The 50,665-nt window shown below is 65.4% G+C and carries 46 protein-coding genes, 3 tRNA genes and 1 riboswitch (1 of these 50 cut by a window edge); of the genes, 14 read left to right on the forward strand and 35 right to left on the reverse strand.

Annotated elements, in window-relative coordinates:
• Nucleotides 1-487, reverse strand: the 5' portion of a protein-coding gene (locus tag AB4Y73_RS12310; RefSeq protein WP_441871928.1) for an acyl-CoA dehydrogenase family protein. Its footprint begins 704 nt before the window's first position; the window shows 487 of its 1,191 coding nt (coding positions 1-487); the start codon lies at nucleotides 485-487; its stop codon lies off the left edge, out of view.
• 251 nt (nucleotides 488-738) lie between these two features.
• Between AB4Y73_RS12310 and AB4Y73_RS12315 the strand changes: the two genes are divergently transcribed.
• Nucleotides 739-3,525: an AAA domain-containing protein gene (locus tag AB4Y73_RS12315; protein WP_441871930.1), complete on the forward strand. Its 2,787-nt coding sequence runs from the start codon at nucleotides 739-741 to the stop codon at nucleotides 3,523-3,525.
• Between the two features lie 51 nt (nucleotides 3,526-3,576).
• Here the strand turns inward: AB4Y73_RS12315 and AB4Y73_RS12320 are convergent.
• The 5 genes from AB4Y73_RS12320 to AB4Y73_RS12340 all read right to left on the reverse strand — a co-directional run bounded on the left by AB4Y73_RS12320 (nucleotide 3,577) and on the right by AB4Y73_RS12340 (nucleotide 7,659).
• Nucleotides 3,577-3,650, reverse strand: a tRNA-Ile gene (locus tag AB4Y73_RS12320).
• Between the two features lie 159 nt (nucleotides 3,651-3,809).
• On the reverse strand, nucleotides 3,810-5,006 hold the full coding sequence (locus AB4Y73_RS12325) for a glycosyltransferase (RefSeq protein ID WP_441871932.1): 1,197 nt from the start codon (nucleotides 5,004-5,006) through the stop codon (nucleotides 3,810-3,812).
• A gap of 168 nt (nucleotides 5,007-5,174) precedes the next feature.
• Nucleotides 5,175-6,083: a DMT family transporter gene (locus tag AB4Y73_RS12330; RefSeq protein ID WP_441871934.1), complete on the reverse strand. Its 909-nt coding sequence runs from the start codon at nucleotides 6,081-6,083 to the stop codon at nucleotides 5,175-5,177.
• Complete coding sequence (locus AB4Y73_RS12335; protein ID WP_441871936.1) at nucleotides 6,083-6,736, reverse strand: CDP-alcohol phosphatidyltransferase family protein; 654 nt, start codon at nucleotides 6,734-6,736, stop codon at nucleotides 6,083-6,085. The genes AB4Y73_RS12330 and AB4Y73_RS12335 overlap by 1 nt, the downstream gene beginning before the upstream one ends.
• Before the next feature lie 68 nt (nucleotides 6,737-6,804).
• On the reverse strand, nucleotides 6,805-7,659 hold the full coding sequence (locus AB4Y73_RS12340) for a phage holin family protein (RefSeq protein WP_441871938.1): 855 nt from the start codon (nucleotides 7,657-7,659) through the stop codon (nucleotides 6,805-6,807).
• A 177-nt stretch (nucleotides 7,660-7,836) separates the two neighbouring features.
• On the opposite strand from AB4Y73_RS12340, the gene AB4Y73_RS12345 reads away from it, so the two are divergent.
• The 3 genes from AB4Y73_RS12345 (at nucleotide 7,837) to AB4Y73_RS12355 (ending at nucleotide 9,707) form a co-directional block, all read left to right on the forward strand.
• On the forward strand, nucleotides 7,837-9,060 hold the full coding sequence (locus AB4Y73_RS12345) for a multidrug effflux MFS transporter (RefSeq protein WP_441871940.1): 1,224 nt from the start codon (nucleotides 7,837-7,839) through the stop codon (nucleotides 9,058-9,060).
• The gene (locus AB4Y73_RS12350) at nucleotides 9,057-9,236 is read left to right on the forward strand and encodes a glycine zipper 2TM domain-containing protein (RefSeq protein WP_441871942.1); all 180 of its coding nucleotides are present in this window, start codon (nucleotides 9,057-9,059) and stop codon (nucleotides 9,234-9,236) included. Before AB4Y73_RS12345 ends, AB4Y73_RS12350 begins: the two co-directional genes overlap by 4 nt.
• A gap of 63 nt (nucleotides 9,237-9,299) precedes the next feature.
• The gene (locus AB4Y73_RS12355; protein ID WP_441871944.1) at nucleotides 9,300-9,707 is read left to right on the forward strand and encodes a hypothetical protein; all 408 of its coding nucleotides are present in this window, start codon (nucleotides 9,300-9,302) and stop codon (nucleotides 9,705-9,707) included.
• A 51-nt stretch (nucleotides 9,708-9,758) separates the two neighbouring features.
• Here the strand turns inward: AB4Y73_RS12355 and AB4Y73_RS12360 are convergent.
• The 6 genes from AB4Y73_RS12360 to AB4Y73_RS12385 form a co-directional block, all read right to left on the reverse strand.
• Nucleotides 9,759-9,831: transfer RNA gene (locus AB4Y73_RS12360), tRNA-Asn, on the reverse strand.
• Nucleotides 9,832-9,956: 125 nt separating this feature from the next.
• Nucleotides 9,957-10,029 (reverse strand) — tRNA-Asn (locus AB4Y73_RS12365).
• A gap of 93 nt (nucleotides 10,030-10,122) precedes the next feature.
• Entirely contained in the window at nucleotides 10,123-12,048 is a 1,926-nt protein-coding gene (gene dnaG, locus AB4Y73_RS12370) for a DNA primase (protein WP_441871946.1), read from the reverse strand.
• A gap of 16 nt (nucleotides 12,049-12,064) precedes the next feature.
• Nucleotides 12,065-13,363: a deoxyguanosinetriphosphate triphosphohydrolase gene (locus AB4Y73_RS12375; RefSeq protein WP_441871948.1), complete on the reverse strand. Its 1,299-nt coding sequence runs from the start codon at nucleotides 13,361-13,363 to the stop codon at nucleotides 12,065-12,067.
• Entirely contained in the window at nucleotides 13,347-14,525 is a 1,179-nt protein-coding gene (gene dusB / locus AB4Y73_RS12380) for a tRNA dihydrouridine synthase DusB (RefSeq protein ID WP_441871950.1), read from the reverse strand. The genes AB4Y73_RS12375 and dusB overlap by 17 nt, the downstream gene beginning before the upstream one ends.
• A 53-nt stretch (nucleotides 14,526-14,578) precedes the next feature.
• The gene (locus tag AB4Y73_RS12385) at nucleotides 14,579-16,057 is read right to left on the reverse strand and encodes a YibE/F family protein (RefSeq protein ID WP_441871951.1); all 1,479 of its coding nucleotides are present in this window, start codon (nucleotides 16,055-16,057) and stop codon (nucleotides 14,579-14,581) included.
• An 81-nt stretch (nucleotides 16,058-16,138) separates the two neighbouring features.
• On the opposite strand from AB4Y73_RS12385, the gene AB4Y73_RS12390 reads away from it, so the two are divergent.
• Both AB4Y73_RS12390 and AB4Y73_RS12395 read left to right on the forward strand, forming a co-directional pair.
• Nucleotides 16,139-16,891, forward strand: a complete 753-nt coding sequence (locus tag AB4Y73_RS12390) for an alpha/beta hydrolase (RefSeq protein ID WP_441871953.1) — start codon at nucleotides 16,139-16,141, stop codon at nucleotides 16,889-16,891.
• A complete protein-coding gene (locus AB4Y73_RS12395) occupies nucleotides 16,888-17,703 on the forward strand; it encodes a DUF1295 domain-containing protein (RefSeq protein WP_441871955.1) in 816 nt (271 codons plus the stop codon). The genes AB4Y73_RS12390 and AB4Y73_RS12395 overlap by 4 nt, the downstream gene beginning before the upstream one ends.
• A 104-nt stretch (nucleotides 17,704-17,807) precedes the next feature.
• Here AB4Y73_RS12395 and AB4Y73_RS12400 read toward each other — a convergent pair whose 3' ends face one another.
• The 3 genes from AB4Y73_RS12400 to AB4Y73_RS12410 all read right to left on the reverse strand — a co-directional run bounded on the left by AB4Y73_RS12400 (nucleotide 17,808) and on the right by AB4Y73_RS12410 (nucleotide 21,376).
• Complete coding sequence (locus AB4Y73_RS12400) at nucleotides 17,808-18,830, reverse strand: GNAT family N-acetyltransferase (protein WP_441871957.1); 1,023 nt, start codon at nucleotides 18,828-18,830, stop codon at nucleotides 17,808-17,810.
• A 2-nt stretch (nucleotides 18,831-18,832) separates the two neighbouring features.
• On the reverse strand, nucleotides 18,833-20,218 hold the full coding sequence (locus AB4Y73_RS12405) for a glycine--tRNA ligase (protein WP_441871959.1): 1,386 nt from the start codon (nucleotides 20,216-20,218) through the stop codon (nucleotides 18,833-18,835).
• A gap of 192 nt (nucleotides 20,219-20,410) precedes the next feature.
• Complete coding sequence (locus tag AB4Y73_RS12410) at nucleotides 20,411-21,376, reverse strand: DMT family transporter (RefSeq protein ID WP_441871961.1); 966 nt, start codon at nucleotides 21,374-21,376, stop codon at nucleotides 20,411-20,413.
• A gap of 32 nt (nucleotides 21,377-21,408) precedes the next feature.
• On the opposite strand from AB4Y73_RS12410, the gene AB4Y73_RS12415 reads away from it, so the two are divergent.
• On the forward strand, nucleotides 21,409-21,642 hold the full coding sequence (locus AB4Y73_RS12415; protein ID WP_164201264.1) for an RNA-binding S4 domain-containing protein: 234 nt from the start codon (nucleotides 21,409-21,411) through the stop codon (nucleotides 21,640-21,642).
• Between the two features lie 75 nt (nucleotides 21,643-21,717).
• On the opposite strand, the gene AB4Y73_RS12420 is transcribed toward AB4Y73_RS12415, so the two are convergent.
• Nucleotides 21,718-22,368, reverse strand: a complete 651-nt coding sequence (locus tag AB4Y73_RS12420) for an alpha/beta hydrolase (RefSeq protein WP_441871963.1) — start codon at nucleotides 22,366-22,368, stop codon at nucleotides 21,718-21,720.
• Nucleotides 22,369-22,463: 95 nt separating this feature from the next.
• Between AB4Y73_RS12420 and AB4Y73_RS12425 the strand changes: the two genes are divergently transcribed.
• Together AB4Y73_RS12425 and AB4Y73_RS12430 are read left to right on the forward strand one after the other, a co-directional pair.
• A complete protein-coding gene (locus AB4Y73_RS12425; RefSeq protein WP_441872024.1) occupies nucleotides 22,464-23,312 on the forward strand; it encodes an SGNH/GDSL hydrolase family protein in 849 nt (282 codons plus the stop codon).
• Nucleotides 23,313-23,370: 58 nt separating this feature from the next.
• A complete protein-coding gene (locus AB4Y73_RS12430) occupies nucleotides 23,371-23,955 on the forward strand; it encodes a hypothetical protein (RefSeq protein ID WP_441871965.1) in 585 nt (194 codons plus the stop codon).
• Nucleotides 23,956-23,968: 13 nt separating this feature from the next.
• Here the strand turns inward: AB4Y73_RS12430 and metX are convergent, their stop codons facing one another.
• The gene (metX, locus tag AB4Y73_RS12435; RefSeq protein WP_441871967.1) at nucleotides 23,969-25,084 is read right to left on the reverse strand and encodes a homoserine O-acetyltransferase MetX; all 1,116 of its coding nucleotides are present in this window, start codon (nucleotides 25,082-25,084) and stop codon (nucleotides 23,969-23,971) included.
• Nucleotides 25,085-25,097: 13 nt separating this feature from the next.
• Nucleotides 25,098-25,212: riboswitch (SAM riboswitch) on the reverse strand.
• 82 nt (nucleotides 25,213-25,294) lie between these two features.
• Nucleotides 25,295-26,656, reverse strand: coding sequence for a bifunctional o-acetylhomoserine/o-acetylserine sulfhydrylase (locus tag AB4Y73_RS12440; protein WP_441871969.1), 1,362 nt, complete (start codon nucleotides 26,654-26,656; stop codon nucleotides 25,295-25,297).
• 204 nt (nucleotides 26,657-26,860) lie between these two features.
• Between AB4Y73_RS12440 and AB4Y73_RS12445 the strand changes: the two genes are divergently transcribed.
• Entirely contained in the window at nucleotides 26,861-27,499 is a 639-nt protein-coding gene (locus AB4Y73_RS12445; protein ID WP_441871971.1) for a VOC family protein, read from the forward strand.
• A 114-nt stretch (nucleotides 27,500-27,613) separates the two neighbouring features.
• On the opposite strand, the gene AB4Y73_RS12450 is transcribed toward AB4Y73_RS12445, so the two are convergent.
• Nucleotides 27,614-28,393, reverse strand: a complete 780-nt coding sequence (locus AB4Y73_RS12450) for a CPBP family intramembrane glutamic endopeptidase (protein WP_441871973.1) — start codon at nucleotides 28,391-28,393, stop codon at nucleotides 27,614-27,616.
• Nucleotides 28,394-28,499: 106 nt separating this feature from the next.
• Here AB4Y73_RS12450 and AB4Y73_RS12455 point away from each other — a divergent pair, with 106 nt between their 5' ends.
• Nucleotides 28,500-29,180: a histidine phosphatase family protein gene (locus AB4Y73_RS12455; protein ID WP_441871975.1), complete on the forward strand. Its 681-nt coding sequence runs from the start codon at nucleotides 28,500-28,502 to the stop codon at nucleotides 29,178-29,180.
• A 35-nt stretch (nucleotides 29,181-29,215) separates the two neighbouring features.
• On the opposite strand, the gene AB4Y73_RS12460 is transcribed toward AB4Y73_RS12455, so the two are convergent.
• The 5 genes from AB4Y73_RS12460 to tdh all read right to left on the reverse strand — a co-directional run bounded on the left by AB4Y73_RS12460 (nucleotide 29,216) and on the right by tdh (nucleotide 34,783).
• Nucleotides 29,216-30,013: a DeoR/GlpR family DNA-binding transcription regulator gene (locus tag AB4Y73_RS12460; RefSeq protein WP_441871977.1), complete on the reverse strand. Its 798-nt coding sequence runs from the start codon at nucleotides 30,011-30,013 to the stop codon at nucleotides 29,216-29,218.
• 120 nt (nucleotides 30,014-30,133) lie between these two features.
• Nucleotides 30,134-31,345 (reverse strand): imidazolonepropionase, encoded by a 1,212-nt coding sequence (gene hutI / locus AB4Y73_RS12465; protein ID WP_441871979.1) that lies wholly within the window; start codon nucleotides 31,343-31,345, stop codon nucleotides 30,134-30,136.
• Nucleotides 31,346-31,356: 11 nt separating this feature from the next.
• Nucleotides 31,357-32,487 carry an NAD(P)/FAD-dependent oxidoreductase gene (locus AB4Y73_RS12470; protein WP_441871981.1) on the reverse strand — a complete coding sequence of 377 codons (1,131 nt, stop codon included), beginning with the start codon at nucleotides 32,485-32,487 and terminating at the stop codon, nucleotides 31,357-31,359.
• A 44-nt stretch (nucleotides 32,488-32,531) separates the two neighbouring features.
• Nucleotides 32,532-33,728, reverse strand: coding sequence for a glycine C-acetyltransferase (locus tag AB4Y73_RS12475; RefSeq protein WP_441871983.1), 1,197 nt, complete (start codon nucleotides 33,726-33,728; stop codon nucleotides 32,532-32,534).
• Between the two features lie 8 nt (nucleotides 33,729-33,736).
• Nucleotides 33,737-34,783: an L-threonine 3-dehydrogenase gene (tdh, locus tag AB4Y73_RS12480; RefSeq protein ID WP_441871985.1), complete on the reverse strand. Its 1,047-nt coding sequence runs from the start codon at nucleotides 34,781-34,783 to the stop codon at nucleotides 33,737-33,739.
• Between the two features lie 151 nt (nucleotides 34,784-34,934).
• Here tdh and AB4Y73_RS12485 point away from each other — a divergent pair, with 151 nt between their 5' ends.
• The gene (locus tag AB4Y73_RS12485) at nucleotides 34,935-35,846 is read left to right on the forward strand and encodes a LysR family transcriptional regulator (RefSeq protein ID WP_441871987.1); all 912 of its coding nucleotides are present in this window, start codon (nucleotides 34,935-34,937) and stop codon (nucleotides 35,844-35,846) included.
• Between the two features lie 21 nt (nucleotides 35,847-35,867).
• Here AB4Y73_RS12485 and AB4Y73_RS12490 read toward each other — a convergent pair whose 3' ends face one another.
• The 5 genes from AB4Y73_RS12490 to AB4Y73_RS12510 all read right to left on the reverse strand — a co-directional run bounded on the left by AB4Y73_RS12490 (nucleotide 35,868) and on the right by AB4Y73_RS12510 (nucleotide 41,762).
• On the reverse strand, nucleotides 35,868-36,503 hold the full coding sequence (locus AB4Y73_RS12490) for a hypothetical protein (RefSeq protein WP_441871989.1): 636 nt from the start codon (nucleotides 36,501-36,503) through the stop codon (nucleotides 35,868-35,870).
• 214 nt (nucleotides 36,504-36,717) lie between these two features.
• Nucleotides 36,718-38,226: an Asp-tRNA(Asn)/Glu-tRNA(Gln) amidotransferase subunit GatB gene (gene gatB / locus AB4Y73_RS12495; protein ID WP_441871991.1), complete on the reverse strand. Its 1,509-nt coding sequence runs from the start codon at nucleotides 38,224-38,226 to the stop codon at nucleotides 36,718-36,720.
• On the reverse strand, nucleotides 38,226-39,788 hold the full coding sequence (gatA, locus tag AB4Y73_RS12500; protein WP_441871993.1) for an Asp-tRNA(Asn)/Glu-tRNA(Gln) amidotransferase subunit GatA: 1,563 nt from the start codon (nucleotides 39,786-39,788) through the stop codon (nucleotides 38,226-38,228). The genes gatB and gatA overlap by 1 nt, the downstream gene beginning before the upstream one ends.
• 2 nt (nucleotides 39,789-39,790) lie before the next feature.
• On the reverse strand, nucleotides 39,791-40,087 hold the full coding sequence (gatC, locus tag AB4Y73_RS12505; RefSeq protein WP_275212563.1) for an Asp-tRNA(Asn)/Glu-tRNA(Gln) amidotransferase subunit GatC: 297 nt from the start codon (nucleotides 40,085-40,087) through the stop codon (nucleotides 39,791-39,793).
• Nucleotides 40,088-40,232: 145 nt separating this feature from the next.
• Nucleotides 40,233-41,762, reverse strand: coding sequence for a CitMHS family transporter (locus AB4Y73_RS12510; protein WP_441871995.1), 1,530 nt, complete (start codon nucleotides 41,760-41,762; stop codon nucleotides 40,233-40,235).
• 222 nt (nucleotides 41,763-41,984) lie between these two features.
• Here AB4Y73_RS12510 and AB4Y73_RS12515 point away from each other — a divergent pair, with 222 nt between their 5' ends.
• Nucleotides 41,985-43,913: an ATP-binding protein gene (locus AB4Y73_RS12515; protein ID WP_441871997.1), complete on the forward strand. Its 1,929-nt coding sequence runs from the start codon at nucleotides 41,985-41,987 to the stop codon at nucleotides 43,911-43,913.
• On the forward strand, nucleotides 43,906-44,571 hold the full coding sequence (locus tag AB4Y73_RS12520; protein WP_441871999.1) for a response regulator: 666 nt from the start codon (nucleotides 43,906-43,908) through the stop codon (nucleotides 44,569-44,571). Before AB4Y73_RS12515 ends, AB4Y73_RS12520 begins: the two co-directional genes overlap by 8 nt.
• Before the next feature lie 16 nt (nucleotides 44,572-44,587).
• Here the strand turns inward: AB4Y73_RS12520 and AB4Y73_RS12525 are convergent, their stop codons facing one another.
• The 6 genes from AB4Y73_RS12525 to AB4Y73_RS12550 form a co-directional block, all read right to left on the reverse strand.
• The gene (locus AB4Y73_RS12525) at nucleotides 44,588-46,087 is read right to left on the reverse strand and encodes a DUF222 domain-containing protein (RefSeq protein WP_441872000.1); all 1,500 of its coding nucleotides are present in this window, start codon (nucleotides 46,085-46,087) and stop codon (nucleotides 44,588-44,590) included.
• 133 nt (nucleotides 46,088-46,220) lie between these two features.
• Nucleotides 46,221-46,604 (reverse strand): RidA family protein, encoded by a 384-nt coding sequence (locus AB4Y73_RS12530; protein WP_441872002.1) that lies wholly within the window; start codon nucleotides 46,602-46,604, stop codon nucleotides 46,221-46,223.
• 47 nt (nucleotides 46,605-46,651) lie between these two features.
• Entirely contained in the window at nucleotides 46,652-47,155 is a 504-nt protein-coding gene (locus AB4Y73_RS12535) for a GNAT family N-acetyltransferase (protein ID WP_441872005.1), read from the reverse strand.
• A gap of 26 nt (nucleotides 47,156-47,181) precedes the next feature.
• Nucleotides 47,182-48,000, reverse strand: a complete 819-nt coding sequence (locus AB4Y73_RS12540; RefSeq protein WP_441872007.1) for an inositol monophosphatase family protein — start codon at nucleotides 47,998-48,000, stop codon at nucleotides 47,182-47,184.
• Nucleotides 47,997-50,288 (reverse strand): NAD-dependent DNA ligase LigA, encoded by a 2,292-nt coding sequence (gene ligA / locus AB4Y73_RS12545; protein WP_441872009.1) that lies wholly within the window; start codon nucleotides 50,286-50,288, stop codon nucleotides 47,997-47,999. Before ligA ends, AB4Y73_RS12540 begins: the two co-directional genes overlap by 4 nt.
• A 98-nt stretch (nucleotides 50,289-50,386) precedes the next feature.
• Nucleotides 50,387-50,665, reverse strand: a 279-nt coding sequence (locus tag AB4Y73_RS12550; protein WP_441872011.1) for a WXG100 family type VII secretion target, incomplete at its 5' end; no start/stop codon positions are given.

Below are 50,665 nucleotides of genomic sequence, written 5' to 3' on the forward strand. Positions count from 1 at the left end.
TGTCGCCATCGCGCTGTGCAGTGGTGCGCGTGCCGCCGGCCACGTCGGAGCCGCCGAGGGGTTCTGTGAGGCCGAAGGCGCCAATCTTCTGAAGCGAATAGATGTCCGGCAGCCAGGCTTCCTGCTGTTCCTGTGAGGCAAGGGCCTCGATTGAGCCGGTGAAAAGTCCGTCGTGGACGCCCAGGAACGTGGCAATGGAGGCGTCGGCACGGGTGGCCTCGGCGTGGACCAGGCCGGCAAACAGGTTCGAATAGCCTTGGCGGCGCACGGGACTCACCAGGTCGATTTCCGCCAGCTTCGGGATGAGGTCCATGGGGAATTCGCCGCGGTTCCAGCAGTCCACGGCAATCGGCCGGACTTCGCGGGAGAGGAAGCCGCGGATTTCGGCGAGCCGGTCCTGCTCCTTGCCACTCAGCAACTGCTCGAAGGCGAAGAAGTCGCCATCAGCGTACGGAAGGTCGTTGATGTCAATGGATTTCGTGGACATGGGTTCCTCGCTGGGGATCGGTGCTTTCGGACGGGCTCCAAGAGATGGGTTTCCCCGAAGTCCACTATGTTACTGGTGAGTAACTTATCGCATAAGCCGTACACTCTGCAACAGTGCAGGTGGAGTGAAGCTGCGGCTGAGACGGCCCCCGGTGGCAGGGAAGCTGCAGCACCGCCGCCCGTCAGCCGTGCGACGAACTTCGGTATGGTCGGAGGGCAAGGATGTGCACTCTTTTGCTTGGGGGAACCGCCATGACTGACCCGCGCCGCGAGGCCGTTCTCATCCGACGCCCGGATCAGTCAGGTTTTGACGACAAAACCCCGGACGTCCTGGAATACGTTGCGGGCGAAGACGTGACCTATTTGACCTTCCGGGTCGCGAGCGGCACGAAGACGTACCCTTACTCGGCCCGAAGAGTGTTGATTCTGCGTAACCCGGCACGGGAACCGATTGGCGAATTGGACGGCGTCAGCGTCCGCGGCCGGCCCGTGCCCGGTCTGACCGAAGTGTGGCGTTTCGACGGGCCCGGGCAGACGTGGTGGCGGGTTTTCTCGTCAACGGGCGGACGCGAAAGTTATCAGACATGCAGTCAGGACGAGTTCAGCATCGCGCGTGCCGCCGCTTTCGACGCCGACGCCTACGATGTCCTTCACTACTGGCAAGACGTGGTGTCCAATCTCAGGCCAAACGATCCATTGCAGCCGTTGTACAAGAGCTTCCGGACAGTCCCCCAAGGAAGTGTCCTCGATCTCTATCTTCGTGGGGATTCCCCGGCATCTCAGCCCGGGGCCGAAGAAATCATCTTTCCGTTCTCGTCCAATTTGAGCCAGCGCGAAGCACTCAGGAAAGGACTCACCCACCGCATCTCCGTCATCGATGGGCCGCCCGGAACAGGAAAGACGCAAACGATACTCAACCTGGTTGCCAATATCATCCGTTTCCCCGGAAAGACTGTAGGCATTGTCTCTTTCAACAACGCTGCGGTGGAGAACGTTCGGGACAAGCTTGCCGGGGAGGGATTCGGCCACGTCGTTGCAGACCTGAGGAAGAGCGAACTCCGAAGCGAGTTCTTCTCGGGACAACACCCTCGAAACGCCGCGGTGCACCGCAGGGCCGGGGACTCCCCGGTTTCCATGCCGGCTCCCGGCCTTATTGCGGATCTCGATGTACGTCTTCAGCACCTGCAGACTGTGGCCAGGGAACTGGCCCTCCAGCGGCAGGAGCTTGATGCCTACAGGCTGGAACGGCGCCATTTCAGCCTTCACGTCGACGGTCACGAGCTGCCCCCGCTCCCGCCATTGGCCCTCCTGAAACTGCCGTCCAGCCGTATCCTCGAGTTCCTGGCCGCGACAGCGGCCGCCCCCGCCAGCGAAGGCCCCGTCAGGAAGTTTTTCCGACGAGTCAGAGGCCGTTTCAGGTACGGATCAACGAGGAACATAGATCCCTACGACACCGACGTCGTCCTGCGCCTTCAGGCCGCCTACTACGACAACAAAATCGCAGAACTGGAACAGCAGATCGAGGCAGCGGAGGGGCAGCTCGATGCGGAGAACTACCCCGGGCTTGAAGACGAACTGAAGCAGGTGTCGCGGCAAGCTCTGGAAGCAAGCTTGTTTCAGCGCTATGCCGGTGGCCGATCGTCAGATTATTCAGATGCCACCTATTTCCGGCACTTCACGTCGTTCACCAACGACTACCCGGTGATTGTGAGTACCTGCCACTCGCTGCGGCGAAGCATCCCACCGGGTTTCTTGCTTGACTACCTGATCATCGACGAGTCTTCCCAGGTAGACCTGCTGGCCGCGGGTCTGGCGCTGGCCTGCGCACGGAACGTGATCGTCGTCGGCGATCTGCAGCAGCTCCCGCACATTCCGCAGCGGGGCGCTTCCGAGCGTAGCCGGCCGGCACCTGCCCCGGAATACGACTACGGGAAGCACAGCATCCTGTCCTCAATGATCGAGCGCTTCGGCGCCGGCCTTCCCCGCACCATGCTCCGCGAACACTACCGCTGCGATCCGGCGATCATCGACTTTTGCAATCGGAAGTTCTACGGTGGGCAACTGGTCCCCTACACCACCAGCGACCCCGAAAACAAGGCGCTGGTGGTGGTACGCACCGCCGAGGGAAACCATATGCGGCAGCACGCCGGTGGCCGCACGAACCAGCGGGAAGCGGAAGTCATCGCAACGGAAGTGCTGGCACAATTTTGCGCCGGTACCCGGCACGAAGACATCGGCGTGCTCACCCCCTACCGCCGGCAGGTCGACAAAGTCGCGGAAGCCCTCCAGAACAGGATTGAGACTGACACGGTCCATAAGTTTCAGGGCCGTGAAAAGGAAATCATCATCATGAGCACGGTCTTGGACGAAACCAAAAACGGACGTTCCGGGGTTGAATTTGTTGACAACCCGCAACTGGTCAACGTGGCCGTGTCCCGCGCGGTGAAACGGTTTGTCCTGGTGACCAACCATGACATGCTGCCGACCAGCCGCCACCTTCGCGATCTGGTGCAGTTCATCCAGTACCAGGACCCCGGGAACGGTGTCTTTGAAAGCGCAGTCCTCTCCGTGTTCGATCTGCTCTACAAGGAATACTCAGCGCAGCTCCAGCCCTTCGCTGCCCGGCTTCAGAACACGTCCAGGTTCGCGTCTGAAAACATCGTGTGGACGCTGCTCCTGGAAATCCTCGCCGAGGAAAAGTACAAAGAATTTGCCGTTGCCCAGCAGGTGGTTTTGCGCAATCTGCTTCCCGACCTTTCCAGGCTCACGGCCCAGCAGGCCTCCTATGTGAGGAACCGCGCCACCGTGGACTTTGTCGTTTACAGCCGGATCACCAACATGCCTGTCCTCGCTGTGGAAGTCGACGGTTTTGCCTTCCACGAGGCTGATGCTTCGCAACGAGTCCGGGACGGCCTCAAGAATGCGATCTGCCGCATCCACTGCATACCGCTCCTGCGGCTGCCGACTACCGGCAGCGGCGAAGAACAGGTGGTCCGCCGCAGGCTCACCGCTGCACTTCGTGAGCACGCACGATACTGACACCGATGCCCTCCGGACTGCGTTCCCGCAGACCGGAGGGCATTCACACGGTAGGGCTACTCGGACTTGAACCGAGGACCTTAGGATTATGAGTCCCGCGCTCTAACCAGCTGAGCTATAGCCCCGCGCCCCGGCCGACCTGGTCCGCTAAGGACTTTGGTTTCAGCAGGGCAAAAACACTCTAGCAAACCGGGACGCTACCTCAGGCCACGGCGGCCGTCCGCCCGCGGCAATGCGGCCGGCGGGCAGCGCGCCGGGACTCTGCATGGATGTCCTGACCGACCTCAGACCACTTTGTCTTCGAAGCTTGCGCCGCGGTACAGGTCCTCAAAGGTTTGCAGGGTGCCCTCGATGCTGTGCGGTTCCACCATCCGCCTGCTGGCCTGGCCCATCGCGATGCGCTCCTCGGCAGGCAGTTCCAGGATGCGGGTGATTTTCTTCGCGAGGTCGTCGCTGTCGTTGGGGGTGAACAGATACCCGTTCTCGCCGTCGCGCACCAAGTGCGGGAGCGCCATGGCGTCCGCGAGCACGACCGGCGTCGAGGCGGACATGGCTTCAAGCGTTACCAGGGACTGCAGTTCGGCGGTGCCCGGCATGCAGAACAGGTCAGCCTTGATGTACGCCTCCCGGAGGTCCTCGTCACTGGCCAGTCCCAGGAATTTAACCCGGTCCTCGAGGCCAAGCCGTTTTGCCTGGGCTTCCAGGGCCGGGCGGACTTCCCCGCCGCCGACGATCTCCAGATGGACATTGAGCTCTGGCGGGGTCTTGGACACGGCGTTGATGAGGACGTCAACGTGCTTTTCCTCTGCCAGCCGGCCGGCAAAAACCACCGTCGGGTTCGGGTGCCGTTCGATGACTTCACCGGGCTGCAACTCGTAGGCAGCCGAATCGATGCCGTTGGATAGGGGCAACACCTTGCGGAGGAAGGCGTGCTGGTGCATGGCCTTGGCAGCCAGGGGGGTAGGCGTGGTGACGACGTCGGCCTGGCCCATGACTTTACCCATGTCCTTCCAGGAGATCTTGCCGATGATGTCCTTGAGCCACTGCGGGAACGGCAGGAAGGGGTTGAGGTTCTCCGGCATGAAGTGGTTGGTGGCCACAATCCTGACGCCACGCTTCACGGCTTCATACAGGACGTGTTCGCCAATCATGTAGTGGCTCTGGATATGCACCACGTCGGGCTTGACCCGGTCGAAGAGGAGGCTGATCTCTTTTTTGATCTCCCACGGGAAGCAGATGCGGAAGTACTCGTGAGTGAAGACGCCGTGCGAGCGGAGCCGGTGGACAGTTGCCTCGGAACGGAACTCGGTGAAGCTCGCTCCATTGTCCGCGCGGCAGGCCAGCACATTCACGTTATGGCCGCGGCCGGTCATGCCCTTCGCCAGGCGGTAACTGAACTGGGCGGCTCCATTGACGTGGGGCGGATACGTGTCCGCGGCTATCAGGATGGTCAGGGGACGCTGGTCTGCGGGCGTTGTCACGTGAAGAGCTCCTGAAGGTCACGGTGCGCAGCTGACGCTGAAAGCACCGGGTGGCCGCCGGCGCCGTAGCGCGGGGCCTCTTGGAATCGGCTGGGTAGGAATCGGCTAGGTGGAAAATCGGCGGGTGGAAATGTCTGGTGATGGAGAAGGACTCGTCGGGCCACCAGGCTAGTGGGACGCCCTGCCGGCTGCCTTCCGCGCATCCTTCTTGCGCTTCGTGACCTCGGGGTGGTGCCTGGAGAGGGCTATCACCCCCACGATAGCAAGGGAAGCTGCCGTACCCATTCCAATCGCCATCACGGCGTGGACGTCAGGGCGCAATTCGCCGAGGATCACGATGCCAATGGCAATCCCGACCATGGGATCCACGACTGTCAGGCCGGCGATGACCAGGTCCGGCGGCCCGCCAGAATAGGCGCTTTGCACAAACCAGGAACCGAGGCCGCCCGCTGCCGCAATGGCCACCACCGAGTACCACTGGACATTGAGCAGGAACAGCCCGTTCGGATCCAGCAGGTGTTTGCCGATGATTCGAGTCAGCACCGCCACAAAGCCGAAAAGGACACCGGCACCGAGGATGTAGACAAATGCGCTCATCCGGTGCCGGAACATCGCTGCCAGGGTGCCGAACACGCCCACTGCCAACGCAAGCAGCAGCACGATGGTGAGCTCGTCCTCCTGGTTCACGTGGTGGTTCTCCTGCGTCACGTTCACGGCCAGGAGGACAAACAACGCCGAACCGGTCACGCAGGCCGCAATGGACACCATGGTGGCCCGGTTGATGGTGATGTCTTGGTCGCGCGCATTCACCACGGTAGTGATGACCAGTGCGATGGCCCCGATCGGCTGCACCACCGTCAGCGGCGCCGATACCAGAGCCACCGCGTTCATTCCCATCCCGAGGCACAGCAGGAGCAGCCCGAACATCCACCGCGGATTACGCAGCAGGCGGAGGAAGCCGTGTGAACTCAGCTGCAGACCGCCGGTGTCGGCCTTCACCGCACTCCCCTGCTTCTGCGCACCCAGGGCAAGGCAGAACGCCCCAAGCACCGCCAGCAGAACCGCCACCCACACCATCAGGCCGCGCCGCCGTCGTTCTCTTCGACGCCGTGCCGCACGGCGTCGTCATGTGGCTGCATTCTGCCCTTCCGCAGGATGGCCCAGAAGTAGTTGTAGGCGGCAATCCAATGGCCCACGAGGCCGAGGCCCAGGACAATCCAGGCTGCGATGAACAGCGGCCCGCCGAACGGGGAATCCAGTCGGGACAGCACCAGCAGGGGTGTGCCGAGCAGCAGGAGCCCGGTGCGGACTTTACCGACACGGCTCACGGGGAGATCCGGATGGCCGCGGAAAAAGAAGAGGGTCATGGCCAGGAGCACGGCGTCGGGCACCAGGAGGGCGGCCAGGTAGAGCCAATGGACGACGCCGGCGATCACCAGGGTGATCGCCACCGCGATCAGGGCAAGCCGGTCAGCCAGGGGGTCGATGACCCGGCCCAGTTTGGACGCCTGGTCGAACCGGCGTGCAACATAACCGTCTATCCAGTCGGAGCCGGCCATCACGGCCAGGACCACAACGGCAATGCCGTACTCCTTCTGTGCCAGTACCAGCCAGATGAACAGCGGCACGCCCATGAAGCGCAGCACCGTCAGGGCATTGGGGACGGTGAAGACGCGGTCGTGGTCGATCTGGGGGCGGTCGGGACGCGCACCAGCGCCGATGAACCTCACTCCGCTCCCCTCCTCCTAAAGCTCAGCGTGACCTTGGAACCAAGGCACAACGCTGACGTTGCGGTCAGTTACGGTTTGCTCAGCAGCCGGCGCAGCAACACCACAAAGATGGTGGCTGAGGCCGCGAGGGCCGCCAGGGGCTTCCAGCGGAGGTCGGCACCCGCCGTGGACTCTGACAATGCTGCGAATTTTTGGCCGGCCACGTTCGTGCCGTGCGCCAGCTTGGCCTTGCCGTCGCCCAGTTTTTCTTTGGCCGTGCCAACCAGGAAGTTGACCTGGGGTTTGACGTCCAACTCGGTGTCGAGCTCGTCCCGGACTTCGGCGATGTGCCGCCGCCGCTGTTCCAGCCGGCGGTGAAGCTCGGGCTCGGACGCGTGCGGGAACTCCACCTTCTGCGCCTCGGCTTTGGCTTCCTTCTCTGCTTTGGCCTTCGCCGCGGCCTCATCCTTGGCGGCCTTTGCGGCCTTTGCCTCGGCGCTCGTTGGATCAAGCAGGGCAGCGTTGAAGCCCGTGCCTTCCTTGGCGATCCCCAGATCGTATTTGATGCCCCGGATAGTCTCTTCCGGCATCAGCGGCATGGCCTTCTTAAGCTTGCGCACGCCGATCAGGCCCCCGATGAGGGCGATGATCAGGAACACCGCACAAACCAGCAGGGCCGCGAGCCAGGCCGGCATGATGGTGGCCAGGCCCATGATGGCGGCCACAATGAGGCCGACAACCAGGAAGGCCACGAAAACGAGGGCGACGGCGAGGAACGCTGCTGCTACCCCTACCTGGATGCCCTTGCGCTTGAGCTCTACCTTGGCGAAGGCGATTTCGTCGTTGAGTTGGCGGGGCGCGAGGCGAAAAAGTAGTTTCAGCGTTTTGGGCAGCGCGGTGATGCGCAGTCCCTGGCTGGTGCGCCCGGTGTGTCGTCCGCTCATCGGTTCCCGCCTTACATGTTGGATGGTCGATTCGGCTTCCGTGTTCTGCGGGAGCGTGCGCCAGCATGGTCCCGTCCCCAAAACTATCATTCAGCTTCCGGCCAAACTCCCGGGTGGGCCTCACGGCGCGCCTGTCACACCGAAAAGACGGACCGCCCGGGCCTAGGATTGGTCTCCGTGACCATTCCCCCCAATCCGGGCGACGCCCTGAGCCGCCGACGGAAACTGCTGTATATCCTCCTGCTCGGTGCCCTCACAGCTTTGGGACCGTTCACGATCGACCTCTACCTGCCGGCTTTCCCTGCCCTCGAGGCCAGCCTTGGCGTCTCGGAGGCACAGGTCCAGCTGACCCTGGCAGGCACCACCATCGGCTTTGCGTTGGGCCAACTGGTGGTGGGGCCCCTCAGCGACAAGTTTGGCCGGCGGCTCCCGCTGATCCTGGCCACCGCTATTCACATCGCTTCCTCCGTGGGGGCGGCGCTGTCCGGCGATATCGCCATGCTCGGTTTCTTCCGTGTCCTGATGGGCGTGGGTGCCGCCGGGGGCGGAGTGGTGGCCATGGCAATGGTGCGGGACCTGTTCTCCGGCTACGCCATGGTGAAGATGTTCTCCCGCATGGCCCTGGTGAACGGGCTGGCTCCGATCCTGGCTCCCGTCATCGGATCCCAGCTTCTCCTGGTGATGCCGTGGCCCGGCATTTTTGTGTTCCTGGCCTGCTACGGTGCCCTGGTGATCGTCGCATCACTTCTACTGGTCCAGGAAACCTTGCCGCCGGAGAACCGCGGCCGGTCCGGCATGACCGCGGGCCAGCGCTACAAGGCTCTCTTCACGGACCGGATATTCGTGGGCCTGCTGGTGGTGGGCGGGATGAACTTCGCCGGTCTCTTCACGTATCTGTCTGCCTCGCCGTTCCTGTTCCAGGACATCTTCGGGTTTTCCCCGCAGGAGTACGGCCTGCTTTTCGGCATCAACTCCCTGGGCATCGTGGCCGGCGTCCAGATCAGTTCAAGGCTCATCAGGCGCGTCCCGCCGCAGTGGATCCTCGCCTGCTCGACGGCCTGGATGTTCCTTATGGCATCGTTGATCGTAATTTTCGATCAGGCCGGCCTCGGCCTCTGGGGCGTGCTCGTTCCGCTCTGGTTCTACATCATGGGCACCGGCTTCACTTTCCCGTGCGTGCAGGTCCTGGCCCTGTCCAGCCACGGCGCGCAGGCCGGGACGGCGGCCTCCCTCCTGGGTGCTGCGACCTTCATGACGGCTGGGCTGATCTCGCCGGTGGTGGGCTGGCTGGGGATCAGCAGCGCCACTCCCATGGGCGCCGTCCAGGCCGCATGCATCCTGGCGGCGATCGCCGGGCTCTGGCTGATTGTCAGGCCCCGGACCGTGCCGGCGATCCAATGAGACGCAAACCGAACCGCAACCCCCGGGGGCTGTTCCTCGGGGCGGTGCTGGGCGCCGTCGCCGGCTACTTCCTGGGGCGGATGTTCGGCAATGGGGCCTTGGGCATCATCCTCGGCGCGCTGGCCGGCTCGGCGCTGCTTTACCGGGTCAACCCGGGCCCCTGGAACCGGCGGTGACAGCCGTGACGGCGCCGGGGCCGGCACCTGCCGCGGTGCACAGTCCCGCGATAAAATGATTCCGTGCCCAGCTGGCAGTATTCCTCGCCGCTCCCGGCCACATGGCAACGTTGCGACTCCGGCATCCTGCCACTGTGGTGGGACCGGCTGTGCGCCCAAACCGGCCAGCAGTCCGCGGCCCTCTATGCGGCCGGGCTCTTTACTGAAGACCGACGCCGGCCCATCGCCCAGTGGTTCAACCCCGCCTTCAACGCAGCCCTCCTGGTAGCCCCGGAGACATCCCCTGAATGGCCGGTGCAGCGCTTTGGCATCTTCTACGCACCGCCGGGCGACGGCTTCGCCCGCGTCCACTCAGCGCCGCACGAATGGCACCCCCGCGAACCCCGCGAGGCCCCCACCGAGCGGGATGCCTTCCTGGCGGCGATCGCGGAGGCCGAGCGTTTCCTCCAGGTGGAAATGGACTTCGTCTGAAAGCAAAAAGGCCCCGCCCTCACACGGAGGACGGGACGTTTTTGTTGTTTGCTCCTCCTGCTGGACTTGAACCAGCAACCCTTCGATTAACAGTCGAATGCTCTGCCAATTGAGCTAAGGAGGAATGAAGCAGGTATGACATTAGCAAAGGATTCCCGACAATGTGAAATCGGCTCCCGGGCGCGATGAAATACCCCTCCCCGGTATAGAAAAATCCCCGTTCCGGTGACCCGGAACGGGGATTGTGCGCTCCTCCTGCTGGACTTGAACCAGCAACCCTTCGATTAACAGTCGAATGCTCTGCCAATTGAGCTAAGGAGGAATGAAGCGGGTATCAGCCTAGCAAACCCACCGCAGGGAAGTGAAATCGGAGCGACATCAGGCGTGAAATCGGGCGCGTGGAACCGGCCGCACGCTAGGCGTCCGAGCGCAACGCCCGGCGCTCCATTTCCAGCATCATCAGCTCACGGTTGAGCCGCTGGAATTCGTCGGGACTGGCCGCGGGGTCCAGCCGCTGCAGCTGTCCCATCTTGTCCGCCTTAATGCGCGTGATCTGCAGTTCGAACAGCCGCGCCAGGATGTCCCTGCAGTACTTCTGAACCGCTTCGGCGGTGCTGGCCGGCAGCGGCACCACGGCGAGTTCGGATACCAGCGGACGGAGGGGTTCCGGGACTTCATGCATTATCTGCTCCACCCAGCGCACCGGCTCACCGATCAGACCGGGGCCGGAGGCGCGCATGGCGTCGTGAACGGCCTGGAATGCGGGCGTCACGAACCGCGCAGCAGAGAAACGCTCCCAGATGCCGCCGCCCAGGAGCGCGGGCTCCTGCAGCGCCACCTCCAGCGCCTGCCGCTCCATGGACGCCACGGGGTCCCGTGGATCGGGGCGGTGGTAGGAAGGGACAGCGCCCGACGCCGGTCCGGCAGCAACGCCGGGTCCGCCGGGCTGGGTGCCGCGCACCGGACCGGAGGCACCGGGTGGTGTTCCCGCGGACGAGGGTGCGCCGCTGCCGTCACGTTTCATGGCGACGGCGACGGCCCGGCTGACCTCCTCCACCGCCATGCCGAGCCAGCCGGCCAGTTGACGTGCGTAGCCGGGCCTGATGGCGGCATCGCGGATCTGGCCCACCACCGGAGCGGCTTCGCGCAGCGCCGCCACGCGGCCCTCCACAGTGTCCAGGTTGTGGCGCTTGAGCGTGGCTTTGATGGCGAATTCAAAGAGCGGGCGCCGGCTGTTGATCAGGTCCCTGACGGCGGCGTCGCCCTTGGTCTGGCGGAGGTCGCAGGGGTCAGCGCCGGTGGGGTCAACGGCCACATAGTTCTGTGCCACGAAGCGCTGGTCCTCCTCGAAGGCGCGCAGCGCGGCCTTCTGCCCGGCGGCGTCGCCGTCGAAGGTGAAGATGACCTCTCCCCCGGTGCCGTCGTCGGACAGCAGCCTGCGGGCGATCTTGATGTGTTCGGTGCCGAACGCAGTTCCGCAGGTGGCCACCGCCGTCGGGATTCCGGCGAGGTGGCAGGCCATCACGTCCGTGTAGCCTTCCACCACCACCAGTTGGCGGTCCTTGGCGACGTGCTTCTTGGCGAGGTCGATCCCGTAGAGCACCTGCGATTTCTTGTAGAGCGTGGTTTCGGGGGTGTTGAGGTACTTGGGGCCCTGATCGTCCTCGTAGAGTTTCCTGGCGCCGAAGCCGATGGTGTCGCCGGAGATGTCGCGGATGGGCCAGATGAGCCTGCCACGGAACCGGTCGTAGATCCCCCGGTTGCCTTCGGAGAACATTCCGGTGAGCTTGAGTTCGGCGTCCGTGAAGCCCCGTCCGCGGAGATGTTTCAGGAGGGCATCCCAGCCCTGTGGCGCGTAACCAACGCCGAACTGCTCGGAGGCAACCCGATCAAAGCCGCGGTTGTACAGGAAGTTCCGGCCCTCGGCGGCGCCCGGCGTCAGCAGTTGGGCGCGGAAGAACTCGTCGGCGATCTTGTGGGCGTCCAGGAGGCGCTGCCGCTTGCCCACCTCTTCGCGGCTGGGGCCGGTGCCGCCGTCCTCGTAGCGCAGCTCGTAACCGATGCGGGCGGCCAGCTTTTCCACTGCCTCGTGGAAGGACGTGTGGTCCTGTTTCTGGACGAAGGCGATGACGTCGCCGTCTTCGCCGCAGCCAAAGCAGTGGTACCTGCCCACCTGGGGCCGGACGGTGAACGACGGCGAGCGCTCGTCGTGGAAAGGGCACAGTCCCTTGTAGGTTCCCAGCCCGGCACCCTTGAGCGTGACGTAGCCGTCAACCACTTCCTTGATGTCCGTGCGCTGGCGTACTTCGTCAATATCTTCACGTTTGATCAGGCCAGCCACAGAGCCATCCTAGTCCTCACCAAAGCGACGGCAGGCTCCCCACGAGCCGTTCGTACATGGCCAGCGCCGAGCCGTCGGTCAGCGACGCCACCTGGTCGATGACCACCCTGAGCCGTGCGCCGTCGTCGGCCGCGTCCCGCCAGTCGGCCGCGAACATCGGCTCCAGGTTGCGGTCCCCCGTGGCATTGAGGGCGGTGACCAGCGCGTGCAGGACTTCGCGCTGGCGTTCGTAGATGGGCTGCCGGTGTTCGGTGGTCATCACGAAAGTGGTGGCCAGTCCCTTCATCACCGCGATCTCCATCACCGTCTCGTCCGGGACCATCAGCTCGGCGTTGTAGCGGGTGAGGTTTTCCGGGCCGTAGAGGGCGCGGGTGGTTTCCAGGGCGCTCTGGCAGAACCGGCCGATCAGCTGGCTGGTCATGTTCTTCAGGGCAGCCATGGATTTGCGGCTGCCGTCGGCTTCGCGGACCCAGACGTCCGTGGCCTCGAGCCGGGCCAGGGCAGCGTCGATGGCGGCCGGGTCATTGTGCGGGAGATACCACTGCTTGGCGTAGCCCACCACCCGGGCGCGGTGGTCCGGGTTGTCCATCCAGCGCAGCTGGAAGTGGCCTGCCACGATCGCGTCTTCGACGTCGTGCACCGAATAGGAAATGTCGTCTGCCAGGTCCATGACTTGGGCCTCGAGGCAGGACCGGCGCGCCGGGGCGCCTTCGCGGATCCAGTTGAAGATGGGGAGGTCGTCCTCGTAGGCGCCGAACTTGCTGGTGCGCTGCCCGTGGATCACCGGGGCGTCCAGGGCTGACCAGGGGTATTTCGACGCCGCGTCCAGGCTGGCGCGCGTGAGGTTGAGTCCTGCGGGGCGCCCGTCGGTGGCCAGCACCTTGGGTTCCAGGCGCGTCAGCAGGCGGAGCGTCTGGGCGTTGCCTTCGAAACCGCCGATCGCGTGTGCCACCTCGTTGAGGGCGGATTCCCCGTTGTGTCCGAACGGCGGGTGTCCCAGGTCGTGGCTGAGGCACGCGGTATCCACCACATCCGGATCGCAGCCCAGGGCACGGCCCAGTTCCCTGCCGACCTGGGCCACTTCGAGGCTGTGGGTCAATCGGGTGCGAACGAAGTCGTCGGTATCCGGAGCCACCACCTGGGTTTTGGCGCCAAGCCTGCGGAGCGCTGAGGAATGCAGCACGCGGGCGCGGTCACGCTCAAAGTCGGACCGGTAGGTGCTCTTGGACGGTTCCTCCACCCAGCGGGCTGAGTCCTGGGCCTCGTAGCCGGCGAGGACCGGTGCCGTGGTGCGGGTTTCAGCCACCGGAGACATCCAACTCGGCGGCCGAGATGTCCTTGGACTGGGCATCGTTCAGGGCCCGGGATTCCAGCCAGTCTTTCGGCAGCGCGGGCTTCTTGGGGGAACCCGCCCGGCCGCGCGGGCCTTCGGCGTCCACACCCGGGTAGGGCGAATCCAGATCCAGCTGGTTGAGGGTCTCCCGGAGGACCTCCAGGCTGGTCACGAGGGCCAGTTTGGTCCGCAGTTCGCCGCCCACCACGTAGCCCTTGAAGTACCAGGCGATGTGCTTGCGGATTTCACGCAGCGCCTTGCCCTCATCGCCGAACGTTTCGACCATCAGTTCGGCGTGCCGGTAGACGCTGTCCGCCACCTTGCGTACGTCCGGCCGGTGCCGTACATCGCTCCCCTCGAAGGCAGCCATCAGGTCACCGAACAGCCAGGGGCGCCCCTGGCAGCCGCGGCCCACCACCACGCCGTCCACTCCGGTTTCCTGGACCATACGAACGGCGTCCTCGGCGGACCAGATGTCCCCGTTGCCCAGGACCGGGATATCGGGCAAGGTCTCGCGGAGCCGGGCGATCGCGGACCAGTCGGCCTGGCCCGAGTAGAACTGTGCGGCTGTCCTGCCGTGAAGCGCGACGGCGGCAACACCGGAGTCGCGCGCAATCCGGCCTGCGTCGAGGTACGTCAGGTGTTCGTCGTCGATGCCCTTGCGCATTTTGATGGTGAGCGGGACGTTGCCCTTGGAGGCCTCCTTGACCGCCGTCTGGACGATGGAGGTGAACAGGTCGATTTTCCAGGGCAGGGCGGAGCCGCCGCCGCGCCGGGTCACCTTCGGGACGGGGCAGCCGAAGTTCAGGTCGATGTGGTCTGCCCGGTCCTCGTCCACCAGCATCCGCACCGCCTGGCCGACGGTGACGGGGTCCACTCCGTAGAGCTGGACGGAGCGGACCTTTTCGTCGTCGTCGTGCGAGATGATCCGCAGCGATTCGGGGGTGCGTTCAACGAGGGCACGTGAGGTGACCATCTCCGCCACGTACAGGCCGCCACCGTATTCACGGCACAAACGACGGAAAGCGGAGTTGGTGATTCCCGCCATGGGAGCCAGGATCACGGGGGTGTCCACCGTGATGTTGCCCAGCTTCAGGGGCGGGAGTTCCAGCTTGGGGGCGGGAGGCGTTGCGGTAACAGTCACCCGTCCATTGTCGCAAAGGCGGGCAAATCGGCGGGAATCGGCCTGGGGCCCGCTCAGCCGCGGTCCGCGCGGCGGCCCCGCCGGGTCTCCGGCAGCGCACCCGACCCCGGATTCTCCGGCCCGCCCGGCTCCGCGACTGCCAGCGTTGCACGCCGGGACCGGCCAGCCTCGGCTGCCGCTGACAGCGCACCCGTATCGCCGACGTCGTCCGGGTTGATGACCGGGGCCCGCCGTTCCAGGGCTCCCCCGGATCCGCCCTCCGGCCGGGCTACCGGCCGGACGCCTGTGGCCTTGACCACCAGCACGGCGATCAGGGTGGTCACCGGAATGGCGAGCACCAGCCCGATGGAGCCGACGAGCGTGCGGATGACCTCCTCGGAAAGCTCCGCGCTGGTCAGGGTGTCGCCCAGCGGCCGGTTGTAGAGCATCACGATGATGAGGATGGGCAGGGCCGCGCCGGCGTAGGCGAACGCGATGGTGTAGACCGTGGAAGCGATGTGGTCGCGGCCGATCCGCATTGCGGACGTGAACAGTTTTCGCGCGCTTGTGCCCGGCGCCAACTCGTAGAGTTCCCAGACGGCGGACGACTGGGTGATGGTCACGTCATTCAGGACACCCAGGCCCGAGATGATCAGTCCGCACAGGATCACCCCGGAAATGGAGATGTTGGCCGAGGTATTGATCAGGGTGGTGGCGTCATGGCTGCCCACACCGGCGAGGTTGGCGGCGTCGGTGGCCCAGGCAGCCAGCAGCGCGGTGATGCCCAGCCCGAACATGGTGCCCAGCAGCGCCGTGGATGTCCGGGCAGAGAAGCCGTGGGCAAAATACAGGACTCCGATCATGATCACCGTTGACCCCACCAGAGCAAGCAGCAACGGCGACTTCCCCTCCACAAGCCCGGGCAGCATAAACCCGGCCAGGACAAAGTAGGCGCCCACCAGTCCCAGGAGTGCCCGCAACCCGCGCCAGCGCGCCACCGTGATGACCACCAGCGCGTAGAGCAGCGCCAGCATCACGATGGGCAGGGTCCGTACGAAGTCGACAAAAATGTACGCCGGCGATCCCTGCGACGCCGCGGCGCCCGGGGCATTTGAAAGGTTCAGGTAGCGGATCTGGTCCCCCGGCTTCACACCGTGGGATTTTGCCACCTCCGGGTTGATGACCACCTTGACCGGGCTGCCGCCCTGGTCAGGCTGGGTGAAGGCGAACATGCATTCTGAACCCTTCGGGGCGGGCTGGCCGGTGGTATCGGAGGGAACACCCGCCGGCGAGCCCTGCATGCAGCTTTCTTCCACCACGCTCTGGATCTTGCCGGTATCGAAGGTAACTCCGGGCGCGGCTGAGTACGGGCTGGCCAGGGAGATGCCCTCCTTGGACCCGGACGGCCACAGCATGGCCATGCCTGCCAGGGTCAGCAGCGTCAGCGGCACAAGGATGGCGGCAAGGATACGGTTCGCCTTCCGGCGGGCGGCAATCGCTTCCGCAGTTGGCTCCGAATGACCTGTTGAAGCGTGGGAGTGACCGGATCCCATCAGCAGCTAATCCTCATACCTTGAACTCTACGTCCGGCAGCTTAGGGTTGATAATTGGTAGGAAGCGGGAAGGACTCAGGCATGACGGACCGCAGCACCGAACGCAGCGCCACACACCCGGCCGGGTCAGCACGAGGCATGCAGCAGGCGTCGCTTACAGTACTGGAAGCCGCCGGCCCCACGAAGGGCGTGGCACTCGTGCTGCATGGCGGCAAAGCCCACAGCTATGAGCCGGTGGAAGCGCGGCAACTCAGTCCGCTGCGGATGCTGCCGTTCGCGCGCCACCTGCACCGTGCCGGAAAAGACTATGGTCTGGCTGTCTGGTCGCTGCGGAACAGTGTGCGGGGCTGGAACGGACAGGCCATGTCGGCGCTCCACGACGCCCGCTGGGCCCTGCAGCAGATCAGCGAACAGCACCCCGGCGTTCCCGTGTACTTGGTGGGCCACTCCATGGGTGGCCTCACCGCCGTCTGCGCAGCCGACGACGCGCAGGTGGAAGCTGTGGTGGCCCTGGCCCCGTGGCTCGGTCCGGAGACGCCCGCCCAGCGCGTTGCCGGGCGCAAAATCCTGATCGTCCATGGCACGGGCGACCGGATGACCAGCCCGGCCCAGTCCCTGAAGTTTGCCCACCGCGCTGCCAGCACGGCCGCCTCCATGCAATACGTTTCGCTCAACGGCGCCGGCCACTTCATGATCCGCCGCGTCCGGCTATGGCACACCCTGGCCACAGGATTCGTGATGAAGTCCTTCGCCGAGCGCACCGGTTTCACCTACCCGGCATCCGACACGCTGGACCGCGTCCTGCCGGCGTCGGCCACCCAGGTCAGCCTGTGAGCCCTTTTCCCTGGCCGGAATTCGCCGCTTCGCTGCCATGGACGGCGCTGGCGGTGATAGTGGTGCTGGCGGTGACCTTTGCCGTGGCGGTCCGGCAGCGCAGGCATTCAGTGATGGATGTCGCCTGGGGTCCGGGGTTCGTGGCGGTGGCGGTGGTCTCCTGGTTCCTTTCGGCCGGGCACGGTGACGATATCCGGCGGCTGCTGCTGGTCCTGCTGACGGCGGTCTGGGGCCTCCGGCTCGGAATCCACATCGGATGGCGGGCGCGGGACGGGCATGAGGACCCGCGCTACAAGGAACTGTTGAAGACAGCGCCGGGGTCACGGAACGCCTATGCGCTGCGCCGCGTCTACCTGCCGCAGGGCCTGGTGATGTTCTTTGTGTCGCTGACGATCCAAGTGGGAATGTTCGCCACCGGGGCTCTCGGCTGGGTGGCACTCGTTGGCGTCTTCCTGTGGGTCACCGGATTCGTGTTCGAGACCGTGGGTGACTTGCAATTGTCCCAATTCAAGAAGGATCCGGCGCGGCGCGGAACCGTGCTGAATACCGGTCTGTGGCGGTACACCCGGCACCCGAACTACTTCGGTGATGCTGCTGTCTGGAGCGGGCTCTTCCTTATTGCGGCAGATTCCTGGCCCGGCATCCTCACGGTACTGTCGCCAGCCCTGATGGTCTGGACCCTCACGGCCAAGACCGGCAAGCCCCTCGCCGAGAAGGCCATGTCCGGCCGGCCCGGCTACCAGGAGTACCTGGAGACGACGTCGGGCTTCCTGCCACTGCCGCCGCGCCGGCGCAAGCCCGGAGGTTCCTGACCGGGCCCTGACCACGGCTCCAGGCTCACCCGTTAACTGGGTAGCGCCAAGTCGTTTTGAGCGTTCAAAACGACTTGGCGCTACTTACTTTGGGTTGGGAGCTGTCAGTCCGAGACAACCAGCGTGTCGGCACCCTGCTGGTGCGCCTTGCCGCTTTCCAGCAAGGGTTCGACGGCGGCCCGCAGCGCTGTCATTGAATCGTCCAGTTCCAGCATCACTGGGTGCTGGTACGCGAGGAGAGCCAGCAGGTCGCGGACCGCGGCGGCGGCGTCGTCGGCGTCCAGTGCGGGTTCGTGGCCCACAAAGACGTCCGTCGGCTGGGTTCCCTGGCCGGGAGCTGCCGGGTCCTGGGCCGGCTCAGCGTAGCTCACGGCAAAGGCCCGGATGCGGCCCTTCTTGCTGGGAGCAACACCCGCGCCAAAGGCGGACTCCGGCTCGGCCCGCAGCACAATCGCGCCATGGGCGCCGGTGAGGTCGTCCAGGAACAGCTTCTGCACCTGTCCCGCCGACAGGACACCGGGCGAATCCCAGCCATGGATGGACGTGTAATAGCGGCCCACAACATCTGTCAGCTCCACGGAGCCGGTAGCGAGGTCCATCACGACGTCCGAGCCGGCGTTTTCGTCATTCGCCGGCCCGCCGGCGCCGTTCCTGGCCGGGAAGACCGGCAGCTTCAGGGCGCCGGGCTCCACCACCACCAGCCGCGAGCGCTGGATGCTCCTCAGCCCGAACTCCTCGGCGAACGCGGCCCCCGGGGTTCCGGGCTGTACCTTGGCGCGCAGCTTGAAGACGCCCGACGGCGCCTGCTCGACTTCGCGGCGCAGCATGGTCAGGAGCGTGGCACCGATGCCGGAGCGCCGGTGGTCCCGCGCCACTTCGATGTAGGCCCACAGCCGCTCCGGGTGCAGGGAGGCCTCGTAGACCACGCCTGCCCCCACCGGGATCCCGACGCCGTCGATCACGTCTTCGGCCACGATGCAGCGGCGCCACGGGGTGCCGTCCGTCCCGCTCGAGGAAACGGTGAGGGCGCCGCGGAACTGGCGCGCCTGTTCGGTCTCCGGGCCGCCCCAGATTTCGAGCAGCGCAAGGTCGTCGCCGTCGCGCCATTCGCGGTATTCGATGGCCATGCTCAGGCGCCGATCAGGCGGGCGGCCAGGTAGCCTTCCACCTTGTCCAGGGAAACGCGTTCCTGGCTCATGGTGTCCCGCTCACGGATGGTCACGGCCTGGTCCTCGAGGGTGTCGAAGTCCACGGTGATGCAGAAGGGCGTGCCGATCTCATCCTGGCGGCGGTAGCGCCGGCCGATCGCGCCGGCGTCGTCGAAGTCGATGTTCCAGTTCTTGCGCAGCTGCGCGCCCAGGTCCTTGGCCTTCGGGGACAGGTCCTCGTTGCGGCTCAGCGGCAGCACTGCTGCCTTGACCGGCGCCAGCCGCGGGTCAAGCTTCAGGACGGTGCGGACGTCGACGCCGCCCTTGGCGTTGGGTGCCTCGTCTTCCGTGTAGGCGTCCACGAGGAAGGCCATGAAGGACCGGGTCAGGCCGGCGGCGGGCTCGATCACGTAGGGGGTGTAGCGCTCGTTGGTGGCCTGGTTGAAGTAGCTCAGGTCCTGGCCGGATGCCTTGGAGTGCGTGGAGAGGTCAAAGTCGGTGCGGTTGGCGATGCCTTCCAGCTCGCCCCACTCGGAGCCCTGGAACCCGAAGCGGTATTCGATGTCCGTGGTGCCCTTGGAGTAGTGGCTGAGCTTCTCCAGCGGGTGCTCAAAGAAGCGCAGGTTCTCCTCACGGATGCCCAGGCCCGTGTACCAGGACATGCGCTCCTTCATCCAGTACTTGTGCCACTCTTCGTCAGTGCCGGGCTCAACGAAGAATTCCATCTCCATCTGCTCGAACTCGCGGGTGCGGAAGATGAAGTTGCCCGGGGTGATCTCGTTACGGAAGGACTTGCCGATCTGGCCGATGCCGAAGGGCGGCTTCTTTCGCGAGGTGGTGAGCACGTTGCTGAAGTTCACAAAGATGCCCTGCGCGGTTTCGGGACGCAGGTAGTGCAGCCCTTCCTCACTGGCCACCGGGCCGAGGTAGGTCTTCAGGAGGCCGGAGAATTCCTGCGGTTCGGTCCATTCACCACGGGTGCCGCAGTTGGCGCAGGCAATGTCCTTCAGGCCGTTCTCGGCGGGGCGGCCCTTCTTTTCCTCGTACTCTTCCTCGAGGTGGTCGGCACGGTAGCGCTTGTGGCAGGAGAGGCATTCAACCAGCGGATCGGAGAAGACCTCCACGTGGCCGGATGCTTCCCATACCTGGCGGGGCAGGATGACGGAGGAGTCCAGGCCAACCACGTCTTCGCGGCCGCGGACCATGGACTGCCACCACTGGCGCTTGATGTTTTCCTTCAGCTCGGCACCCAGGGGCCCGTAATCCCAGGCCGAACGCGAACCGCCGTAGATCTCACCGGCCTGGAACACGAAACCCCTCCGCTTGGAGAGGGAGATGACCTGGTCGAGAACGGACTTTGGTGCCATGGTGGAACTCCAATTTCTACAGGGCCGCTGGGTGCGGTCCGCGGTTATTTTGGCCCTGGCGCACGGGTGTGCGATCCCGCTGGGGGCGGGCCGGGCAGACGAAGGAAGCAGGGTGCAGTAAACGCGGTGCAGAGGACTGCGTGTCCTAGCCTACCGGCCGCCGCCCCGCGGCGGCACGCTACCGGCGCCAGCCTAGCGCCGGAATGCGCCGCGGGGCCACGGCAGGGTGGCCACCATGATGGCGGCCAGCGTCAGGATGGTCCCCAGGATGGTGGGCAGCGCCACTTCGGAGCCCGGTGCGGGGACCAGGACGTCAAGAATCAGGGAACCCACCAACTGGCCGGCAATCATGCCCAGACCCGTCACCAGGACGCCCAGCCCGCGGACCAGCATGGCGGCCAGCCCAATGAAGATACAGCCCATGGGTCCGCCAAGGTAGTACCACCACTCTCCCGGCAGCGGATTCCCCGCACCTGCGACAGCGACCTTGATACCCCACACAATCCACAGCAGGACGCCGCCGGCGACGAAGTTGACCAGCGTCGCCGCGATGGGCGTGCCGTAGTGGAGGGTCGCGGTCCCGTTCATGGCTTGCTGGAAACTCATCAGGAAGCCCGCCGCCAGGGGCAACAACAATGGCAGCAGCAGCAAACCGACGTCGGCGGCGTTGCCAAAGCGCGGGGACACGGCCCAGGCCACGGCAATGATGGTCAGCACGCTGCCGATGATGCGGACTCCCGTGACGCTGCGCTTCCCGCCCGGGCCGATTCCGAGCCGGTCCACGAGGAGGCCGCTGAGGGTCTGACCGGTAACGGTGGCCACGGTGAACAGGGCCACGCCGAGCAGGCCCACAGTAGTGGACTGGGCAAAGACGAAGAACGCACCCACGCCGCCGGCGAGGACGTAGTACCGGGGAAAGCTGCGCTTCCGCAGCGCCGGGATAATGCGCGCCAGGCCCGCCCGGCCCCTGGGCAGCAGCAGCGCGATGGCCGCGATCAGGATCAGACCCGTGCTGAAGCTCACTACCGCTGCCGCGATGCCGTCATCCAGGCGGACGCCGAGGGCGCCGTTGATGCGACCCTGGACCGGAATGGCCAGCCCTGCGCCGACCGCCAGTGGAAGGCCTGCGAGCAGGGGCAGCCGTGGGGGGTGGGTCATTGAATTTACCTTACGTCAGGCATCATTGCTGTATGAGCAACCAGGACATCGAAGAGATTCCCATCCGTGACAGCATGATCCGCCTTGGCCAGCTCCTGAAGCTGGCCAGCCTGGTCGAAGACGGTGTGGAAGCTGCCGAGCTCATCAAAAACGGACTCGTCAAGGTCAACGGCGAAATCGATGAACGGCGCGGCCGCCAACTGCACAACGGCGATACCGTCACCGTCAACGGCCAGACCGTGAAGGTCGTTGCGCCGGAGGCCTGACAAACAGGACTCCTGACGCCCCGGGCCGGCGGCACCAGGCCGCGGGCCGCCGTCGGACGCTACTTGTTCAGCAGCTCATTTGTTCAGCACCTCGTGCGTCAGGAACTCGGACACATGCCCGATTTCCTGCTGGTTGATGCCGTGCCACATGCCCGTGTAGAGGACCTTGGTCAATTTGACGTGCTCCCGCACCCAGCCCATGGTGTAGTCGATCTTGTCCGGCGTGATCACGGGGTCCTGCTGGTCGCGGCCCCAGAACAGCGGCACGGATCCGTTCAGTTCGCTGTCCTTGAAGGCAGGATCGCCGTCGGCGTTAATCACAAAACCGGAAAGCCCGACGACGGCGGCGTAGTCCGAGGGCCGGTACCGGAGCAGCGTGGTGGCCATGGCCATTCCCATGGAGAAGCCGAGCAGCGTGACCGACGGGTGGTCGGCTTTGACGGTGTCGATCCAGTCCTGCACATAGCTGGCTGCTTCCTTGACGGCATCCAGGGAGTAGTCGACGGACGCTGTCAGCGGGAACCACATAAAACCCGGGCCCGTGGGCAGCGGCGCCCTCAGCGACGCAACAACAAACTCCCGGGGCAGCATGTCCGCCAGGCTCAAGAGGTCCTGTTCGTTGGCCCCGTAGCCATGGAGCAGCACCAGTAGCGGCCGGCCGGAGCGCTGGTCCTCGGGCCTGGACCACATAACAACAGGGGCAGGAAATACTTGGGCGTCAGTCATGGTTTCCATTCTTACAGTTACCCAGGGGTAACTACCTACGGTGGCGTAGCTTGAGAACGAAAGGGCAGGATAGGACCGTGACTGACGCTAGAGCCATGCAGAACCATCCCACGGCTACCCAAGCCCACCCGTGGAGCCGCTACGTAGCCATGGGCGACTCCTTTACGGAGGGCATCGGGGATCCGGAACCCTCAAGCCCGGGCGGGTTCCGCGGCTGGGCGGACCGGGTGGCCGAGGAACTGGGCCGCGGCCAGGACGATTTTGCCTACGCGAACCTGGCCGTCCGTGGCAGGCTCCTGCAACAGATCGTGGACCAGCAGCTGGCCGCCTGCCTGGCACTCAAGCCGGACCTGGTCACTCTTTCCGCCGGCGGAAACGACCTCATCAGGCCCGGCGGTGACCCGGATGCCCTTGCTGAAAAGCTCGATTCGGTGGTCCAGATCCTGTCGATGGGCGGCGCTACAGTGGTGCTGTTCAACGGACCGGACACGGGTTCCTCAGTCCTGGGCCGGATCCGCAGCAAGGTGGCCATCTACAACGAGAACCTGCGCACCGTCGCCGCCCGCCACGACGCCGTCATCGCTGACATGTGGTCCCTGAAACAGCTCAACGATCCGCAGATGTGGGACGTGGACCGGCTTCATTTTTCGCCGCTGGGCCACCACACCATCGCGGCCATGGTGCTCGATTCGCTCAACGTCAGCCACACACTCGAACCCAGCATGCCGAAGCCGTTGCCGCAGCGGACCTGGCGCGAAGCACGCAGCGGAGACCTTGTGTGGGCCCGCGAGTACTTCGTCCCGTGGGTGGTCCGGCGGCTGCGGAACCGCTCTTCCGGCGACGGGATTACTGCCAAGCGTCCGACGCCGGGACCCGTCTTCGGCCCGGGGGTCCCCCTGGGTTCCGGTGAAGGTCCGCTGGGCACCACCGAAGCCCGCCGCTAGCCACGGGGAACGGAACGGGGGCTTAAGCTGGAAGGACACATATGAGAGGCGCTACCCCGTGAACAGCTTGTTTTTCTGGATCATCATCCTGTCGTTCGTGGTACCCACGGCGATGCGGATGTACCGGAAGTCTGTCAACAAACGGAACCAGGGGCAGGGCTTCTCCGGAGGCTACCCCGGCCAGTATCCGGGCCAGTTTCCCGGGCCGCAAAACCGGCAGCCCCGCGACGGCTACACGCAGCAGGATTACCTGAGCGGCGGCTACCGGGAGATCATGAGCCCCCAGCCGCTGCCGCCGAGCGAGCCGCTGCCGCCCATGCAGCCGATCGCGCCCGCAAATCAGCATTTCCCCGGCCAGCATTTCCCGCCGTACGGTCAGCCGCAGGACTATGGGCAACCACAGAATTATGGGCAGCAGGGGCAGTATGATCAGCCGCAGCAGTTCGGCCAGCCACAGCCATTCGGACAGCCAGGGCAGTATCCGGAAGCACCGAAGGCTCCTGCCCCGGCAACTCCTCCGCCGCCGTCGGGCCCGCAGGGCTACCGTGCCAGGAAGCTCGCCGAACTGGACCAGCAGTACAGCAATGGTGAGCTGGCCATGGAGGAGTACATGAAGCGCCGCGCCGACATCATGAACGGCTAAGCACCCACCGCACTTAGACCAGGAACGTGGTCCGCAGCTGGCTGCCGAGCTGTCCGATCTCGGTCAGGAAACCGTCGTGGCCGATCGGCGCCTCGATGACGTGCACATCAACTTCACCGGGCAGCGCCTCCGCCAGTTCCCGGGACTGGGACGGGAAGTAGAGCCGGTCACTGTCCACTGCGGCCACAAAGAACCTGGCGGTGGCGCGGCCCAGGGCCTCATCAAGGGAACCCCGCCCGCGCGTGACATCGTGGCTCATCAAAGCGTCGGTGATGGCGATGTAACTGTTCGCGTCAAACCGGCTCACCAGCTTTTTGCCCTGGTGGTCCAGGTAGCTTTCCACTTGGTAGCGGCCGCGCTCCCCCAGCGCCGCGGCCTTAAGCGGCGATTCGGGGACCTGCGCCGAACGTCCGAACCGGCCGTCGAATTCCTCCGCAGAGCGGTACGTGATGTGCGCGATGCGCCGGGCCAATGCGAGGCCGTCCTCGGGCAGCGGTCCGCCGTAGTAGTCGCCGTCGTTAAAGTTGGTGTCCTGGCGGATGGCGAGAGTCTGCGCCTGGGCGAAGGCGATTTGTTCAGCGGTGCTGGCGGCCCCCACGGAAATGACGGCGCAGCGCTGCACCCGCTCCGGAAAAGTGACCGCCCACTCCAGCGCGCGCGCCCCGCCCATCGAACCGCCCAGCACGGCAAACCAACTATGTATTCCCAGCTGGTCCGCCAGCCGGGCCTCGGCCACCGTCGTGTCCCGCAGGGTGACCAGCGGAAACCGGGACCCCCACGGCTTTCCGTCCGGAGCAACCGAGGACGGCCCGGTGGAGCCGTAGCAGCCGCCCACAATGTTGATGGACACGACGAAGAAGCGGTCCGTGTCCACCGGCGCGCCGGGTCCGGCCAGCTGCTCCCACCAGCCGGGCTCGTCACTGTCGCCGCGTGTCACATGTGTGCTGCCGGTCAGGGCATGCTCAATCAGGACGGCATTGGAGCCGTCCGCATTCAGGGTGCCCCACGTTTCATACGCCAAGGTGACGTCCGGCAGGTAGCCGCCGGCCTCGAGTTCCAGGCCGCCGATGGTGGCATACCGGACCACGCCGTTTCCGGGAGCTGCCGTTCGGGAGATGGTGATCGTCATGGAAAGGACCTCTTCTACGCGCTTGCCCGCCGTCAATTGACCGGCTGGCCAGGTCCTCACCCGGGGCACCCCACCACGGAAGAGGGTTGCCGGCCAGCAAGCCGGGGCTGTCGCTGGCACTCATGACCTGGTTCGAGTGTACGAAAAGCCCCGGCTTCTGGCTAAGCGTGTGACCGGTTATGACTCCGCGGAATTGACTCGCGGGGCGGGCTACTGCCGGCTGCCCGCGGTGTCCTGCGCCGTTCCTGCCGCAGCTTCCGCACTTTTCGCTGCCCGGAACCCGGCTTCGAGGTCGGCGATGATGTCGTCGATGTGCTCGATGCCCACGGAAAGCCGGACCAGCCCCGGCGTCACGCCGGCGATGGCCTGCTGCTCGGCCGAGAGCTGGCTGTGCGTGGTGGAAGCCGGGTGGATGACCAGCGACCGGACGTCCCCGATGTTGGCCACGTGGGAATGGAGCTCCAGGGCGTCCACGAAGCGCTTGCCTGCTTCCGCGCCGCCGGCCAGGTTGAATCCGACTACCGCGCCGGTGCCCTTGGGCCCGTATTTGAGTCCCCGCTGGTACCACGGGCTGGACGGGAGGCCGGCGTAGGCGACCGATTCGACGTCGTCCCGCGCTTCAAGCCAGCGCGCCACTTCGACGGCGTTCGCCACGTGCCGTTCCACCCGCAGGCTCAGCGTCTCCAGCCCCTGGGCAATCAGGAAGGCGTTGAACGGGGACACGGCTGAGCCAAGGTCGCGAAGCAGCTGGACTCGGGCCTTCAGGATGTAGGACAGGTTGGCACCCAGCGCTCCGCTCGCGCCGAGGTCCCGGGCATAGACCAGGCCGTTGTACGTGGGATCCGGGGTGTTGAAGCCGGGGAACCGCTCGGGGTCCTTGCCGAAGTCGAAATTGCCCGAGTCCACGATCACGCCGGCGATGGCAGAGCCGTGGCCGCCCAGGTACTTCGTGGCGGAGTGGACCACTATATCCGCGCCCCACTCCAGCGGACGGATCAGGTAAGGCGTGGACAGGGTGTTGTCCACGATCAGCGGCACACCTGCCTCGTGCGCCGCCTTCGACACACCTTCGATGTCCAGCACGTCCTGGCGCGGGTTGGAGACCACTTCGGCGAAGAAGAGCTTGGTGTTGGGCTGGACGGCATCCCGCCATTGGTCCAGGTTGTCCGGGTCCGCCACAAACGTGACGGAGATGCCGAACTTCTTCAGCGTGTGCGCCAGCAGGTTGTAGGTGCCGCCGTAGAGGCTCGGGCTGGCCACCACGTGGTCCCCGGCTTCGGCGATGTTGAGGATGGCGAAGGTCTCCGCTGCCTGTCCCGAACTCAGCAGCAGGGCCCCGAGGCCGCCCTCCAGGCTGGCGATCCGCTGTTCCACGGCGTCCTGCGTGGGGTTGCCGATGCGGGTATAGATCGGCGCGAGCTCCGCGAGGGCGAACCGGTTGGCGGCGCTTTCCGCGCTGGGGAAGACGAACGACGTCGTCTGGTAGATCGGCAGTGCGCGGGCGCCGGTGGCACTGTCCGGCTCCTGTCCTGCATGGATCTGGCGGGTTTCGAATGACCATCCGTTCGACATTCAGGTCTCCTTTGACGAGGTGTGGCGCTGCACATGTGCGTTCAGTCTAGGAAAGCGGCTTGACTGGCAACAGGATTGTGACGAAGGTGGTCGGCCAAGCGTTTTCGGCGCCGTTTGGCACGCTTCCACTCCGGGAACGAAACAAAAATCCCAGTAAGGCTACCCTTAGCTGAGAGGGAGATCACAAAGTGCCAAGATGATGGCATGCGCATGGATCACGTCTCTTACGCCTGTGAACAAGATGGCCTCGCTGCCACCACCGAACGTATTTCGTCTGCCCTCGGCGTCGAAGCCGTGAAGGGTGGAGTGCATCCCCGTTTCGGAACCCGAAACATGATCATTCCCCTCGCCGGCCACAAGTACCTGGAAGTTGTGGAGGTCTTGAACCACCCTGCCTCGGACAAGGCGCCCTTTGGGCAGGCTGTCCGCGCCCGGTCCGAAGCCGGCGGCGGCTGGATGGGCTGGTGCGTCGAAGTGGACGACCTCGCCCCCTTCGAAGAACGCTTGGGCCGCGCCGCCGTCAACGGAAACCGGAAGTTCCCCGACGGCCGGGAGCTGATCTGGAAGCAGATCGGCATCCTGGGCCTCATTGCGGACCCGCAGGTTCCCTACATGCTCAAGTGGGAAGGCGACCCTGCGCTCCACCCGTCCAACGCCTACGAAAGCAACGTCAAGATGAGTTGCCTGACTATTGCTGGCTCGGCGGAACGCGTGACCGAATGGCTGGGGGAACCCGTCGAAAAGCCACTGGAGGATGTGGCAGTCGAGTGGGTCGCTCCGAAGGGGACGCCGGGCATCCAGTCCGTGACCTTCGAAACTGCCACCGGAGCAGTTACCATCTGATCATCCCTACCCGACCGGTTTCCGGTCTCCCGGGCAATGCCGCCCGGACGAAATCTTCGGCCGCCATCAGCGGGTGCCAATGTCGCCACCCGCTGATGGGGGCCGAATCACTTTTCAGCCCAGGCCCACTGCCCGGCCGAAGAGGCTGAAACCCACAAACGCGACGATGTCCAGCAACGCATGAGCCACCACCAGCGGCATCACCCGCTTCGTCCTGGTGTAGAGCCAGGCGAACACCAGCCCCATCACCGCATTGCCGAAAAACGGCCCGAAGCCCTGGTAGAGGTGATAACTGCCCCGAAGCATGGCACTGGTGACAATCGCCAGGGGAACGCTCCAGCCGAACTTGCCGAAGCGGTCCAGGAGGTAGCCCACCACGATGACCTCCTCCACCACGGCATGTCTTAGCGCGGAGAGGATCAGGACGGGAATGGTCCACCAGTGGGCGTCGAGCGCGCTGGGAATGATGGCGGTGGTTATCCCCAGCGCACGGCCTGCGGCGTAGAGTCCCAGCGACGGAATCCCGATGAGCGCTGCCAGTCCCAATCCCTGCAGCAGGTCACGGCCGGGCCGGGCGAAGTTGAAGCCCAGTTTCTGGAACGCCGAGCTGCCGGGGGTGCCTGCGCCGGTGGCAGCCTGCCGCTGGTCGGTGAGGAAGTAGATGACCAGTAACACTGGCACCAACGCGAAAACGATGTCCAGCAACTGGTAGGTGAGATCAAAGTATTCGCGGGAACTCCGCGACTGGTTCAGCGTGGCAGTCCCTTCGGCAAGCGGCGCCCGCGACATCTTGTCCAGTAATTGCACCACTGAATAAACCGCTGACTGCCCCAGGGACAGCCCCAGCACAATCCAGACTTCAAACCGCAGCCGACGGCGGGAGGGAACCAACATGATTCCATCTTGCCTGCACTAACTGGTTCTTTGCTGGTTACGGGACCCGCTGCCCACGCCGTGCCCCGCATTCACTCTGACGGCCTGACACTTATGCTTGGGCTTTATGAGCGAGCCAGGGAAAATCATCATGATCCGGCACGGCCAGTCCGCGGCAAACGTGGATACGAGCATCTACAACCGGATCCCGGACTACCGGATTCCGCTGACCCCCCGGGGCTTGGTTCAGGCCACTGCGGCCGGTGAACGGATCCGCCGGGAACTGGACGGCCGGCAGGTCTGTGTCTACGTGTCGCCCTACCTGCGCGCATATCAGACCCTGGAGGCCCTCAAGCTGGGCAACCTCATAGAACGCGTGATCGAAGAGCCGAGGCTCCGGGAACAGGACTGGGCCAATTTTCAAATCACCGGCGAGATCGAGGACCAGGAAGAACTCCGCAACGCCTACGGCCACTTCTTCTACCGGTTCCGGGAGGGCGAATCCGGCTCGGACGTCTACGACCGGATCTCCTCCTTCATGGAGACGCTGCACCGGCACTGGTCCAAACCCGACTATGCGCCGAACGCCCTGCTGGTGACCCACGGCCTCACCATGCGGCTGTTCTGCATGCGCTGGTTCCATTGGTCCGTAGAGTATTTCGAAAGCCTGAATAACCCGAACAACGCCGAGGTCCGCACGTTGGTGCGCACTGAACTGGGCAAGTACGAGCTCGATATCCCGTTCACCCAGTGGGTGGACCGCCGGGTGGACGAGACCGTCCTGGATGCGCCGCCCGTGATGTATTAGCGCCAGCCTTCATGTAGTGGCGCAGCCCTGAAGTATTACCGCTGCTCCCGCGGCGCCACAATGACCTCGGTGCCGTTGGCTTCAAACGCCGCCTTGTCCGCCGCGGAGATCCCGGCGTCGGTGATCAACCGGCTGAACTCGTACCCGTCCATGGTCGCGAACGCCCGGACCCCCACTTTGGAGGAGTCGGCCAGCACGTAGGACACCCGGGCCCGGCTGGCAAGGAGGGCGTTGACTGAAGCTTCGCCTTCGCCGGTGTTGGTGGGCCCCACCACCGGGTCGATGCCGTTCACCCCGATGAAGGCGATGTCCAGGACCACCTTCTGCATAATGATGTCCGTGTAAGGCCCCACCAGCTCGTACGAGCGCGGGTTCAGGATGCCGCCGGTCACCATGACCTTGATGTTGGGCCGGACGGCCAGCTGCGACGCGATGTTGATGGCGTTCGTGACCACCGTCAGGGTGGGCTGGTTCGCGGGAGCGTTGAGGTCCTCGCGGGTCGCCAGGATCTGGGCCAGGGCGGTGCTGGTGGTGCCGCCGCACAGCCCGATCACCGCTCCCGGGGAAATCAGGGCCGAGGCTGCCTGGGCAATCTGCTCCTTGGCCTCGGCATGGTCGTCACGGTTGTAGCGCCCTGGCAGGTCATAGGCCAGCGCGCCGATGGTGGCACCGCCCCTGGTCCGGGTCAGCAGCCGCCGGTTGGCCAGGCTGTCCAGGTCCCGCCGCGCTGTGGCCGGTGAGACGCCGAGCTGGGTGACGATCTCCTCCACCTCCACCTGGCCGGATTTTGCGAGGATATCCAGGATGGCCGTCAAGCGGTCGGTGCGGGTCATGGGGCCTTTCAGCGTCAAACGATCACCCAATTGTGACGTTTTATGATCATATCAGAGACGATCGATCACATAACGTCACTTTGGCACACATTTCCCGGTAGCACCTCTCCGGGTACGCGGCTAGCGTGCCCGGACGCCGGCCCGCCACACAGCGTACGTCAGCGGCATGCCCGGACGGTAGGCAAGATGCGTCGCGGACGGCGCGTTCAGCATCTGCAGGTCTGCCCGGTGCCCGACGGCGAGGGATCCCACCGCACGTTCGCCGTCGGCGTCGTTCCCTGCTTCCCGGTGCAGTGCGAGGGCGCCGCCGTACGTCGCGGCGCGCACCGCCTCGTGGACGCTGAGGCGCATCTGCAACACGGCGGTGGTCACGCAGAACGCCATGGAGCTGGTGTAGGAAGTGCCGGGGTTGGCATTGGAAGCAAGGGCCACCTGCACGCCGGCGTCCAGCAGCTCGCGTCCGGGGGCCAGCGCCTGCCGGGTGGACAGGTCACACGCGGGCAGGCAGGTGGCAACGGTCCCCCGCGAGCCCGTGCCGGTCGCCTGATTCCAGCCGGACCAGCTGTCCGCGAGCGCGCTAACGTCAGCGGGCGCCAGGTAGTTCACGTGATCCACGCTCGCCGCCCCAAGCTCGGCCGCCAGCTGGACGCCCGGGCCGACGCCGAGCTGGTTGCCGTGGACCCTGATACCGAGCCCGGCGGCCCGGCAGGCCTCCAGCACCCGGCGGGACTGTTCCGCGGTGAAAGCCCCTTCCTCGCAGAAGACATCCGCCCAGCGGACATACGGGCGTACGGCGTCCAGCATGGGCCCGCAGACGAGGTCTGTGTAGGCATCGGCATCCATGCCCGCCGGCACCAGGTGCGCGCCCAAGAAGGTCACTTCATCGGCCACCGTGGAGGCGATCCTGGCGCTGCGCGCCTCGTGCTCGACATCCAGTCCGTAGCCGGTCTTGGTCTCCAGGTACGTGGTGCCCTGGGAAACAGCCTCGGAAACGCGTGACATGGCCAGTTTGGTGAGGTCGTAGTCGGAGGTCCGCCGGGTGGCGTCCACCGTCACGGCAATACCGCCGGCCGAGTAGGACTCCCCCGCCATGCGTGCCTCAAACTCAGCGGTGCGGTCGCCGGCGAAGACCAGGTGCGTGTGCGAATCCACCCAGCCGGGAAGCACGGCCCGGCCGCCAGCGTCCACGGCGTCGTCGGCTGCAGGAGCGTCCGCCGCCGAGCCAAGCCAGGCGATCCGCTCCCCCTCGATCACCATGGCGGCGTTCTTCAGGACACGGTGCTCCAGGTCCTGGGTCATCAGCTCGGCAATATTGGTGATCAGGGTACTCATGTGACCATTCTTCAGCGCCGGATGGACCAGCGCGTGGCGGCCAGCGCCTCCGCTGTCCGGGATTCCGGATCGGCCCCGGCACCTGCACTTGGCGCTATGCCCTGTCCTGCGCCCTGCCCGGCCAGAATCTGGGCGGCCGCCAGCTCCGCCATCGCCGCGGACGTCTGGAAGCCGTACCCGCCCTGGCCCGCGAGCCAGTAGAACCCGGGGGCCTCAGCGTCGAACCCGGCCACTGGAACGCCGTCGGCTGCTTCCGTCCGGAGCCCCGTCCACGCACTCCTCACACCGCTGATCCCGAGCGTGGTCACTTGGTTGAGTTTGGCGACCAGGCGCTCCACATCACCTGGCCGCGGCTGTGCGTCCTCGGGGCCGCTGGCCTCCGCTTCCGACGGCGAGATCAGGACGGCGTCGCCCTCACCCCGGAAGTAAAACGACTTGTCTGCTGCCGCCACCATGGGACTGCCTTCGGGAAGGGAGCGTTCGACGTCGACAATAGCCGCAGTGCGCCGGTAGGGCTGCAGCCCGAGCTTCTCCACGCCGCTGATGACAGCGAGCTCGTCAGCCCAAGGGCCAGCTGCGTTGACCATCACAGCGGCCTCGAAGGCTTCCTGCCCGGCGCCCACTTGCCATCCCGAGCCGAGCCGCTGGGCGGCATGCACGCGGGCGCCGGTGATGATGGCGGCACCGGCGGCCTCCGCCCGCTGCCGGTGGTCGGCCAGCAGCAACGGGGCATCGCAGCCGAACGATCCGGAATCCAGGCCGGCGGCCGTGAAGGATTCCGGCACCAGCACAGGGCAGAGCTCCAAGGCCTCGGCATGCGTAATGGATTTCATCTGGCCGCTGGCCTCAGCCAGAACAGATTCCTCGCTGCCGATGAGCATAAAACTGCGCGGCGACAGGACGGGGCGGGCCAGTTCTGCGTCCCGGGCCGCCATCAGTTGGAGCGTCCGGCGGGTCAGTTCCTGCACGACGGCGGGACCATAGCTGGGGATCAGCTGGCGGGCCGAACGGGAGGACGTGTGATACGCCAACTCCTGTTCGGCTTCCACCAGGGCCACAGTGCATCTTCCGGCGAGTGCGGACGCCAGCGAGAGGCCTGCGATGCCGCCGCCGACAATCAGGACGTCATATTGGGCTGCCATGGCTCCATCTAACCATTACTGGTTCACCCGCGGCAGGGTGCGGTTTAGCCCGCTACCGCCGCACGGCTGGCGACGAACGCGCGGACGCACGCTTCGACGTCGTCCGCTGAATGCGATGCCGAAAGCTGCACGCGGATGCGGGCGGCACCGCGCGGAACCACCGGGAAGCTGAACGCAGTGACGAAAACGCCGTGCTGGAGCATCTGGTCGGCCACCTTCGCGGCCATCACGGCATCGCCGAACATCACCGGGACAATGGCGTGTTCGCCAGCCAGGAGGTCGAAGCCTTCTTCGGTCATCCGGCGCCGGAACAGCGCCGCATTCTCGAACAGTGTGGTCCGCAGTTCGCCCGAGTTTTCCACCAGGTCCAGTGCCTTGATGGTGGCGGCAACGATGGCGGGGGCGAGGGAGTTGGAGAACAGGTAGGGGCGGGCCTTCTGGCGCAGCATGGCCACCACTTCGCTGCGGCCGGACACGTAGCCGCCGGAAGCGCCGCCCAGGGCTTTTCCGAACGTGCCGGTGTAGATGTCCACGCGGTGCGACACCCCGGCGTGCTCCGGGGTTCCGGCTCCGGTGGCGCCCATGAAGCCGACGGCGTGTGAATCGTCCACCATCACCAGGGCGTCGTGCTTCTCGGCGAGGTCGCAGATGGCTTGGAGCGGCGCGAGGTAGCCGTCCATGGAGAACACGCCGTCGGTGACGATGATCTTGCGCCGGGCATCTTTGGCCTCAACAAGCTTGGCCTCGAGGTCCGCCATGTCCTGGTTGGCGTAGCGGAACCGCTGGGCCTTGCAGAGCCGGATGCCGTCGATGATGGAGGCGTGGTTGAGGGCATCGGAGATGATGGCGTCTTCCGGTCCGAAGAGGGATTCGAACACGCCGCCGTTGGCATCAAAGCAGCTGGAGAACAGGATGGTGTCCTCGGTCCCCAGGAACTTGGAGACGCGGGCTTCGAGTTCCAGGTGCAGGTCCTGGGTGCCGCAGATGAAGCGCACGCTGGCCATGCCGAAGCCGCGGCTGTTCATGGCTTCCTTGGCGGCGGCAATGATGTCCGGGTGGTCGGCCAGGCCCAGGTAGTTGTTGGCGCAGAAGTTCAGGACGGCCGTGCCGGGCTGGCCGATCTGCCCGGCCGTCACGTGGCTGGACTGCGGTGAGTTGATGCTGCGCTCGGTCTTGAAGAGCCCGGCGGTGCGGATATCGTCCAGTTCGGCCTGGAGCTGGTCTTTGATGGCGGTGTACATGGTGCTCCTTAGAGTTCGGTCCAGTCGAGGACAACTTTTCCGCCCACGCCGGCGCGGGCAATCTCAAAGCCTTTTTCCCAGTCGCGGGCGGGAAGCCTGTCCGTGACCACCGCCGAGATGCCGGCGTGCAGGACTGGATTAGAGGACAGCATGGCGCTCATGGCATACCAGGTCTCATACATCTCCCGCCCATAAATGCCTTTGAGGGTCAGCATGTGCGTGACCACCTTGCCCCAGTCGATGGTGATGTCCTGGCTGGGCAGGCCAAGCATCGCTATGCGGCCGCCGTGGTTCATGTTGTCGATCATCTCAGGCAGCGCCGTAGGGTGACCGGACATTTCCATGCCGATGTCGAAGCCTTCCCGCATGCCGAGTTCGCGCTGCGCGTCCAGGACCCGGGTTTTCGAGACGTCGATGGCCAGGTCGACGCCCAGGTGGCGGGCCAGCTCAAGCCTGGGCTGGGAGACATCGGTGATGGCGATCTTGCGCGCTCCTGCGTGGCGGGCTACAGCGATGGCCATGAGACCGATCGGGCCTGCACCCGTGATGAGCACGTCCTCGCCGACCAAAGGAAAACTGAGGGCAGTGTGCACCGCGTTCCCGAACGGATCAAAGATCGCGCCAAGCTCCGGAGTGACGGAGGGATCGTGGTGGACCCAGACGTTGGTCTCGGGGATGACCACGTACTCGGCGAAGGCGCCATCCCGCTGTACGCCCACGCTGACCGTGTGGATACACATCTGCCGGCGGCCGGCACGGCAGTTGCGGCAGATGCCGCAGACCACGTGGCCTTCACCGGATACCCGGTCCCCCACCTTGACGTCCCGGACGTCCTCGCCCGTTGCCACCACTTCGCCGTAGAATTCGTGGCCGGCGATCAGCGGTGCCTCGATCATCCCCTGGGCCCAGGCGTCCCACGACTGGATGTGCAGGTCCGTTCCGCAGATACCGGTGGTCATCACGCGGATCTTGACGTCGTTGGGGCCGGCCTCGGGCTCCGGGCGGTCAACCAGCTCGAACCCTGCATGGGCGCCGGACTTGTAGAGGGCCTTCATTGGCTTCCTGACTGTTAGCGATATTGTTGGCGGTCGCCCCGCTTGCTGCGCGGCGGAAATCCTTCCTTCATTAGAGCCATTTGAAAGCATTAGCACAAGCAGTATTTTCTCAATCAACGATGAAGACTTTGCTAAAGCTTAGACTGGCGGAATGGAAATTCATCAGCTGGAGATTCTTCGTGAGCTCGGCGCCCTTGGCAGTGTGAAGGCGGTGGCTGAGACCCTCATGGTGACACCCTCCGCGGTGTCGCAGCAGCTGTCCCTGCTGCAGCGCAGTGTGGAGGTGCCGCTGACGCGGAAGGAGGGACGGAACCTGGTGCTCACCGAGGCCGGCCAGGTGCTCGCCGACGCCGGGGCCGCCGTCGTCAGTGCCATGGCCGATGCCCGCACGGCCATCGGCGCGTATCACGGCTCGCCGGTGGCGCCGGTAACGCTCAGCGGCTTCCACAGCGCCGGCCAGGCCTTGTTTGCTCCGCTGGCGGGGTTACTGGATGCGCCCGGCAAGCCTATAGTCCAACTCTCGGACGAGGACGTGGCACAACAGGATTTCCCCGGACTGACTGCCCGCTACGACCTGGTGCTGGCGCACCGGATGGACCACAGCCCGCGGTGGCCGGAGGAACGGGTGGCGGTGATCCCGCTGGCCCACGAGCCGCTGGATGTCGCCCTTCCGGCAAGCCACCGCCTCGCCGGACAGGACACAGTGACAGCGGCCGACGTCGTGGGCGAACCTTGGGTGACCAGCCACACCGGGTACTCCCCCGCGGACGTGCTGTCCGCCGTCGCGGCCGTCTCCAGCAGGGAACTGAACATCGTCCACCGGATCAATGACTACTCCACCGTCGCGGCGTTGGTGGCGGCGGGCGGCGTGGTGGGCCTGCTGCCGCGGCATACCGCGCGGCCGGTGCTGAACCCGGGCATTGTGCTGCGGCCGCTCGAAGGCATCAGCACCCGGCGGCGAATCGACATCCTGGCGCGGCCGGAGAACCTCAAACGTCGGTCGGTGATGATTGTGTGCGAGGCGCTGCAGGCGATCATGACCGGGCTCGTGGAGCAGGGCTGAACCCGGCCTGACCTTGGGCAGTCAGATATTGCCGCTGTTTACTTTATGCCCTTTGCCGTGCCCCTTGCCATGGCCTTTACCCAGACCAAGCCCCTGGCCTGGACCGCTTGGCGCACCTTTCACGATCCGCTCTGCCCTCGCCTGGTCACCGTTCCTCACGCCTGAGATCCGCACGGTGTCACCCGCGGCGATGTCCGCGATGGTCCCTGCTGTGGACTTAATCCGTTTGCCGTCGTCGCCCTTTGCCGGTGAGCCATCTGCAGCAGGCGCGGGAAACTTAGTGATTTTTGTTTCGCCGTTGACGGCGTAGCTCTGAATGAAGCCGTCTTCGCTTTTCACAGTCACTGCGGTGGTGCTGACGGAGTCCACGGTGCCCAGTTGGCTCAGTTGCGTTTCAAAGGTGCCGTCAGCCTTCTTCACTACGCTTTCGCTGTGCAGATGCTGCGGGCGCTGAAATTTGTCGGCCTTGCCTTTGTCTGCCTTGCCTGATTGCCCGGGGGTGGACTCGCCGGATTTCCCTGAGGCGGACGGGGACGGCGTGGGCGAAGGCGAGTCTGTGGCGGACCAGGCGATCGCCGTACCGGCACCGGTCAGGGCCAAAGCCACCATGCCGGCCAGAATTGCCTTGCGCAGCCTCAACGACTCCCGAACTGACATGACTTACCTCCCACAACACCGGCAGGGCAGCGCTGCCCTGAACGTTCAGTGTAAGGCGGCCACGCCCCCTGCACACGAGTAGTGGGTAACGCCGGTGAAGCGAGTAACCCCGTAAACCACAACTGGGTCGCAGTAGATGTCGTTATCAGCGCTCATAACGACATCTACTGCGACCCAGTTGGGTTAGAACGGGTGGCTTAGCAGGAGGGTTCGCTTAGCCTTCCACTCCGAGCTTTTCCAGGATCAGCTCGCGGACGCGGGCGGCGTCGGCCTGGCCACGGGTGGCCTTCATAACGCCGCCGACAATCGCACCAATGGCCTGCAGCTTGCCGCCGCGGATCTTCTCGGCCACGTCGGGCTGCGCGGCCAGGGCGGCGTCGATGGCTTCGAGCAGGGGGCCGTCGTCGGAAACAACGGCCAGGCCGCGCTTTTCGACGATTTCCGCCGGGGTGCCTTCGCCGGCGAGCACGCCGTCCAAAACCTCGGTGGCCATCTTGTTGTTGATCTTGCCGTCCTCGACCAACCGGTTCAGCTCGACGATGGTGGCCGGCTGCACGCCCAGCTGGCCCGGATCGACGTCGGCGTTCTTGGCCCGGCCGACGATCTCGCCCATCCACCATTTGCGGGCAACGGTCGCCGAAGCGCCGGCGGCGATGGTTTCCTCGATCTCGTCCATGACGCCGGCGTTGACCACGTCGCGGAATTCCAGGTCCGAGTAGCCCCAGTCGGCCTGCAGGCGCTTGCGGCGCGCAGCGGGAGGCTCGGGCAGGGTGGCCCGGAGCTCCTCCACCCACTCACGCGATGCGACGATCGGAACCAGGTCCGGCTCCGGGAAGTAGCGGTAGTCGTCAGCGTCGGACTTGGCCCGGCCCGACGTCGTCGTGCGGGTGTCCTCGTGCCAGTGGCGCGTCTCCTGGATGACCGGCTCGCCGGAGTCGAGGACGGCGGCGTGCCGCTGGATCTCGTAGCGGACCGCGTGTTCGACGGCGCGCAGCGAGTTGACGTTCTTCGTCTCGGAACGGGTGCCGAAGCGTTCGCGGCCGTGCGGGCGGAGCGAGACGTTGGCGTCGCAGCGGACGTTGCCGCGTTCCATCTTCGCGTCGGACACGCCAAGGTTCTTGACGATCTCGCGGACGGCCGCGACGTACGCCTTGGCCAGTTCGGGGGCCCGGCTTCCGGCGCCCTCGATCGGCTTGGTGACGATTTCCACCAGCGGCACGCCCGAGCGGTTGTAGTCCACCAGCGAGAAGTCGGCACCCTGGATACGGCCGGCCGACCCACCCATGTGGGTCAGCTTGCCGGCGTCCTCTTCCATGTGGGCGCGCTCGATCTCCACGCGGAAGATGGTGCCGTCGGAGAGCTCGATGTCCAGGTAGCCGTCGTACGCGATGGGGTCTTCGTACTGGGACGTCTGGAAGTTCTTGGGGGTGTCCGGGTAGAAGTACTGCTTCCGGGCGAAGGTGCAGGACTCGGCGATCTTGCAGTTCAGGGCAAGGCCGATCTTGATGGAGGACTCGATGGCGGTCCTGTTCACCACCGGCAGGACGCCGGGCATGCCCAGGTCCACCTCGTTCACGTTGGTGTTCGGCTCATCGCCGAAGACGTTCGGAGCGGAGGAGAACATCTTGGTCTTGGTGTTAAGTTCCACGTGGACCTCGAAGCCCAGGACGGGATCGTACTTCTCCATGGCCTCTTCGAAGCTCAGGATAGTGTCGGTGCTCATTATTTTGCCTCCTGGGCTTCGACAACCGGTGAACCAGCCAGCTCGGGGGCCTGGGCCAGCAACGGACCGCCCCACTTTGCCTCCAGCAGCGATTCCAGAACTGCCCCCACCCGGTAGAGGCGGGCGTCCTGGCGCGCAGGTGCCAGGAGCTGGATGCCGACGGGCAGGCCGTCCTCGTCGGCCAGGCCGCCGGGCAGGGTCAGGCCCGGTACGCCGGCGAGGTTGGCCGGGATGGTGGCGACGTCGTTGAGGTACATCGCCAGAGGATCGTTGAGCTTCTCGCCGAGCTTGAACGCCGTGGTGGGCGCCGTGGGCGAGATCAGGACATCGGCCTGCGCGAACGCGGCGTCGAAGTCCCGCTGGACCAACGTGCGGACCTTCTGGGCCGAGCCGTAGTAGGCGTCGTAGTAGCCGGCGCTCAGGGCGTACGTGCCCAGGATGATGCGGCGCTTGACCTCGTCACCGAAGCCGGCCGCACGGGTGGCTCCCATCACGCGTTCGATGGTCATGGGCCCGTCCTTGGGGAGGACGCGCAGGCCGTACCGGACGCCGTCGAACTTTGCCAGGTTGGAGGAAGCCTCGGACGGCATGATCAGGTAGTAGGCCCCCAGGGCGTACTTGAAGTTGGGGCAGGAGACCTCGACGATTTCCGCGCCTGCTTCCTTCAGCAGTTCAAGGGAATCGTTGAAGCGGTTCTCGACGCCGGCCTGGTAGCCCTCGCCGTGGAGTTCCTTGATAATGCCGATCCGCAGTCCCTCGACATTGCCCAGGCGGGCAGCCGCCACAAGGTCCTCCAGGGGATCCGGGAGGGAGGTGGAATCGAACGGATCGTGCCCGCCGATGACCTGGTGCAGGAGTGCCGAGTCCAGCACGGTGCGGGAGACCGGGCCGATCTGGTCCAGGGAGGAGGCCATGGCAATGGCGCCGTAGCGGGAGACGCTGCCGTACGTGGGCTTGACACCCACGGTGCCGGTGACGGCGCCGGGCTGGCGGATGGAACCGCCGGTATCCGTGCCGAGGGCAAGCGGTGCTTCGAACGCGGCGACGGCGGCTGCCGACCCGCCGCCGGAACCGCCCGGGATCCGGTCCAGGTCCCAGGGGTTGCGGGTGGGGCCGTACGCGGAGTGCTCCGTGGAGGACCCCATGGCGAACTCGTCCAGGTTGGTCTTTCCCAGGATGGGCATCTTGGCGGCGCGGAGCCGTTTGATCACGGTGGCGTCGTAGGGGCTGTGCCAGCCCTCGAGGATCTTGGAGCCGGCCGTGGTGGGCTGGCCGATGGTGACGATGAGGTCCTTGACCGCGATCGGCACGCCGGCGAGTTCGTGAAGTTCCTCGGCCGCGGCGCCGCCGGCGGCACGGATGGCGTCCACCTCGGCGGCGACGGCGAGCGCCTCTTCCGTGTTGACGTGGAGGAACGCGTTCACGCCGCGTTCGCCGCCGTCGACCGCTGCGATCCGGTCCAGGAACGCCTGCGTGACCTCGACCGAGGTGACCTCGCCGGCGCGGAGCTTCTCGGCCAGCTGGGCGGCGGAGAGGCGGATGAGTTCGTTGGTGTCAGTCATGGTTATGCCTCATCCAGGATTGCCGGGACCTTGAAACGGTTCTGATCGGAATCCGGGGCCCCCGAAAGTGCCTGCTCGGCCGTGAGCGTATGGCCCACGACGTCCTCGCGGAAAACGTTCGTCAGCGGGATGGGGTGGGAGGTTGCCGGGACGTCGTCACCGGCGGCTTCACTCACGGACTTCACTGAATCCACGATGACGGCAAGTTCGCCGGCCATCCTGTCCAGCTCTTCAGCACTCATCTCGATGTGAGCGAGCTGCGCGAGGTGCGCAACGTCGTCACGGTTGATCGCAGCCATGGATCTCCCCTGCAAGTTCGGATTGTTTTCCGAACCAGTCTAGTGGGGAAACGTCAGTGCCCGTCTGACGACCCCCAGCGGGCGTCAGACGGGCACCTCGGTGCCGTGGTCCCGGTCACGGAGACCGGCCACAGGCAGCATAAGACTAACCGATACCGATGGCTCCGGTCAGCATTGCGACTGCCAACATCACGAGGGAAACCGCGGCGGCGCGCCAGAGGACCTTCTTGTGGTGGTCACCCAGGTCAACCTTGGCCAGCGAAACCAGGAGCAGGATGGCCGGAACCAGCGGGCTCTGCATGTGGAACGGCTGCCCGGTGATCGAGGCGCGGGCCATCTCGGCGCCGCTGATGCCGTAGTGCGCAGCTGTCTCGCTGAGGACCGGCAGTACGCCGAAGTAGAACGCATCGTTGCTCATGAAGAACGTCATGGGGATGCTGAGGATGCCGGTGATGACCGCCATGAGCGGGCCCATGCTGGACGGGATGATCTGCACCAGCCACGCGGACATGGCTTCAACCATGCCGGTGCCCTTGAGGACGCCGGTCAGGACTGCGGCGGCCATGACCATGCTGACCACGGCAACGATCGAGGGTGCGTGGGCAACAATCTGCGTTGCCTGGTCCTTGACGTGGGGGAAGTTCACCAGCAGGGCGATGGCCGAACCGACCATGAAGACGTACGGCAGGGGAACGATGTTGGCAACGAGGACCACCATGACAGCCACCGTCAGGGCCAGGTTGAACCAGAACAGCTTGGGCCGAAGGGTCTTGCGGTTGGGGTCCAGGGCAGTGCCCGTCATGCCGGTGTCGCTGTCTACCATGAGGCCTTCGGTGCGTTCCAGCAGTGCCACGCCCGTGGATGGCACTGAGCCTCCGACGCCGGGGCCTCCCGTTGCGGGAACAGGTGCGGAACCGCGGCCGGAGCCTCCGTTGCCGGAACCATTGCGAACGGAACCATTCCGGAAGCTGCCGCTGCCGCCTGCAGGCGTGCCGCCGTCGAGCTCTTCTGCAGTAAAGGGTTCTGCCGAGGACGGCACTCCCCAGATTTCCGGCGCCGTGGCGCGGAGGCGGTTGCGCTCCTGCAGGCCGAGGACCCAGGCGAATACCAGGACGACGGCGAGCCCTGCGATGAGTGACGGGATCATGGGCACGAAGACCTCGTTGACGTCAATCTTCAGGGCGCTGGCGGCGCGGGCAGTGGGGCCGCCCCAGGGGACGATGTTCATGGTGCCGTTGGCCAGGCCGGCCACGACGGTGAGGACCACGGGGCTCATCTTCAGCCGAAGGTAGATCGGCAGCATGGCGGCCGTGGTGAGGATGAACGTGGTGGAGCCGTCGCCGTCCAGGGAAACTGCAGCGGCCAGCAGCGCGGTTCCCAGGACAACCTTTGCCGGGTCGTTGCCGAGCTTGCGCAGGATGAACCGGACCAACGGATCAAAGAGCCCGACGTCGATCATCAGGCCGAAGTAGATGATGGCGAACATCAGCAGGGCGGCAGTTGAGGTCATGGACTTCATTGAGTCCATCACCATGTCGCCAATGCCCAGTCCGGCGCCTGCGAAAAGGCCAAAAACGGTGGGGACGATGATTAGCGCCAGCACTGGCGTCAACTTCTTCGTCATGATCAGCACCATGAATACCGCGATCATTGCGAATCCAAGTAATACCAGCACGGCCGGCTCCTTTATTGTGAACAGCGGCACAGCGGTGTGACGCGTGCTACAGACTGTAGGGTGGCGGCCGTCACGGCCGTGCCTTTGGCTCAATTGATTGGCATACTGCTTATTCGAAGCATTTTGCGCATTCTGCGCACACGCCCGCTGGACTAATGCTTTGGCTGATGAGACGTATTGCCGCGCGAGTTACCGCATACACAACCGCACGAGAGGAGGACCATGCCGCGTTCCTGGCGCACGCCCCCGGTTCGGTTCTCCACCCAGACCCTGTTCCTGCAGCTCGGCGTGGTCCTGCTTGTGGTGCTGCTGAGCACCGCCGTCCACGCCTGGCTGACGTACGACAGGGTGGGCCGCGAAGCAGAAAACCAAGCACTGACCCTGGCCCGTGCGGTGGCGGCCGACCCCTCAGTGCAGGCCAACGTGCTGGCCATCAGCACGGGTGAAGGCACTCCCCCGCCAGCCGAGCTCCGCGCCGGGCCCCTGATGGCCGCCGCCGAGGCGACGCGGATCCGGACGGGCGCCCTGTTTGTAGTGATCACCGACGAAAACGGCCTGCGCCTGGCCCATCCCGACCCGGCCCGGTTGGGTGAGAAGGTCAGCACGGACCCCACCGAAGCACTTGCCGGCCAGGAAATCACCACCCGTAATACCGGCACCCTGGGTCCCTCGGCAGGCGCCAAGGTACCCGTCTACTCGCCCGGGACCGGCACCGTAGTGGGCGAGGTCAGCGTGGGCTACTCCATGGAAACCGTCGGCCAGAGCCTGGAACGGGACATCGGACCGGTCGCCCTCACGGCCGCAGGGGCATTGCTGGCCGGCGTGCTGGCTTCCTTCCTGCTGCGGCACCGGCTGCGGCGGCTCACCTTGGGCCTGGAACCTGAAGAGATCAGCACCCTAGTCCACGACCAGGTGGCCGTCCTGCAGGGGGTGGACGACGGCGTCATCGGCGTTTCTGCCGACGGCAGGATCAGCGTCTTCAACGCGGCCGCACAGCGCCTTCTGGATCTTCCGGACTTGTCCGGAACTTCGTGGGCCGAAGCGCCCGTGCCGGGCCACCTGAAGGTCCTGACCAGGCCGGATGCTGAGGAGGCGGATGCCATTGAGCTCGTGGCCGGTGGACGAGTTCTGGTGGCGAGTGCGCGCAAGGCACTCCACCGCCGGGAGGACCTGGGCTGGGTGGTGATGCTCCGGGACCGCACAGAACTGCAGCAGCTCACCAGCCAGCTCGATGCCGTGGGCACCATGTCCACGGCCCTGCGCGCACAACGCCATGAGTTCGCCAACCAGCTGCACACGATCGCCGGCCTGATGAGCATCGGGCAGCACCAGCAGGCCCGCGAGTACCTGGCCGGACTTGCCGCCACCGGGCCGTTGAAGTTCCCGGTGGACCAGGCCGAGCTGCTCCAGGACCCTTACCTTCAGGCTTTTGTCGGGGCCAAAGGGGTGGAAGCGGACGAACGCGGGGTGACGCTGCGGATCGGGCCGGAAACCCTGGTCCGCGGACAGGTCACGGACCCACAGGACGTGACCACCGTGCTGGGCAACCTGATCGACAATGCGCTTAAGGCAGCTGTTGCGGGCTCCGCCACGGACCGGTGGGTGGAGGTGGAGGTGCTGGATGAACCGCACGACGACGGCGGGACCCTCCTCATCGTCGTCGCCGACTCCGGCGACGGGCTGGCCCCCGGGACGGATACGGAGGCCGTCTTTGCGGAGGGTTTCACCACGGCTGCCGGATCTGGTGAATTGAACGGTGGTGGATTGAACGGTGGTGGATTGAACGGTGGTGGATTGAACGGTGGTGGATTGAACGGTGGTGGATTGAACGGTGGTGGTTTGGCTGGCGCCGGCTTGGACGGCGCCGGCCTGGACGGCGGTGGCCTGGACCGAGGCGGCGGGAAGGGTGGCGGTCAGGGCCTGGGCCTGGCGTTGGCCCGGAAGCTGGCCAGGCGCCGTGGCGGGGACATCCGCATCCTGGAAACTGGCACGCCAGGCGGACCCGGAGCAGTCTTTATGGCCTCCCTTCCAGGCACTACGGCCGCAACTCATCCGGGCATCACTGACGAGACCGGCGTTGGGGTCGATGATGGAACTCTTTCCGGGGCTGCGGGCCAGATGAACACTTCAGAAAAGGATGACCATGCCTGAAGACTTCAGGGTGCTAATCGTGGACGACGACTTCCACGTGGCCAAGCTGCATGCCGCCTACGTGGACTCGGTAGCGGGGTTCATGGCCCTTGCGCCCGTTGGTACGGCGTCTCTGGCGCTGCAGACGATTCATAGCCTCCGCCCCGACCTGGTGTTGTTGGACGTGTACCTGCCCGACGCGTCGGGCCTGGACCTGTTGCAGCAACTGGACGTGGACACCTTCATACTCAGTGCCGCGTCGGACGCCGAGTCCCTTCGCAAAGCGTTCCGCCGCGGCGCCCTCGGGTACCTGTTGAAGCCGTTTACGTCCGAGTCTCTCTCGCAACAGCTCCGGTCCTACGCCCGGTACCGCAGGCTGCTGGGTCAACCGGGAGTCCTGGACCAGGGCTCAGTGGAGCGGGCCAAACGGGCGCTGATTCCGGGGGACGTGGCGCCATCGGCCAAACCCCGGTCCGCCACTGAGGCGGCGGTTTTGGAGTCCCTGATTGCCGGCGAGCAGTACTCGGCCGCAGAGGTGGCCACCCGGGTCGGGGTTTCCCGGGCCACGGCACAGCGGTACCTGTCTTCACTGGCTGACGACGGCGCCGTAGACATCCAGCTCCGGTACGGGACCACCGGCCGGCCGGAACACCGCTACGGCCTGCCTGCCGCCCAGTAGCCATCCCCTGAGACCCTCAATCGCCGAGTTCTTCGGGCACGCGCGACCCCTCAGCTATTCCTTCATTCCACATGAATTCGCTGTCAGGCCAGGTAGGTGGTTCCCAGTCGGGGTGTTCGCTTTGGTAGTGCCGTCCGGCGGGTGAGATCCAGCCCGGTGGTTCGTCCTTGCTGGGTTTGGTGGGGGTCCAGCCGGTGGTATGCCGGAGGCGGTGGTGGCGGCGGCAGGGCTGGCCGAGGTTCGAGATCCCGCTGGTTCCGCCGTTGGCCCAGGCGAGGATATGGTCGGCTTCGTTGTCCGGAGACTGGTTGTTGCAGCCCGGGAAGGGGCATTTGCCGTCCCGGAGCCTGAGCCAGCGTCGTTGGGCTTTGGTGACCAGGTAGCTGGTCCGCCCGATTTCCAACGGGGCACCATCACGCGGGTCGATCAGGACACGGTCGAAGGAGTCCGCGCCGGCAGCGATCAGTCTCCGGGCCATCGACGGCGGGATCGGCCCGTACCCGTCCAGCATCGCCGGCTCCTCCGTCACACCCAGCAAAGCCATGACCGGGACAGTGATCAGCACCTGCGCCCGCGGCGACGGCACGCCCGCGCCGGGGCCGGTGCCACCAGGACCGGCCGATTCGTCGGCGGTCAGGGTCCCGGTACCACCGGGCGGCGCTGCCTCGGAAGCACTTGCCTCACTGGAACTGTTCGCACTCTCAGGAACGCCGCCAAGGAGTAAGGTCGCGGCGATATCCGCACGGAGCTGGGTGAGCGTCCGGTGCTCGCCGGGGCCCTGCATGGCCCTAGCGGCGGTAGTGGTCCGCTCCCAGATCCCGGACGCGGCGTCCGCCGGCAAATACGCCGAGAACCACGCCATGCCATCCCGGTCAGGAGAAAACAACACCCGCCGGTCGGCGACGCACTTGGCATGGCGTTTTTCGATGCTCACCGGGTGATGCCGTTCCCGCCACATCCGGGCCTTGGCCCGGAACCGGCCGGGGACCATCTCACCCGCCGGGCAGCCCCGGGCAGCATCAGCAACGTCAGGGTCAAGAAAGTGCGCCTCCAATGCCCGCGCCCCCACCGGCCCCAGGCCGCTGGTCTCATCCACCATGATCCGGGCGTGCTGCCACGAAATCGACCCCGCCTCCAACGCCGACAACGTCAAAGGCAAGCCCGACGTCAACTCCCAGGCCTCGACCAGGAGGTCAGCGGCGGCCGTTTCCCTGATGGCCAGAACACACGCCACCTCAGCCACCAAAGCCATCTCGTGGGCAGCCTGCTCCTGCAGGGACAGCCCCGGGGCCGCCATCGCCCGGGCAGCCTTGGCAACCCGGGCAACCGTCCGTACCTTCCGCGCCGCCAACCGCGCTTCCTCACGGGTGATCTCCACCAAAGAGTCCAAACACGCGTCGTGCTCCTGACGTAGCAGGTCGACATCGCAGGCTGGCTCGGAGCCCGATGGTTCGATGCTTTCCGAACTCCGGAAAGCAAGGTCCTCCTCCGTTTCCGCAGCAGCCGTTTTGTCCATACCCCTAGCATCACAGAATGGCCTGACACCATAGCGGATGCAGTACTCCTATGTGGATAAACCCAGTGGCAGTACTCGGCAGCACTACTGCCGGCTTCCGGTGCTCCCGGTAGCGCGGCTCACTTTCTGCGTCTTAGCCGGCGCTCTTCTGGGCGACGAGCTCGATCTCCACCAGCATCTTCGGGTCCAGGAACGGCAGGACATGCACCAGGGACAGCGTGGGACGGATCTCGCCGAATACTTCGCCGTGGGCGCGGCCGGCCTCTTCCCACTTGCTGATGTCTGTCAGGTAGAGCTTGGACTGCACCACGTCCTCGAATCTGAACCCGGCGTCGGTGAGGACCGTTGCCAGCTTCTGCAGGATGAACCGCGTCTGGGTGTAGAAGTCCTCGCCCACGATCCCGTCGTCGCCGCTCGCGGCAGTGGCCGAGATGTAGAGGGTGTTGTCCACCTGGACGGCCCGGGAGTAGCCGAGGGTCTGTTCCCAGACGGAGCCAGTGCCGAATGTTTTGCGCATAGTGGGCCTTTCAGTGCTGAAAATGAGTCGGCACCACTGTAGGGCGGCTAGAGGTCGAGCCGATAAACCAGCAGCTTTATGTCGGTCCCGGGGATCAGCCAGTCACGCTCCGGGACGCGCCGGAAGCCCGTCTTCCTGTACAGTCCGTGTGCGCTTTCCCAGGTCCTGCCGGTGGTGAGAGCGACCCCGTTGATTCCGTCGAGGGTCCTGGCATGCTCGATGATGGCTTCCACCATCGCCTGCCCTGCCCCGCTGCGCTGCACTGCAGGGTCCACCACGAGCATCCGGAACTCCAACTCGTCCTCGAGTGCGATGTCGGCGTACGGTTCTCCGGCCAGCGCCAGCGTCACGGAACCCACCACCTGCCGGTCACGCTCGGCAACCCAGATGGTGGCCTTCGCTGCCCGCGCGGCTACGTCCTGGATCTGCTGCATGTACGGGTGGTCCGCGTTGTCGAAGTGGCCCGCTGCCAGGTACGAATCCACGGTTATCCGGGCGACGGCGGAAAAGTCTGCCTCAAGGGCGGGACGGATGGTTATTTGCGATTGCACTTGACAATGTTAGTGCCGCAAATGGGTCAAAGCGGAAACTTTCCGGCCAGCTCCAATGTTCCGGCGCAGGTCCAGGCCGCAAGCCTGTCCGCGTCGCTGGGCCCGCCGTCGAGGGGGCTGTCCAGGCGCGGACGCCTCACCCAGCAGCCCGCTTCCTCCGCGATCAGGGCCCCGGCTGAGTAATCATGTTCGTTGAGTCCCCGTTCGCCGTAGGCGTCGTGGGTTCCGTCCGCTACCAGGCAAAGGTCCAGGGCCGCGGAACCGAGCCGCCTGACATCGGCGAACCCTTCCATCAGGTCGCCCAGCAGCGCAGCCTGTTCGGTGCGGACTGCCGGATCGTAGCTGAAGCCGGTGGCCAGGATCTGGCCAGCCCGGCCGGCCACCGGCCCTTGGAGGGAGGTCACCCGGCCGCCCTCTTCAAGCCACGCGCCGTGGCCGCGTGCGGCGTAGTAGATGCGGCCCAGCGCCGGCGCGTTCACGACGCCGGCCAGCCATGCGCCGTCGGAATCCGCAACTGCCACGGAGGTGGCGTAGTAGACGATGTTCCGGATGAAGTTGGTGGTTCCGTCCAGCGGGTCGATGGACCAGCGGTAGCCACTGGGCGCAGCGGGCCGCGTGGTCCCGTGTTCCTCCCCCGTGATGGTGTCCTGCGGCCGAACAGCGGTGATGGCCTGCCGGACCGCGTTTTCGGCAGCGACGTCAAAGGCAGTGACCCAGTCTCCGGCGTCGCCCTTGTTGCTGACATCCAGAGCCTCGCCGTTCCGCGATGCGAGCACGTCGGCGCCCGCGGCGGCCGCCTGCTTGGCCACCGCAAGCAGCTCCAAGGTGAAGTCCGGGTTATTCATTCTGCTACCTCTACGGATTTGGAAGGGGTGTGGGTTGCGTCTGTCTGTTCGGAGTCAACGGCGTTGTCAGGCGCCGCGGCAGGCCCGCTCTCCAGGAGTTCCCGGAAGCCGTCCTCATCCAGCACGGGTATGCCGAGCTGCTCCGCTTTGTCGAGTTTGGTGCCGGCGTTCTCGCCCGCCACCACGTAGCTGGTGTTCTTGGAGACCGAACCCGCCGCTTTGCCGCCCCGGGTGAGGATCGCTTCCTTCGCCTCGTCCCGGCTGAAGTTGGGCAGGGAGCCGGTGACAACAATGGTCAACCCTTCCAGGGTCCGGGGTGTTGACTCGTCGCGTTCGTCCTCCATCCGGACGCCGGCCGCGGCCCAGCGGTCAAGGATCTCCAGGTGCCAGTCCTCGGCAAACCATTCCTTCAGCGCCGCAGCGATGGTGGGCCCCACGCCGTCCACGTGGGCCAGGTCCTCCTCGGAGGCATGCCGGATGCCATCCATGCTGCCAAAGGCCGTGGCCAGCGCGCGGGAGGCACGGGGGCCAACGTGCCGGATGGACAACGCCACCAGCACACGCCACAGCGGCTGGCTCTTGGCCTTTTCGAGCTCCTTGAACAGCTTCTGCGTAGTGGCGGTGGGCTTCGACGGGGACTTGGCCGTGGCTTTGCTGAAGAAGTACGGCACCAGTTCAAACTCGCCGGTTGCCACGCCCTTGGAGCGTTTTTCGCGCCGGATCCGGACGTCCGCCAGGTCCTCAGGCGTGAGGTCGAACAGGGCCGCCTCAGAAACGAGGGGCGCAACTTCCGGCTCGGCAGGTTGCGTGAGCGCGATGGCGGCTTCCCAGCCGAGGGCCTCAATATCGAACCCGCCGCGGCCAGCGAGGTGGAAGACCCGTTCGCGGAGCTGTGCGGGGCAGGACCTGGCGTTGGGGCAGCGGATATCCACGTCCCCTTCCTTGCCGGGGGCAAGGGGGGTTCCGCACGAGGGGCATTCGGTGGGCATGACGAAGTCACGGACCGGCGGGACCTGCTGGTCGCGCAGGGCCAGCACCGGGCCAACTATCTCCGGAATGACGTCGCCGGCCTTGCGCAGCACAACAATGTCGCCGATCTTCACGCCCTTGGCCTTCACGACGTCCTGGTTGTGCAGGGTGGCCATGCCTACCGTGGATCCCGCGACTTTCACTGGCTCCATCACACCAAAGGGTGTCACGCGCCCGGTCCGTCCCACGTTGACCGCGATGTCCAGCAGCTTTGTGTGGACTTCCTCCGGGGGGTACTTGTAGGCCACGGCCCAACGCGGCACCCGGGTGGTGTACCCCAGGGCGCGCTGCGTAGCGAGATCGTCAACCTTGACCACAATGCCGTCGATTTCGTGCATGAGGCTGTGCCGTTTGTCGCCGTAGCGTTTGATGAACTCAAGCACTTCCTGCAGGCTCCCGAGAACCTCAAAGTACGGGCTGACGGGCAGCCCCCACTTTTCCAGCAGGCCATATGTCTGGGACTGGCTGAGGGTCTCGAGACCTTCGCGCGCCCCGATTCCGTGGACGAACATCCGCAGCGGCCGTTTGGCGGTTTCCGCAGGATCCTTCTGGCGGAGGGATCCTGCGGCTGCGTTCCGGGGGTTGGCCAGCGGTGCTTTGCCGGCTTCTATCAGCGCCTCATTGAATTCCGCAAATGCCTGTGACGGGATGAATACCTCGCCGCGCACTTCCATCTCGGGCGGGAAACCGCTGCCGGTCAGTTCCTGCGGGATTTCCTTGATGGTCAGCACGTTGTGGGTGATGTCCTCGCCGGTGGTTCCGTCACCCCGGGTTGCGGCGCGGACCAGTTTGCCGTCCCGATACAGCAGGTTGACGGCCAGGCCGTCGATCTTGAGTTCTGTCAGCCAAGCGGGCCGTGCTGTGTCCCCGAGTTTGGTGATGCCGGCCTCGGCCTTGATGATCCAGGCTTCCAGTTCTTCGAGGGAAAAGACATCCTCGAGGCTGTACATCCGTTGCAGATGTTCGACGGCGGCGAACGCGGCCGAGACTTCGCCGCCTACTTCCTGCGTTGGGGAGTCGTTGGCGATGAGCTCGGGATGCAGCGCCTCGATCTCCTCCAGCCGGCGGAACAGGTCGTCGAATTCGGCGTCTGACACCAGGGGTTCGTCCTCCTGGTAATACGCGAAGCGGTACTTCCTGACCAGGTCAACCAGGTTCTCATACTCTTCGCGGACCGGTTCGGAAGGGACGGCTTCCGGTTCGGTGACGTTCTCGTTGCTGGCGGCTGTAGCCTCTGCGGGGCCCGTTGCTGTGCTCACAGACCTATCTTGCCTTACGGCTCCGACAGTTGCCTTACGCCTCGACACACGAAGGGCCCGGACGGCGTGTCCGGGCCCTTGGTCAAACAAGAGCGGGCTTAGCGTGAAGCCTGGTCCTGCTCATTGGCGTTCCTGGTGGCCTTCTGGCCGGCATCCTTGAGCGCCTGGATGACCTGGTTCAAAGCACTGGTGTGCGTGCCGGACCATTCGCTGCGGAAGGTCTTCGCATCCGGGCCTTCCCAGACGGTGCTGTCCAGCAGGCGGGTGAGGTTGCTCCGCTGCTGCTCGATCTCCGAAGCACCGGCCTGCAGCTTCGTGCCAAGAGTCCTGAGCTGCTCTACATCTGCGCCCCAAATAGCCATCAGTTTCTCCTCATA

The sequence above is a fragment of the Pseudarthrobacter sp. TAF60_1 genome (assembly GCF_052113505.1).
In the GTDB taxonomy this organism is placed as follows: domain Bacteria; phylum Actinomycetota; class Actinomycetes; order Actinomycetales; family Micrococcaceae; genus Arthrobacter.

Bases quoted from the DNA above. Each gene is read 5' to 3' on its own strand.
- AB4Y73_RS12315 (WP_441871930.1), top strand. From the start codon at position 739: ATGACTGACCCGCGCCGCGAGGCCGTTCTCATCCGACGCCCGGATCAG.
- AB4Y73_RS12330 (WP_441871934.1), bottom strand. From the start codon at position 6,083: ATGGTGTGGGTGGCGGTTCTGCTGGCGGTGCTTGGGGCGTTCTGCCTT.
- AB4Y73_RS12340 (WP_441871938.1), bottom strand. From the start codon at position 7,659: ATGAGCGGACGACACACCGGGCGCACCAGCCAGGGACTGCGCATCACC.
- AB4Y73_RS12350 (WP_441871942.1), top strand. From the start codon at position 9,057: ATGAGACGCAAACCGAACCGCAACCCCCGGGGGCTGTTCCTCGGGGCG.
- AB4Y73_RS12375 (WP_441871948.1), bottom strand. From the start codon at position 13,363: ATGTCTCCGGTGGCTGAAACCCGCACCACGGCACCGGTCCTCGCCGGC.
- AB4Y73_RS12385 (WP_441871951.1), bottom strand. From the start codon at position 16,057: ATGGGATCCGGTCACTCCCACGCTTCAACAGGTCATTCGGAGCCAACT.
- AB4Y73_RS12390 (WP_441871953.1), top strand. From the start codon at position 16,139: ATGACGGACCGCAGCACCGAACGCAGCGCCACACACCCGGCCGGGTCA.
- AB4Y73_RS12400 (WP_441871957.1), bottom strand. From the start codon at position 18,830: ATGGCCATCGAATACCGCGAATGGCGCGACGGCGACGACCTTGCGCTG.
- AB4Y73_RS12405 (WP_441871959.1), bottom strand. From the start codon at position 20,218: ATGGCACCAAAGTCCGTTCTCGACCAGGTCATCTCCCTCTCCAAGCGG.
- AB4Y73_RS12410 (WP_441871961.1), bottom strand. From the start codon at position 21,376: ATGACCCACCCCCCACGGCTGCCCCTGCTCGCAGGCCTTCCACTGGCG.
- AB4Y73_RS12415 (WP_164201264.1), top strand. From the start codon at position 21,409: ATGAGCAACCAGGACATCGAAGAGATTCCCATCCGTGACAGCATGATC.
- AB4Y73_RS12420 (WP_441871963.1), bottom strand. From the start codon at position 22,368: ATGACTGACGCCCAAGTATTTCCTGCCCCTGTTGTTATGTGGTCCAGG.
- AB4Y73_RS12425 (WP_441872024.1), top strand. From the start codon at position 22,464: ATGCAGAACCATCCCACGGCTACCCAAGCCCACCCGTGGAGCCGCTAC.
- metX (WP_441871967.1), bottom strand. From the start codon at position 25,084: ATGACGATCACCATCTCCCGAACGGCAGCTCCCGGAAACGGCGTGGTC.
- AB4Y73_RS12440 (WP_441871969.1), bottom strand. From the start codon at position 26,656: ATGTCGAACGGATGGTCATTCGAAACCCGCCAGATCCATGCAGGACAG.
- AB4Y73_RS12445 (WP_441871971.1), top strand. From the start codon at position 26,861: ATGCGCATGGATCACGTCTCTTACGCCTGTGAACAAGATGGCCTCGCT.
- AB4Y73_RS12450 (WP_441871973.1), bottom strand. From the start codon at position 28,393: ATGTTGGTTCCCTCCCGCCGTCGGCTGCGGTTTGAAGTCTGGATTGTG.
- AB4Y73_RS12455 (WP_441871975.1), top strand. From the start codon at position 28,500: ATGAGCGAGCCAGGGAAAATCATCATGATCCGGCACGGCCAGTCCGCG.
- AB4Y73_RS12460 (WP_441871977.1), bottom strand. From the start codon at position 30,013: ATGACCCGCACCGACCGCTTGACGGCCATCCTGGATATCCTCGCAAAA.
- hutI (WP_441871979.1), bottom strand. From the start codon at position 31,345: ATGAGTACCCTGATCACCAATATTGCCGAGCTGATGACCCAGGACCTG.
- AB4Y73_RS12470 (WP_441871981.1), bottom strand. From the start codon at position 32,487: ATGGCAGCCCAATATGACGTCCTGATTGTCGGCGGCGGCATCGCAGGC.
- AB4Y73_RS12475 (WP_441871983.1), bottom strand. From the start codon at position 33,728: ATGTACACCGCCATCAAAGACCAGCTCCAGGCCGAACTGGACGATATC.
- tdh (WP_441871985.1), bottom strand. From the start codon at position 34,783: ATGAAGGCCCTCTACAAGTCCGGCGCCCATGCAGGGTTCGAGCTGGTT.
- AB4Y73_RS12485 (WP_441871987.1), top strand. From the start codon at position 34,935: ATGGAAATTCATCAGCTGGAGATTCTTCGTGAGCTCGGCGCCCTTGGC.
- AB4Y73_RS12490 (WP_441871989.1), bottom strand. From the start codon at position 36,503: ATGTCAGTTCGGGAGTCGTTGAGGCTGCGCAAGGCAATTCTGGCCGGC.
- gatB (WP_441871991.1), bottom strand. From the start codon at position 38,226: ATGAGCACCGACACTATCCTGAGCTTCGAAGAGGCCATGGAGAAGTAC.
- gatA (WP_441871993.1), bottom strand. From the start codon at position 39,788: ATGACTGACACCAACGAACTCATCCGCCTCTCCGCCGCCCAGCTGGCC.
- gatC (WP_275212563.1), bottom strand. From the start codon at position 40,087: ATGGCTGCGATCAACCGTGACGACGTTGCGCACCTCGCGCAGCTCGCT.
- AB4Y73_RS12515 (WP_441871997.1), top strand. From the start codon at position 41,985: ATGCCGCGTTCCTGGCGCACGCCCCCGGTTCGGTTCTCCACCCAGACC.
- AB4Y73_RS12520 (WP_441871999.1), top strand. From the start codon at position 43,906: ATGCCTGAAGACTTCAGGGTGCTAATCGTGGACGACGACTTCCACGTG.
- AB4Y73_RS12525 (WP_441872000.1), bottom strand. From the start codon at position 46,087: ATGGACAAAACGGCTGCTGCGGAAACGGAGGAGGACCTTGCTTTCCGG.
- AB4Y73_RS12530 (WP_441872002.1), bottom strand. From the start codon at position 46,604: ATGCGCAAAACATTCGGCACTGGCTCCGTCTGGGAACAGACCCTCGGC.
- AB4Y73_RS12540 (WP_441872007.1), bottom strand. From the start codon at position 48,000: ATGAATAACCCGGACTTCACCTTGGAGCTGCTTGCGGTGGCCAAGCAG.